The 57,671-nt window shown below is 63.8% G+C and carries 50 protein-coding genes and 1 tRNA gene (2 of these 51 running past the window's edge); 29 read left to right on the top strand and 22 right to left on the bottom strand.

The annotated features are described in order from the left end of the window. Nucleotides 1–851 carry the 5' portion of a glycosyltransferase gene (locus BUS42_RS23170; RefSeq protein WP_074310080.1) on the bottom strand. 436 nt of this gene lie to the left of the window's left edge, so the window shows 851 of its 1,287 coding nt (coding positions 1–851); the start codon lies at nucleotides 849–851; its stop codon lies beyond the left edge, outside the window. Between the two features lie 69 nt (nucleotides 852–920). Beyond that, nucleotides 921–1,079 carry a DUF3309 family protein gene (locus BUS42_RS23165; protein ID WP_074310078.1) on the bottom strand — a complete coding sequence of 53 codons (159 nt, stop codon included), beginning with the start codon at nucleotides 1,077–1,079 and terminating at the stop codon, nucleotides 921–923. 488 nt (nucleotides 1,080–1,567) lie between these two features. On the opposite strand from BUS42_RS23165, the gene BUS42_RS45300 reads away from it, so the two are divergent. Both BUS42_RS45300 and BUS42_RS45295 read left to right on the top strand, forming a co-directional pair. Next, a complete protein-coding gene (locus BUS42_RS45300; RefSeq protein WP_254053681.1) occupies nucleotides 1,568–3,004 on the top strand; it encodes a hypothetical protein in 1,437 nt (478 codons plus the stop codon). Continuing rightward, nucleotides 2,986–4,074, top strand: coding sequence for a DUF1559 domain-containing protein (locus BUS42_RS45295; RefSeq protein WP_254053680.1), 1,089 nt, complete (start codon nucleotides 2,986–2,988; stop codon nucleotides 4,072–4,074). Before BUS42_RS45300 ends, BUS42_RS45295 begins: the two co-directional genes overlap by 19 nt. 137 nt (nucleotides 4,075–4,211) lie before the next feature. Here BUS42_RS45295 and ybaK read toward each other — a convergent pair whose 3' ends face one another. Together ybaK and BUS42_RS23150 are read right to left on the bottom strand one after the other, a co-directional pair. Then, the gene (gene ybaK / locus BUS42_RS23155; RefSeq protein WP_074310076.1) at nucleotides 4,212–4,691 is read right to left on the bottom strand and encodes a Cys-tRNA(Pro) deacylase; all 480 of its coding nucleotides are present in this window, start codon (nucleotides 4,689–4,691) and stop codon (nucleotides 4,212–4,214) included. Nucleotides 4,692–4,787: 96 nt separating this feature from the next. Beyond that, nucleotides 4,788–6,302, bottom strand: coding sequence for a tetratricopeptide repeat protein (locus BUS42_RS23150; RefSeq protein WP_254053679.1), 1,515 nt, complete (start codon nucleotides 6,300–6,302; stop codon nucleotides 4,788–4,790). A 465-nt stretch (nucleotides 6,303–6,767) separates the two neighbouring features. Here BUS42_RS23150 and BUS42_RS23145 point away from each other — a divergent pair, with 465 nt between their 5' ends. The 3 genes from BUS42_RS23145 to BUS42_RS23135 all read left to right on the top strand — a co-directional run bounded on the left by BUS42_RS23145 (nucleotide 6,768) and on the right by BUS42_RS23135 (nucleotide 9,749). Next, a complete protein-coding gene (locus tag BUS42_RS23145; RefSeq protein ID WP_074310072.1) occupies nucleotides 6,768–7,238 on the top strand; it encodes a four-helix bundle copper-binding protein in 471 nt (156 codons plus the stop codon). Between the two features lie 291 nt (nucleotides 7,239–7,529). Then, nucleotides 7,530–8,753 (top strand): FG-GAP repeat domain-containing protein, encoded by a 1,224-nt coding sequence (locus BUS42_RS23140; protein ID WP_074310070.1) that lies wholly within the window; start codon nucleotides 7,530–7,532, stop codon nucleotides 8,751–8,753. Between the two features lie 12 nt (nucleotides 8,754–8,765). Further along, nucleotides 8,766–9,749 carry an NAD(P)H-quinone oxidoreductase gene (locus BUS42_RS23135; RefSeq protein WP_074310068.1) on the top strand — a complete coding sequence of 328 codons (984 nt, stop codon included), beginning with the start codon at nucleotides 8,766–8,768 and terminating at the stop codon, nucleotides 9,747–9,749. Here the strand turns inward: BUS42_RS23135 and BUS42_RS23130 are convergent. Beyond that, nucleotides 9,675–10,421, bottom strand: coding sequence for an ABC transporter ATP-binding protein (locus BUS42_RS23130; RefSeq protein ID WP_074310067.1), 747 nt, complete (start codon nucleotides 10,419–10,421; stop codon nucleotides 9,675–9,677). The two genes, BUS42_RS23135 and BUS42_RS23130, sit on opposite strands and share 75 nt — an antisense overlap. Before the next feature lie 25 nt (nucleotides 10,422–10,446). Then, nucleotides 10,447–11,658 carry an ABC transporter permease gene (locus BUS42_RS23125; protein ID WP_074310064.1) on the bottom strand — a complete coding sequence of 404 codons (1,212 nt, stop codon included), beginning with the start codon at nucleotides 11,656–11,658 and terminating at the stop codon, nucleotides 10,447–10,449. A gap of 527 nt (nucleotides 11,659–12,185) precedes the next feature. Between BUS42_RS23125 and BUS42_RS23120 the strand changes: the two genes are divergently transcribed. Next, nucleotides 12,186–14,273 carry an alpha/beta hydrolase gene (locus tag BUS42_RS23120; protein WP_254053678.1) on the top strand — a complete coding sequence of 696 codons (2,088 nt, stop codon included), beginning with the start codon at nucleotides 12,186–12,188 and terminating at the stop codon, nucleotides 14,271–14,273. Nucleotides 14,274–14,799: 526 nt separating this feature from the next. On the opposite strand, the gene BUS42_RS23115 is transcribed toward BUS42_RS23120, so the two are convergent. After that, nucleotides 14,800–18,288 carry a Tex-like N-terminal domain-containing protein gene (locus tag BUS42_RS23115; RefSeq protein ID WP_074310061.1) on the bottom strand — a complete coding sequence of 1,163 codons (3,489 nt, stop codon included), beginning with the start codon at nucleotides 18,286–18,288 and terminating at the stop codon, nucleotides 14,800–14,802. A gap of 446 nt (nucleotides 18,289–18,734) precedes the next feature. Here BUS42_RS23115 and BUS42_RS23110 point away from each other — a divergent pair, with 446 nt between their 5' ends. From BUS42_RS23110 to BUS42_RS23085, 6 genes are all read left to right on the top strand, one after another. Further along, nucleotides 18,735–19,181, top strand: coding sequence for a TIGR03067 domain-containing protein (locus BUS42_RS23110; RefSeq protein WP_074310059.1), 447 nt, complete (start codon nucleotides 18,735–18,737; stop codon nucleotides 19,179–19,181). A 276-nt stretch (nucleotides 19,182–19,457) separates the two neighbouring features. Next, the gene (locus tag BUS42_RS23105) at nucleotides 19,458–20,249 is read left to right on the top strand and encodes a DUF3050 domain-containing protein (protein ID WP_074311377.1); all 792 of its coding nucleotides are present in this window, start codon (nucleotides 19,458–19,460) and stop codon (nucleotides 20,247–20,249) included. Nucleotides 20,250–20,260: 11 nt separating this feature from the next. After that, the gene (locus BUS42_RS23100; protein ID WP_074310057.1) at nucleotides 20,261–20,806 is read left to right on the top strand and encodes an RNA 2'-phosphotransferase; all 546 of its coding nucleotides are present in this window, start codon (nucleotides 20,261–20,263) and stop codon (nucleotides 20,804–20,806) included. 23 nt (nucleotides 20,807–20,829) lie between these two features. Continuing rightward, nucleotides 20,830–21,312 (top strand): hypothetical protein, encoded by a 483-nt coding sequence (locus tag BUS42_RS23095; protein ID WP_074310055.1) that lies wholly within the window; start codon nucleotides 20,830–20,832, stop codon nucleotides 21,310–21,312. A gap of 254 nt (nucleotides 21,313–21,566) precedes the next feature. Further along, a complete protein-coding gene (locus BUS42_RS42970; protein WP_143206442.1) occupies nucleotides 21,567–21,788 on the top strand; it encodes a hypothetical protein in 222 nt (73 codons plus the stop codon). Nucleotides 21,789–21,932: 144 nt separating this feature from the next. Continuing rightward, on the top strand, nucleotides 21,933–22,337 hold the full coding sequence (locus tag BUS42_RS23085; RefSeq protein ID WP_143206441.1) for a hypothetical protein: 405 nt from the start codon (nucleotides 21,933–21,935) through the stop codon (nucleotides 22,335–22,337). 207 nt (nucleotides 22,338–22,544) lie between these two features. Here BUS42_RS23085 and BUS42_RS23080 read toward each other — a convergent pair. Beyond that, nucleotides 22,545–22,625 (bottom strand) — tRNA-Leu (locus BUS42_RS23080). 385 nt (nucleotides 22,626–23,010) lie between these two features. After that, on the bottom strand, nucleotides 23,011–23,619 hold the full coding sequence (locus BUS42_RS23075; RefSeq protein ID WP_074310049.1) for a PEP-CTERM sorting domain-containing protein: 609 nt from the start codon (nucleotides 23,617–23,619) through the stop codon (nucleotides 23,011–23,013). A 927-nt stretch (nucleotides 23,620–24,546) separates the two neighbouring features. On the opposite strand from BUS42_RS23075, the gene BUS42_RS23070 reads away from it, so the two are divergent. The 9 genes from BUS42_RS23070 to BUS42_RS23030 all read left to right on the top strand — a co-directional run bounded on the left by BUS42_RS23070 (nucleotide 24,547) and on the right by BUS42_RS23030 (nucleotide 36,346). After that, complete coding sequence (locus BUS42_RS23070; RefSeq protein ID WP_143206440.1) at nucleotides 24,547–25,242, top strand: coiled-coil domain-containing protein; 696 nt, start codon at nucleotides 24,547–24,549, stop codon at nucleotides 25,240–25,242. A 365-nt stretch (nucleotides 25,243–25,607) separates the two neighbouring features. Beyond that, complete coding sequence (locus tag BUS42_RS23065) at nucleotides 25,608–26,639, top strand: NAD-dependent epimerase/dehydratase family protein (RefSeq protein ID WP_074311375.1); 1,032 nt, start codon at nucleotides 25,608–25,610, stop codon at nucleotides 26,637–26,639. 185 nt (nucleotides 26,640–26,824) lie between these two features. Beyond that, nucleotides 26,825–27,877 carry a dihydrodipicolinate synthase family protein gene (locus BUS42_RS23060; protein ID WP_074311373.1) on the top strand — a complete coding sequence of 351 codons (1,053 nt, stop codon included), beginning with the start codon at nucleotides 26,825–26,827 and terminating at the stop codon, nucleotides 27,875–27,877. A 58-nt stretch (nucleotides 27,878–27,935) separates the two neighbouring features. Then, nucleotides 27,936–28,850, top strand: coding sequence for an amidohydrolase family protein (locus BUS42_RS23055; RefSeq protein ID WP_074310046.1), 915 nt, complete (start codon nucleotides 27,936–27,938; stop codon nucleotides 28,848–28,850). Beyond that, nucleotides 28,847–29,650, top strand: coding sequence for an amidohydrolase family protein (locus BUS42_RS23050; protein WP_074310044.1), 804 nt, complete (start codon nucleotides 28,847–28,849; stop codon nucleotides 29,648–29,650). Before BUS42_RS23055 ends, BUS42_RS23050 begins: the two co-directional genes overlap by 4 nt. Before the next feature lie 52 nt (nucleotides 29,651–29,702). Then, nucleotides 29,703–31,037, top strand: coding sequence for a DegT/DnrJ/EryC1/StrS family aminotransferase (locus BUS42_RS23045; protein ID WP_074310041.1), 1,335 nt, complete (start codon nucleotides 29,703–29,705; stop codon nucleotides 31,035–31,037). 565 nt (nucleotides 31,038–31,602) lie between these two features. Continuing rightward, a complete protein-coding gene (locus BUS42_RS23040) occupies nucleotides 31,603–32,982 on the top strand; it encodes a hypothetical protein (protein ID WP_254053677.1) in 1,380 nt (459 codons plus the stop codon). Between the two features lie 175 nt (nucleotides 32,983–33,157). After that, on the top strand, nucleotides 33,158–34,846 hold the full coding sequence (locus BUS42_RS23035) for an FAD-dependent oxidoreductase (protein WP_074310039.1): 1,689 nt from the start codon (nucleotides 33,158–33,160) through the stop codon (nucleotides 34,844–34,846). A 486-nt stretch (nucleotides 34,847–35,332) separates the two neighbouring features. Then, nucleotides 35,333–36,346, top strand: coding sequence for a DUF1559 domain-containing protein (locus tag BUS42_RS23030; protein WP_074310037.1), 1,014 nt, complete (start codon nucleotides 35,333–35,335; stop codon nucleotides 36,344–36,346). A 501-nt stretch (nucleotides 36,347–36,847) separates the two neighbouring features. On the opposite strand, the gene BUS42_RS23025 is transcribed toward BUS42_RS23030, so the two are convergent. From BUS42_RS23025 to BUS42_RS23015, 3 genes are all read right to left on the bottom strand, one after another. Beyond that, nucleotides 36,848–37,615 (bottom strand): Bax inhibitor-1/YccA family protein, encoded by a 768-nt coding sequence (locus BUS42_RS23025; protein ID WP_074310036.1) that lies wholly within the window; start codon nucleotides 37,613–37,615, stop codon nucleotides 36,848–36,850. A gap of 194 nt (nucleotides 37,616–37,809) precedes the next feature. Next, nucleotides 37,810–38,640 (bottom strand): S1 family peptidase, encoded by an 831-nt coding sequence (locus BUS42_RS23020; RefSeq protein ID WP_074310034.1) that lies wholly within the window; start codon nucleotides 38,638–38,640, stop codon nucleotides 37,810–37,812. A gap of 135 nt (nucleotides 38,641–38,775) precedes the next feature. Then, nucleotides 38,776–40,422, bottom strand: coding sequence for a hypothetical protein (locus BUS42_RS23015; RefSeq protein ID WP_074310033.1), 1,647 nt, complete (start codon nucleotides 40,420–40,422; stop codon nucleotides 38,776–38,778). Nucleotides 40,423–40,991: 569 nt separating this feature from the next. On the opposite strand from BUS42_RS23015, the gene BUS42_RS23010 reads away from it, so the two are divergent. Further along, complete coding sequence (locus BUS42_RS23010; protein WP_254053676.1) at nucleotides 40,992–42,599, top strand: hypothetical protein; 1,608 nt, start codon at nucleotides 40,992–40,994, stop codon at nucleotides 42,597–42,599. 194 nt (nucleotides 42,600–42,793) lie between these two features. On the opposite strand, the gene BUS42_RS23005 is transcribed toward BUS42_RS23010, so the two are convergent. The 7 genes from BUS42_RS23005 to BUS42_RS22970 all read right to left on the bottom strand — a co-directional run bounded on the left by BUS42_RS23005 (nucleotide 42,794) and on the right by BUS42_RS22970 (nucleotide 48,354). Beyond that, nucleotides 42,794–42,973: a hypothetical protein gene (locus BUS42_RS23005; RefSeq protein WP_074310031.1), complete on the bottom strand. Its 180-nt coding sequence runs from the start codon at nucleotides 42,971–42,973 to the stop codon at nucleotides 42,794–42,796. 122 nt (nucleotides 42,974–43,095) lie between these two features. Beyond that, nucleotides 43,096–44,202, bottom strand: a complete 1,107-nt coding sequence (locus tag BUS42_RS23000) for a DUF1559 domain-containing protein (protein ID WP_074310029.1) — start codon at nucleotides 44,200–44,202, stop codon at nucleotides 43,096–43,098. Between the two features lie 1,076 nt (nucleotides 44,203–45,278). Next, nucleotides 45,279–45,602, bottom strand: coding sequence for a DUF427 domain-containing protein (locus tag BUS42_RS22990; protein ID WP_074310025.1), 324 nt, complete (start codon nucleotides 45,600–45,602; stop codon nucleotides 45,279–45,281). Nucleotides 45,603–45,999: 397 nt separating this feature from the next. Further along, the gene (locus tag BUS42_RS22985; protein ID WP_074310023.1) at nucleotides 46,000–46,458 is read right to left on the bottom strand and encodes a DUF1569 domain-containing protein; all 459 of its coding nucleotides are present in this window, start codon (nucleotides 46,456–46,458) and stop codon (nucleotides 46,000–46,002) included. Between the two features lie 67 nt (nucleotides 46,459–46,525). Continuing rightward, nucleotides 46,526–46,945: a hypothetical protein gene (locus BUS42_RS22980; protein ID WP_074310022.1), complete on the bottom strand. Its 420-nt coding sequence runs from the start codon at nucleotides 46,943–46,945 to the stop codon at nucleotides 46,526–46,528. 6 nt (nucleotides 46,946–46,951) lie between these two features. Next, nucleotides 46,952–47,416 (bottom strand): phenylacetaldoxime dehydratase family protein, encoded by a 465-nt coding sequence (locus BUS42_RS22975; protein WP_254053675.1) that lies wholly within the window; start codon nucleotides 47,414–47,416, stop codon nucleotides 46,952–46,954. Between the two features lie 137 nt (nucleotides 47,417–47,553). Next, the gene (locus BUS42_RS22970) at nucleotides 47,554–48,354 is read right to left on the bottom strand and encodes an inositol monophosphatase family protein (protein ID WP_074310020.1); all 801 of its coding nucleotides are present in this window, start codon (nucleotides 48,352–48,354) and stop codon (nucleotides 47,554–47,556) included. 415 nt (nucleotides 48,355–48,769) lie between these two features. On the opposite strand from BUS42_RS22970, the gene BUS42_RS22965 reads away from it, so the two are divergent. Further along, nucleotides 48,770–49,675 carry an RluA family pseudouridine synthase gene (locus BUS42_RS22965; RefSeq protein WP_074310018.1) on the top strand — a complete coding sequence of 302 codons (906 nt, stop codon included), beginning with the start codon at nucleotides 48,770–48,772 and terminating at the stop codon, nucleotides 49,673–49,675. A gap of 256 nt (nucleotides 49,676–49,931) precedes the next feature. Here BUS42_RS22965 and BUS42_RS22960 read toward each other — a convergent pair whose 3' ends face one another. The 3 genes from BUS42_RS22960 to BUS42_RS43805 form a co-directional block, all read right to left on the bottom strand. Continuing rightward, on the bottom strand, nucleotides 49,932–50,783 hold the full coding sequence (locus tag BUS42_RS22960; protein ID WP_074310016.1) for a class I SAM-dependent methyltransferase: 852 nt from the start codon (nucleotides 50,781–50,783) through the stop codon (nucleotides 49,932–49,934). Between the two features lie 62 nt (nucleotides 50,784–50,845). After that, nucleotides 50,846–51,736 carry a glycosyltransferase family 2 protein gene (locus BUS42_RS22955; RefSeq protein ID WP_143206439.1) on the bottom strand — a complete coding sequence of 297 codons (891 nt, stop codon included), beginning with the start codon at nucleotides 51,734–51,736 and terminating at the stop codon, nucleotides 50,846–50,848. Between the two features lie 298 nt (nucleotides 51,737–52,034). After that, a complete protein-coding gene (locus tag BUS42_RS43805) occupies nucleotides 52,035–52,703 on the bottom strand; it encodes a hypothetical protein (protein ID WP_159452281.1) in 669 nt (222 codons plus the stop codon). Between the two features lie 564 nt (nucleotides 52,704–53,267). Here BUS42_RS43805 and BUS42_RS22940 point away from each other — a divergent pair. The 6 genes from BUS42_RS22940 to cysT form a co-directional block, all read left to right on the top strand. Next, the gene (locus tag BUS42_RS22940) at nucleotides 53,268–53,915 is read left to right on the top strand and encodes a hypothetical protein (RefSeq protein ID WP_074310010.1); all 648 of its coding nucleotides are present in this window, start codon (nucleotides 53,268–53,270) and stop codon (nucleotides 53,913–53,915) included. Continuing rightward, complete coding sequence (locus BUS42_RS22935; RefSeq protein ID WP_074310007.1) at nucleotides 53,900–55,288, top strand: DCC1-like thiol-disulfide oxidoreductase family protein; 1,389 nt, start codon at nucleotides 53,900–53,902, stop codon at nucleotides 55,286–55,288. Before BUS42_RS22940 ends, BUS42_RS22935 begins: the two co-directional genes overlap by 16 nt. 17 nt (nucleotides 55,289–55,305) lie before the next feature. Next, the gene (locus BUS42_RS22930; protein WP_074310005.1) at nucleotides 55,306–55,641 is read left to right on the top strand and encodes a hypothetical protein; all 336 of its coding nucleotides are present in this window, start codon (nucleotides 55,306–55,308) and stop codon (nucleotides 55,639–55,641) included. Between the two features lie 195 nt (nucleotides 55,642–55,836). Next, complete coding sequence (locus tag BUS42_RS22925; protein WP_074310003.1) at nucleotides 55,837–56,286, top strand: RrF2 family transcriptional regulator; 450 nt, start codon at nucleotides 55,837–55,839, stop codon at nucleotides 56,284–56,286. A 93-nt stretch (nucleotides 56,287–56,379) separates the two neighbouring features. Beyond that, nucleotides 56,380–57,447 (top strand): sulfate ABC transporter substrate-binding protein, encoded by a 1,068-nt coding sequence (locus BUS42_RS22920; protein WP_074310001.1) that lies wholly within the window; start codon nucleotides 56,380–56,382, stop codon nucleotides 57,445–57,447. Further along, nucleotides 57,444–57,671, top strand: the start of a protein-coding gene (cysT, locus tag BUS42_RS22915) for a sulfate ABC transporter permease subunit CysT (RefSeq protein WP_074309999.1). It continues 603 nt past the right edge of the window; only the first 228 of its 831 coding nucleotides appear in the window; the start codon lies at nucleotides 57,444–57,446; its stop codon lies off the right edge, out of view. Before BUS42_RS22920 ends, cysT begins: the two co-directional genes overlap by 4 nt.

Raw genomic sequence — 57,671 nt, 5'->3', positions numbered from 1 at the left:
TGGTCCAGCGCCCGTAGAACGATGTTCGTCACCCGGGCGGCATCGCGGTCGTGCATGCTGCCGAAGCCGACACAGATCGGCGTCGCCCCGGAGTCGAGGAAATCGATCAGGCCCGAGGGCGGTTGCCAGCGAGGATCGGGGGCGAGGAACCAGAATCCGGAAACGTGGTGGTTTACGCCCCAGTCGGATGGGGGCGGCACCACGTGGCGACTGTAGCCGTCCAGACACAGGCGTGGGGCCAGGAAGGCCGCGACCGGCCCGTAGAAGGGGACCGGCGGCAGATCCAGCACATCGCGTCGTGCCCGGTTGAGGGCCGGTCCGAGCAGGAGCGACATGCCCAGGCCCGTCATCGCGTACGTCGCGAGGTTGTACGCACTCGAGCCGGGGACTCCGTGCGGCCAGGGCCGGAACAGGCAGATTGGTCGAAAACGGCTCGGCGCGACGGGTTGCAGTGAGGTCCAGACCACCGGCAGATGCTCCCGATCCGCGACCGACTCGGCGAGGAGAAACTCGGTGTTCGTGGACAGGATCACGTCGGCGCCGCGGCAGGCGAGCCAGCAGCGGTGCAGCAGATGGTGTAGCAGCGGCCGGCGCAGGCGTGCGAACTCGCACAAGAAGGCAAGGGCATTGCTACCGGAATGTAACATGCGGTCACCCGTGTCACTCGCCTGGAGGGCCCGGCCGCCCTCTTCCAACGAGAAGAATTCAAGGCCGTGGCAGCGGACGAACCTCTCGAAGTCCGCGTGCGTGGCCAGGCACACCTCATGGCCACGCGTTCTCAGGCCGACGCCAAGAGCCACATAAGGCTGCACGTCGCCGAGGGAACCTGTCGTTGGAATCGTGACTCGCATCGTCCCACCCGACGCTCCGCGTAGAAAGACCTCAGGTGACCCTTGGCCCGGCGTCCGACACCAACACCGTCAGATGCGTCCCAGGAGCACGAGGATCAGGAGAATGAGCAGCAACAACCCCAAGCCCCCGCTCGGGGCATAGCCCCAATTCCGACTGTGCCCCCAATTGGGAAGGGCGCCCACGAGAAGCAGGATCAAAATGACCAGCAAAATCAAACCAATACTCATTGGACACCTCTTGCGATCTTAGATCGCTCAGTAATAACCACCGCAGTGCAAGCGATCGGCGGCCCCGATCGCTTCTTATATCGTTGATTTTTGACACTTCCGCAGTCAATCCTCCGTCACGCGATGGTGGCGTGGGGGCAGCTCGGCCCGCAGGTCCTGAATCGGGAAGGGCGGCGGCGGCTCGCTCCCAGCGCAGCGCGACAAACGTGGGATAGGCCACGTTCTATGACTGAAAAAGTGAGGATTTGACACGTCTCGCTGAGCTCCACCGCAATTTCATGCGATTTCGCTACATCCACCAAGTCACAAGCCCGATCTTTCAAGATCAAAATGACTTACGGCCGGCCATCGGCATGATGGAGATCGGCGAGAAGTCTCTAACTTCCCGTCGCCTCGATAAGGCGTTGCTCGCGACGATCGGTGCCGGTACGATGCCCCGCACGTCACATCCCCAAAATCAACACACCCTGAGTCGGAAGGATTCCCGCGTGAACTCTCCGCCTACCCGGCCGATCCAACGAACCTGTCGCGCGTTCGTGCTGGCGGCCTCGATCGTCGGCCTAATCACGGCCACGTCCCAGGTCCAGGCGCAAGCCACGAAACCGAACTCGCCCCCACCGAAGAGCCAATCGTTGGCCCGCTATGTTCCCGGTGACGGCTTGATCGTCCTGATCGACCACGAAGGGCTTGAGGCCCAGCCAGGTGCCTGGAAGGGAACGGCCGCCTTCAAGATCCTCAACGACACCACGCTCGGGGCCATGCTTGAAGACATTGCGGCCCAGGTCGTCGATCGCGGGCTCCAGTCCGCTCCCGGCGCACCGGTCTCGGGCAAGGAGGTCGTCGGGTTGCTCACTCACATGGCCTCCCAAGGGTTTGCCATCGGCTACTGCGGCTCCCTCAACCCGCCCCAGCCCAAGGCCGGGGTCTTGGTCGTTCGCAACGCCGATCAAAGCGACGTGATCAAGCGGATCATGCAACGAATGGAAGGCGCCGCGAAGCGGGTCGAACAGCCGGGCGGGCGTAAGGTCTGGACGATCGTGGGTGCCCCCATCCGCTGGTGGCTGGAGGGCCACGACGTCGTCTTCTCCTTCGTCCCCCCCGGAGCGGCGGCCGACCCGGTCGCCGAGACCCTCGACGGCAAAACTCCCAGTGCCCTGAAGCACCCGGCCTTCACCGCCCTCTCGAAAGCCGAGCCCGATGTCGTCCCCGTCGGCCTGCTCTTCGTCGACCTCGCAGGTCTGCCGCCGTTGCCCCCGGACGCGGTCCGAGCCGGGCTCGACGGCATCAAGCGCGTGGAAGCGTGCTGGGGAATCCAGAAGCAGGCCATCGTGACCACACTCGGCGTCCAGGCGCCCCGGCCCCGGCGCGGCGTCCTGGCGTTGTTCGACCAACCGTCCCTCGGCGCCGGGACTCGATTCGCCCCCCCGAAGGGGGTGGTCGACTCCACGCTGCTGTCGATCGATCCGAGCAAGGTCGCCGACGTCTTGCTGGCGATCTTGAACCAAAATGACCCGAAAACCGCGGAGACACTCGGCCGGTTCGCCCAGAGTTTTCAAGAGCGGACGGGGCTGAGCCTGCGCAAGGACCTCCTGAACAAGCTCGGTCCGAGGATGGGCGTACTCACGCCGGATTCGGCCGGGTTGAGCAACGTCATCGCGTTGTGGTTCAATCCCCCGGATCTCGGAGTCGTGGTCGAATTGAAGGATCCAAACGGCTTCGAGGCCACGCTCAGCCGGCTGATCGAGGCCGCCAACAACGAGCTCAAGGCGGCCGGTGCCATGGTCCCGCCCCAGCCCGGTCGGCCGGCAAAGCCGGGAACCGCGTTCGCCGAGTTCCGCCGCCTCAAGCCGCCCGAACGGGGATACGTGCTCACGGTCCCCCCTCGGTCCTGCCCACCCCGGCCGGATTGCGCCCGACCATCCTGATCGACCTCAAGCGCGGTCGACTCGCCCTGGCAGGATCACCCGCCGTCGCTCGGCGCGTCTTACCCACGCTGGTGCTGGATGAGCCGGGAGCCAAACCAAATGAGGACCGGAACGCGCTGCTCGTCGCCAAGTCCGACCCATCCGCGAGCCTCCCCGAGCTTCTCGTCAACATCCCCTCACTCGTCCAATTCGTTGGAATCACGGCCGCGCAATCGCGAGGCCCCGGCATGCCTGCGGCGAAAGCACCGTTCCGGCTCGAGTTCGACCCCGACACCCTGCCCGACGTCGAGGCCATCCGCCCGCATCTGTTCCCGTCGAAATTCACACTCGCGGCGAACGAGACCGCGATCCGAATGACGGCGTACTCGGCGTTCCCACTCCCGGTGCCGCAAATCAATGCCGGGATGGAGACGCCGATCCTGGTCGCCTTGCTCTTGCCGGCCGTGCAATCCGCCCGCGAGGCCGCCCGCCGCGCCCAATGCGTCAACAATGAGAAGCAGCTCGGGCTCGCCTTCCACAATTATCTTTCCACCCGAGACACCTTCCCGCCACCGGCCATCTTGGACAAGGCCGGCAAGCCGCTCCTGAGCTGGCGCGTGGCCATCCTGCCCTACCTCGAACAGCAGGACCTCTACAACGCGTTCCACCTCGACGAGCCTTGGGACAGTCCCCACAACAAGACCCTGATCAAACGAATGCCCACAACTTACGCATGTCCCAGCCAACTCGACATCGAACCGGGCACGACGATTTATCGTCTCTTCACCGGCAAGGGAGCGGCATTCGACCTGCCCGAGGGGACGAAGATCGCCGACATCAGCGACGGCCTGTCAAACAGCGTCGGCATCGTCGAGGCCAAGGAACCGGTCATCTGGACCCAACCCGAAGACCTGCCGTTCAACGGCGATGGAGCGGCGGCCCTGACCCTGGCCGGCTCAAAACACCCGGGAGGGTTCAACGCTTTATTCCTTGATGGAGCGGTTCGGTTCCTCAAGGTCTCAATCGCCGCGGACGTCTTCAAGGCGTTGCTGACCCGCGACGGCGGCGAGCTTGTCCAGGGCGATTACTGAGCCGCGCCAATTGGATTCCGGATCGGGAGCGGTTCCTCCCGATCCGGATGGTGAAGCTCCTGGGGGGTTTCCCGTTTGACGCCTCACCGAAACCCACTCATTTTCTCATCTAATTAACTCTCGCAAGTCTACAATTCTCAAATTTTATCCTTGGCGATCGGCGCGACCGTGGCTCCCACGAAGCGAATGTAATCGTCGGGGGCGAGCACAATTTGAAGCCCTCGGATTCCCGCCGAGATCGAGATCAGGTCGAAGAGCTGGGCCGTCTCGTCCACGAAAACGGGATAGTTCTTCTTGCAGGCCAGGGCGGTCACACCGCCGCGGATATAGCCGGTCAGGGGCTCGACCTCCTTGAGCGGCACGGTTTCGACTTTCTTGTCACCGGTCGCCTTCGCCAGGGCCTTGAGGTCGAGCTGGGCGTCGCCAGGCACCACTGCCAGACAGACGCCGTGTTTGTCTCCCCGGGCCACCAGCGTCTTGAAGACCTGCTCGGGCGGCAGGCCGACCTTGCGGGCCACCGTCTCGGCGGCCAGGTCCTCGGGATCGAACTCGTACTCCCGCAACTCGAAACCAATGCCCTGGCGCTCGAGGAGCCGGACCGCGTTGGTCTTGACCATGCCCACGACGATAACCTCTTGCCCTGATCGACGATCGGCCGCAATCCACCGCGCCGTTTGGCGATGAGGACTGCGGTTTGCTTACTCCCCTTCATTCTATCGCCCGGACCGGCCGTCCGGCGTTCGTTTCCGGATGACCGTCGCCATGGCCGCGGAGACCAGGTTTCCCTCCAGCACCTCGGCCTCCCGGAGCAGACGGTCCCGCTCGGCCTCGGATCGGGTGATCACACCAAGTTTCACGAGGAGCCGGGTTCTGACGTCCGGTTCCTCGGCGTGGCTCAGGCCCTCGCGATAGGCCGCTTCCGCCTCTTGTTGATAGCCGAATGCCTCGGCGGACTGGCCGAGCTCGATGTAGAGTGGGGCGAAACCGCTCCATTCGGCGACCGCACGCCGCGCCAGGGGATATTTCTCCTTCGGCGTCCCCGGACCGTCCACAAGGGTGAAGAGGGCGAGGAACGCCTCGTATTCCAGCTCCCCGAGTGCAAGTTGCCGCGCCAGCCAGAGGTTCGACCGGCAGTGGAACCAACCCGGCGCCAGTTCCTCGGTCGCCTCGTACGCCTCGACCGCCTGGTGATGCCGCTCCAGCAGGAGAAGGGTCAGCCCCTCGAGGTATCGCGGCTGGGGGTCGAAGCGATCCGCGCGTGCAGCGTCGCGAAACAGTTCCAAGGCAGGTTCGTGATCCCCCGAGGCGGCCATGACACTTCCTCGCTCGCCCAGGACGGTCGCGGGACGAAGCGAGATCCGGTTCCGCTCGTGGATGAACTGGACCTTTCCTTCCACCATCGGAGGAGCTTCGGCCACCTCGTAGCGCCGGCCCGCGACCTCGACCACGACCCGGTTGAGCGGTTCCCCAGCCCGCACCCGGAGGGCACGCTGGTGATAGGTGTCCGCCGCGTCGATCCGGCCCACCCCCTTGAGCGCCACAGCCAGCCGCTCCGCGAAGTCGGCCGCCTCAGGAGCGCGGCCGAGATAGCGGTAGACCTCGTGCAGGTTCCCCAGATAGGCGATGACCCCCTCGGTGTCCCCCGACTGATCGCAGAGTTCCAGGGCGTGTCGCAACGGGGAGATCGCTTTTTCGACGGCACCGGACTGAAAGTAGCAATCTCCCAGTTGGCCGTAGGTGATCGGCAGGTAGTGATCGGCCCCCGAGCCCCGAAGCGAGCGAGCCTCGATCAGTAAATCATTGAGTGTGGTGGCGGCCGCGCGATAGTCCAACGCCTCCAACTGAGCGCCTGCCTGATCCAGACCTTGCCGCCAGCGGACCAGCGGATTCTCCTCATCGGGGCCACTCAAGAGTTGAATGAGGGTGGGGTCACCCAGGTCGTGGTCAAAGATCTCCGCGATCGCGATCAGGCCGTGCAGATACCGCTGCGTCTGCGTGGGATCGTCGCGAATCGCCGCCGGCACCTGGCGCCAGTCGAGAAAGTGGGCTGCGATCGATTCACGGTTTGCGCGTGAGAGAGCCGTCAGCCGCTTCCGGTCCCCGGCCGAAGCCGCAACGATCAGGCACTCGCGCAACGCGGTGGGATCACCGATGGTCGACGCCTTGGCCTTGAGGAAGCGATCGAAAAACCCCATATCATTCCCCGGTGGCGGCGCAACCGTACCCATTGAAGCAAGGCCCCGAAGTTGCACCTCATTTCTTTCGGAACATAGCCCCTGAAACATCACCTCGCAAGCGGGTGGGAGCACGGAATCACTTGACGGGACGCGCCACGGTCGAAATCCCCCTCCCGACACCGCGACGTGGCAATCGTCTCGGGCTCATCCCCCGGAAGCGGCCGCCCCTTAATTATCAATAATTCCTGACATCTTAATTTTAACAACCGTTACTCCGTACCGCCTCACGGGTTGAGGACACCCCATGACACCCAGCCGCATCGGCATGGCCGCGGCAGTCTCACAGAAAACCAAGAAAAGCCGTGACCCACGAGGAGAATCACGTGGCGGGGTCCGAGAGTTGCATTGACTGTTCATCGGACTCGAGCAAGGTGACGACGCGTCTTGTTCTGGACCGTCCTGACACAAACATCTTGCTCACAACGGCACGCGTTCCCCCTTTACGGAGAGACACTTATGGATCGCCGCGAAATGCTTGGGATGGTCGGAGCCGGTGCGATTGGCTTGACCGCGATGTCCGCCGGGGCCGACGAAACGGCGAGCGGGGAGAACTGTTGTCAACTCGACGAGGCCCACGCCGACTGCTACAAGGCGTGTGCCGACTGCGCGAAGGCCTGCGACATCACCTTCCACCACTGTTTCAAGGAACTGGCCGCAGGAAAGAAGGAGCACGCCAAGGCGCTTCACCTGGCTTCGGATTGCGCGGCGTTCTGCAGTCTCTCGGCCAGCATGATCGCCAAACACAGTCCGCTGATGGCCTCCTCGTGCCACGCTTGCGCGGACGCCTGCAAGGCGACGGCCGCGGAGGTTGGCAAGTTCGATTCCGCCGAGATGAAGGCCGCGACCAAGTCGCTCCACGATTGCGAGAAATCTTGCCGTGCGATGGTTGCAAAGATGGCGGGCAAGACCGAACTCAGAGCCAACTGAGCCGATCCGCACGTCGACCCGTTGGGGAAGGACGGCCGGGCCGGCCCTACCACGATTCGAGCGGTTTTCGGATGGATGAGACACATGCTTTCTCGAGGAAATGGGAATGCGGGCGGGACGCCCGCGATCCCAGGGAGGGGGCCAGCAACCACCGAGGCGGAAACCGCTCGAGAACGCCTTGGACCGGCCCGGCGCCTCCGGCCTTGCGCGTTTTTTTGCTGGCGTCGGCGACGGTTCTGGGGCATCCTGAAAAATCGGTCCTTGGTTCGTCCTAGCTATGAGGAGATTGCTGTGTCTTCGAGGTTCGCCCTGCCTCTACTCATCGCCTTGTCCGCCCCGCTCTCGGCGGCCGAGTTTCCGGCCTTTCGCAGCCAGGAACTCGACCCGCACGTCGGCAACGTCTGCTATGCGGTGACCACGGCCGACGTCAACGGTGACGGCAAGCTCGACGTCGTCGCCGTGACGGAAGATGCCGTCGTCTGGTTCGCGAACCCAACCTGGGAAAAACATACCATCATCAAGGGAATTACCGAGAAAGATAACGTCTGCATCCAGGCTCGCGACATCGACGGTGACGGCAAGATTGATTTCGCGCTGGGGGCGGGCTGGCAGCCGGCCAACACCAAGTCGGGCGGCACGCTTCAGTGGCTCCGCCGCACCGGCGAAGGGGACGCCCCTTGGCAGGTGATTCCGATCGGTTCCGAGCCCACGATCCACCGGATTCGCTGGGGGGACGTGCTGGGCACCGGCAAGGCGCAGCTCATCGTCGTCCCGCTGCAGGGACGCGAAACGAAAGGGCCGAACTGGGGTGAGGGGAAGGGCGTGCGGGTCCAGGTTTACTCGGTCCCCGCGCACCCTGAGAAAGATCCGTGGCCGATGGAGGTCGCCGACGACACGCTCCACACGATTCATAACCTCCAAGCAATCGACTTCGACGGCGACGGCAAGGAGGAGATCGTCCTGGCCGCCTGGGAAGGCGTCTTCGTGCTCAAACGCGACGCGAGCGGGCGCTGGTCGAAGACGAAGCTCGGGTCGGGCAACCAGGAGGCGACCCCGTTCAAGGGGGCGAGTGAGGTCAAGGTCGGGCGTCTGGCCGACGGGCGCCGCTACATCGCCACGATCGAGCCCTGGCACGGCTTCCAGGTGGTGGTCTACACGCCTCCGAAAGCGGGGACGGGGCTCTGGGACCGCCAAGTCATCGACGAACCGGTGCAGTGGGGCCATGCGGTCTGGTGCGCGGACCTCGATGGCGACGGCGACCAGGAAGTCATCATCGGCCAGCGCGATAAGAGCAAGGATGCAAATCGCGACCCGGCCGGGCCCGGGGTCCTCGTCTATGACCCGAGTCCCGGTTCAACCCCCTTGGCCTTTACCCGTCACGTGATCGACAATGGAGGCGTCGGCACCGAGGACCTTGTCTCGGCCGACCTTGATGGCGACGGCTGCGAAGACATCGTGGCAGGAGGTCGCTCGACGCACAACGTGCGGATCTACTGGAACCGGGTCAAGCCGTAAAGAATTCCCCTCATGAAAGCGATCGTTATCACCAAGCTCGGGGGCGCAGAGGCCCTGGAAGTTGCCGAGGTCGAGACCCCTGAGCCGTGTGGCGACCAGGTCCGGATCCGGGTCCGGGCCGCCGGCTTGAACCGGGCCGACCTGATGCAGGCCCGGGGCAGCTACCCCGCACCCCCGGGGGTTCCGGCCGATATCCCCGGTCTCGAATACGCCGGTGAAGTCGACGAGCTCGGCCCCAACGTGGTTGGGCCCCTCAAGGTCGGCGACCGCGTCTTCGGGATCGTCGGCGGGGGCGGGCAAGCGGAGTACGTCCTCAGCCATGAGCGAATGGTCGTGCCGATCCCCGCGAACCTCGACTTCGTCCAGGCCGCGGCCGTCCCCGAAGTGTTCATGACGGCCCACGACGCCTTGGAAACGCAAGGGGGTGTGAAGCCTGGCGAACGAGTCCTGATCCACGCGGTCGGCAGCGGCGTGGGGTCGGCGGCGGTGCAGCTCGCCCACGCGATGGGCTGCATCGTCCTGGGCACGTCCCGCACCGCCGACAAGCTCGCGCAGGCGAAAGCGTTGGGCCTCGACTTCGGGATCCACTCGAACTCGGAAGATTTGGCCGACGCCGTGAGCCGGCACACGCGCGGTCAGGGCGTCAACCTCGTCATCGACTTGCTCGGGGCCGCCGTACTCGCGGACAACGTGGCCAGCCTGGCGACGTGCGGTCGACTCATCGTCGTCGGCTTACTGGGCGGAGGATCAGCGTCCATTGATCTGACGACGCTCTTGCGCAAGCGGATCCGCTTGATCGCGACCACGCTCCGGGCCCGCCCGCTCGAGGAGAAGATCCTCGTGACTCGCGGGTTCGCCGACCGGGTCGTCCCCTGGCTCGAACGCGGCCTGATTCGCCCGATCGTCGACCGAGTCTTCGACCTAGACGACGTCCGGGCGGCGCAGACCCGGCTCGAATCCAATCATGGATTCGGGAAGGTCATCCTCCGGCTCTAACAGGCCGTCGTCGATTTTGAGGATCCCGTCCTGGATTTCCAGGACGAGGTCGTCCGGGGTGATAAACCGCCGGTCGTGGGTGACGACCACCAGGGTCGTCTCCCGCTGAACTTGGAGCCGACGGAGGATCCGGTAGATTTCGTCCCCCGTCTTGGAGTCGAGCTCGCCGGTCGGTTCATCGCCCAGCACGAGGATCGGATCCTTGATCAAGGCGCGTGCAATCGCCACGCGTTGCTGCTCGCCGCCCGACATCTGGTAGGGACGGTGGTCGAGCCGATCGCCCAGGCCGACGTCTCTGAGCAAGTCTTCGGCGCGCTGCTTGAGCTCGGGCGTCATCCCGCGCGGCAGGAACGGGACCAGCACGTTCTCGACGGCCGTCAGGTTGCTGATCAGGTTGAACGACTGGAAGATGAACCCGACCCGATCGCGGCGGTACGCGTTCTGCTCGGCCTCGGACATTGTGGTCAGGTCTTGCCCTTCGACCAGGATCGACCCGGAGGTCGGGCGGTCGAGCGCTCCGAGCAGGTAGAGCAGGGTGCTCTTGCCCGACCCGGACGGGCCGACGATAAACGCGAACCGTCCCTTGGGCACGCGACAACGCACCCCACGGAGCGCGTCGACCGTACGGTCTCCGCTTCGATACGACTTCCGCACGTCGACCACGTCAATCATCGCTCACCTTGCTCATCCCAATCGGTCAGTGCGATCCCACCCGGATCGCATCCATCGGCACGAGCCGCGCCGCCCGCCACGCCGGATAGAGACCGCCCAGCGTTCCCGTAACGACGGACAGCGTAATCCCGAGCACGTAGAGCCAGGCCGGGATTGAAAGCCGCACGCCCCCATCGACGAACTGGTTGGCCACCATCACCCCCACCAAGGCGAGGATGCACCCGACAACCCCCGAGAGCAAGCCGAGATAGGCGCTCTCGAGCGTCACCAAGGTCAGGATGTTCCCTTGAGACCAGCCGTTGGTCCGCAACACGCCGAACTCGACGAATCGCTCGGTCGTGCTCATCAGCATCGTGTTGATGATCCCGACGACGCCGACCAGGAGCGCCAGGCTGACGGTCATCATCAAAAACTTATCGATCTGGCCCATCATCGACCCGAAATTGGCCATGAACTCGGACATGCTCCGCGCATCGACCCGAGGGAGCGCCTTCTCGATCGCCTGCGAGATCTCGTCGTTCTTGGTCGCATCATCGGTTTCAACATAGTAGCTTGAAACCATGTCCTTCGAGACCCCCATCAGGTCTCGGGCCATGCCGATATCCATCACGACCACGACGTCCAGGAGCATCGACCCCGTATCGTAGATCCCGACGACGTGGAACGGCCGGCCGCCGATCTGCAGCGAGTCGCCCACCTTCCTCGGTTTGCCATCGGCACCGGGGTAGTCTTTGGCCAGCTTCTTGCTGATCACGATATTCGGCTTGTTCTTGTCGGCGGCGACCAGGAATCGCCCCTCGCCGTTGCGTTCCTTCATCGCACGCGGATAGACCGCGCTCTTCAAACCTTGGTGGGCGACGATGTCTTGCCCCTGGATCACCGGTTGGTCGAGGATGCTCTTCGCCCCTCCACCCCCCATCAGCTTGCTGAACATCGTTCGTCCCTCGATGTTCGGCGCGACCTTCCAGATTTCGGGGGCCACCACGCGGACGCCGGGAATCCCCTTGAGCGTCACGGCCAGATCCGCTTCGAGGTCGCTAAAGACCGGACTCGGCGAATTCTCGCGGAGGACCATCACCCCCTCGACTCGGCTGAGGGTATCCCCGACCAGATTCCGCATCCCCTGCGAGACGCTGAACAGGCCCATCACGCCGAGAATCGGAATCGACAGGCCGATCAACGCCAAAATTGTCCGCAGCGGGCGGGTCAAGAGGTTGCGCCAGGCAAACGAACCCATAGGCTCCGTCCATCCCTTTCAAGGCGAGGGGGCCGAACTCCTGAGTCGGTCGCAAATCAATGCTTCAGGGATCGATCGATCGTCGGCAATTCAAATAGGAAGGCAGAGGTTTTTAGTCCACCCGGTCGAGACCCGACGGACAAAACCCACCCAGTACGCTCCAAGTCTCATAGCATCTGAGGATTATAGCCAGTCCTCCCAAGGAACCAAGGGGACTTCGCTCGCGTCCCCTCTCCGCACCCGTCGGCCGGCCTCCGCCACAACGTTCCGACCTCAAGCCCCCCAAGGGGAGGCAACCGCACAACCCCGCCGAACGACAAAGCCGTCTAAATCTTTTCAAAACCAGAGGTTACACAAAGCAAATCGGGGTGACGCCACGCGTAACCTCACTCCATTTCATGAGCAACTTTGGGGCCCGATCACTCCGGCCGACGGGAGACAGGGATCCAATCCGCCTGACCCGCCGGAAAAAAAGTGGGTTGTGTGTGGAAGGGGGTCCGGCTGCGTTACAATCCGGAACTCGTTGCGTGGATGATCTCCCTCAAAGTCGCAAACCGGGTGTGCTGATGAACGGGCGAATCTTGCGCGGGTCGATTCTGCTGAGTTTGACGTTGATCGGGTTCACGATGAGTTCGGCGCGGGCCCAACCGACCTTCAAGAAGCCGCCACGGTATGAACCGACCGCCGAGGAGAAGGGGGAGATCGAGGCCCGGCTCGCCGTGCTGACCCAGGCCATCGCGGAGCTTCCGCAGGCTGAGGGAGCGCAGCGCGATGCCTTCGCCGACGTCGCGATCTATCAAAAGGCCGCCGAATGGACGCTCCGGCTCAACGAGTTCTTCGCCAAGAAGGATGTCGCGGCGACCTTGAAGGTCATCGACCGCGGCCTGGAGCGAGCGCACCAGGCGGCCAACGGTCAGCAGCCCTGGACCAAGGCTCCCGGCCCTGCGATCCGCGGCTATTTCTCCAAGGTGGATGGCTCGGTGCAGCCGTACGCCGTGATCGTACCGCCGGACCTCGAAGGCGAAGCAAACGCAACCGCCGCCCCCAAGCGCCGGCTACGGCTCGACGTCGTCCTGCACGGCCGCGGCGAGTCGCTCACCGAAGTCAACTTCATCCAAGGGCATGACGGCAAGGCCGCCCCGGCCGACACCGAGGCCGCCGCCGGCGGAACGCTTGTCCTCCACGTCTTCGGCCGGACGAACAACGCCTATCGCTGGGCCGGCGAGACCGATGTCTTCGAGGCGATCGCGGCCGTCAAGCGCAACCATTCGATCGATGATCGGCGGATTGTGCTCCGCGGCTTCTCGATGGGAGGGGCAGGGGCCTGGCACCTCGGGCTACATCACCCCAGCCTCTGGTCGTCGGTCGAGGCGGGCGCGGGGTTCTCCGAGACCAAGAACTACGCCAAGCTCAAGGCAATCCCGGAGTATCAAACCGAGGCACTCCGGATCTATGACGCCGTCGACTACGCGGCCAACGCGTTCAACGTCCCGATGGTCGGCTATGGCGGCGAAAACGATCCCCAGCGCCAGGCCTCGATCAACATCGAGGAGGCCCTCAAAGCCCTGGGTTACACCTTCAAGACCGAAGGGCTACTCACCCGCGGCGAAGGAATCGACTTCCTCCGCGTGGTCGGGGCCAAGATGGGACACCAGGTCGATCCGGTCAGTGCCAAGATCCTCAAGGAGTTCCACGACGACCACGCCAAGCAGGGCGCGAACCTGAACCCGCAACGGATCCGCTTCGTCACCTCGACCCTGAAATACAACCAGGCCGCCTGGCTCTCGATCGAGCAACTCGAAGAGCACTACCGCCAGGCGTCCGTCGAGGCCGAGTTGCAAGGGAACGTGGCCGTCGTGACCAAGATCGAGAACGTCGCCGTGCTCGGAGTCGAGCGCCACGCCGCCGAGACGATCCGCCTGGGCGATCAAGAATTCCCGCTCGAGGGGGCGGTCCGGGGCCTGCTCCCCTACGTCTACTTCCAGCGCGACGGCGACGAATGGAACCTGCTCGACTACGACGCCTCGCGCCGGCTCCAGGAAAACGCCGAGCGCGGCAAGCGGAGGAACCTCCAAGGCCCGATCGACGACGCCTTTAGTGGCCCCTTCCTGTGCGTGCGAGGGACGGGCAAGCCCTGGAATCCCCACGTCCAGAAATGGGCCGACGACCGCCTCGACCAGTTCGCCAACGACTGGAGGCGCTGGATGCGGGGGGAGGTCCGGATCAAAAATGATACGGAGGTCACCCCCGAGGACATCGAAGCGTACCACCTCGTCCTGTTCGGCGACCCCGGCTCGAACAGCCTCCTCGCCCGAGTGCTCAACGACCTGCCCTTGCGCTGGTCACAAACCGAAGTCGATCTGGCGGGCCAATTTCGGGCAGACAGCCATGCACCGGTGCTGATCACGCTCAGTCCGCTCAACCCCCACCGCTACGTCGTGGTCAACAGCGGCCACACCTTCGGCGCCAAAGAGTTCGCGGGCACCAACGCGCTTCTCTACCCACACCTGGGGGATTACGCCGTCATTCAGGTCGACGGTGAGAGCGGAGTGACGAAAACGTCCGGCTACTTCGATGAGACCTGGAAGCTTAAAACCAAGGCGCCGGCGAAGTAAAGAGACGCTTGATTTGATCACGGCCCCAGAAAAAAGACAATGACCCGATCCAGGGCGAGGAAGCCTCTCGCAACTCATTCCCACGGTCCCCCGTGGGAATGAAGTCTGGGACGCTCTGCGTCCTCGGCTTGCGAGGGCCAGACGACGCGGAGCGTCGGGGACGGCATTCCCACGGAGGACCGTGGGAACGAGGGGGATTCCTCGCACTCTGGCGGGTCGTTGAAAAAAGATGGGGGCTAACCCATCGAGAGGGTGCGCAACTCGTCGATCAACCTCGCTAAGACATAACATCATCATCAAAGGCCACAAAGACGGTGGGCCGTGCCCACCCTGCAAGAGAGGCAAGGGCCTGAATTCTCTTGGAGGGTGGGCACGGCCCACCACGGTTTCCGCTTTGGCCAACGAAAAAAGCCGGCCCTCAATGAGAGCCGGCGTCATCTGACCTCGGGAAAGTCGAAGGCCGGGCCTACCCGACGAACGAAACGAAAAAAAAGCCGGCCCCCGAAGGGACCGGCGATAATTCAGTTCAGCTCGCGGACTCGTCACCGGCGGATGGTTCCGGTGGGGTGGGGGCAGGGGCCTCCTGAGCCGGTGCCGGCGGCGGCGTCTGGGCCTGCGACGGCTCTGCGCCGGTGTCGGTGGTCCCGGCAGGGGTTTCCCCCTCGACCGGTTCGTCGACCCGAGCCTGCCAGAGTTGCTTGAGCTGGCCGAAGCTGCGGAGCGGAACACTGCCCGCCAGAGCATCTTTCGACAGCGGCGGCGGCGGCAGGGCCGGCTTCGCGGGACGGGGAGGCAGAGTGGGCCGAGGGGGCTGTTGAGCGCGCTCGAACCGCCCGGGGCCACCACCATGCGAGGACCGAGCACCACCGCGTCCGGGACCCCCTTGGCCTTGGCCAGGACGGAACCCACCCGGTCGATGACCGCCCGGTCCCTCGGGGCGCCTCGCCGGAGGACCACCCGCGGAAGGTGCACCAGCACCAGCACCGGCCGGCTGCTGCGAAGCGGGCGGGGCCGATCCCTCGCGACGCGGAGGACGGCCGGCGCCGGCTCCTCGTCCTTCTTGCCCTTCCGGTGCGCCACGACGGCCACCGCCTCCACCGCCTCTGGCTTCCGAACCAGGTCCGTGTCCCCCGCGGGGACGCTCGGTGCCCGGCTTGACCATCGTCAGGGAGACCCGCTTGCGCTCGTGGTCGACCCCCATCACCCAGGCCGTCACCACGTCGCCGACGCTCACCACGTCGTGCGGACTCTTGATGTAACGGTTGGCAAGCTGGCTGATATGAACCAGGCCCGAGTCTTTGAGACCGATGTCGACGAACGCGCCGAAGTCGACCACGTTCAGGACGGTCCCCTTGAGCTCCATGCCCGCGGTCAAATCCTCAAGCTTGAGCACGCCCTTCTTGAAGATCGGCTTGGGCAGGTCGTCACGCGGGTCGCGTTCCGGCCGAGCCAGGGCCTCGAAGATATCGTGCAGGGTCGGCTCGCCCACCTCGAGCTCACGCGCCAGGGTCGGCACGTCGGCTTCATTCAACTTTTCGTGCAACGCGGGGAGCTGAGCCTTGTCGCGGACCACCTCGGCGGAGAAACCGAGCTTCTCGAGCAGCCGGGTGGCCACCTCGTAACTCTCAGGGTGGATCCAGGTCCGGTCGAGCGGATGCTCACCATCGCGGATCTTCAAGAACCCGGCCGCCTGCGTGTAAGTCGCCGGCCCGATCCCCTCGACCTGGGTCAACTGCTCGCGGGTGGTGAACGGCCCCTTCTCTTTGCGGTAGTCCACCAGCCGTCGGGCGGTGAGCTGATTCATACCCGAGACGTGCCGCAAGAGCGGGACGCTCGCCGTGTTCAGGTCCACCCCCACGAAGTTCACGCAACTGGCGATCACCGACTCCAGCGACTCTTTCAGTTGCTTGGAGTTGATGTCATGTTGATAGAGGCCGACCCCAATGCTCTGGGGCTCGATCTTGACCAATTCGGAGAGCGGATCCTGGAGCCGCCGGCCGATCGAGATCGTCCCACGGAGCGTGGCGTCGTAGTCAGGGAACTCTTCGCGACCGACCGGGCTGGCCGAGTAGACGCTGGCTCCCGCCTCGTTGACGATGACGTAAGTCAACTGCGCGAGCTGGACGTCGGCCGGGTGCGGCTTGGGCGGCAACGGCACCGGCTTCGGCCGGGGCGGACGCGGCTGCGATTGCTTCTGACCCCGCTCACGCTTGGTCGGGGCGGCCGGAGTCGGTGCCGCGGCCGCGGCAGGAGCCGGAGTCGCTGCAGGAGTCTCGGCCCCTTCCGGTTGAGCTTGAGCTTCGGCCGGCGCCTCGGTCTCCGTCGGCGGTGTCGTCACAGCCTCGGCTGCCACCGGGGCAGGGGAGGGCTCCGTCGGCTCGGCCGTGGGAGCGTGAGCCACCGCTTCGCCCGCCGGGGTCGGCGTGGATTCCGGGGTCGGAGCGGGCGTGGATTCCGGGGTCTCAGCCTCGGATTCGGTCGATCGCTCCACTTCAGACGAGGGGCCCGAGTCGGGGGCACCACCCGAGATCGGCGGCATGGCCTCGGCCGGATTGCCGAAGGTTGCCCCCGGAGCGACGTCCGGCTCTTGGTCCGAACCGTTCTCTGAGGGGTCCGAGTCCGCAACCGGATCGGACGCGTCCTCGGCGGCGATTGGTGCCGATTCGTCGACCGAGTCAGACGCGGAAGCTTCCGCTCCCTCGTCAACAGCCGCCTCGTCCTCGTGAGCCGATTGCTCCGGGGCCGGTGCGGTGTTCGGGGTCACGGGCGCCCCGGGGAAGTCGGTCACTCCGGGGTTCTCGTGGAAGAACGTGCCCTCGGCGATGACTTCGGCGACGAGTTCTTCGGTTTCGCGGCAGGCGCTTTGGTTGCCGATGGCGATGACCCCCACCTGATGCCGACCCACCAAGTCCTTCAAGAAGACCTTGGCCTCGGAGCGGCGATTCTGGGGAGGATGCGGGTGAATCACCCCATGCTCGAGCAGGTTCCCATGACCGTCGAGCACGGCGACTTTGCACCCGGTCCGGAACCCGGGGTCGATCGCCAAGACGACCTGCGAAGGAATCGGCGGCTGCAACAAGAGGCTGCGAAGGTTGCGGGCGAAGACGTCCACCGCGTGTCGCTCGGCCAGGTCGGTCAGGTCGCGGCGCACTTCCCGTTCCATGCTGGGCATCAGCAGGCGGTCGAGGGCGTCGAGCGCGGCCGAGTGGAAGAACTCGGAGTGCGGGTGACCTTCCAGCGGGAGCTGCGAGCAAGTCGCCGCCTCCACTTCCGGGCGCGGGACGTCGAGCTTGACCTTGAGCGGGCCTTCTTTATCGCCCCGGTTGATCGCGAGAACCCGGTGCGGCGGGATGTGCGAGATCGGCTCGGAGTAGTTGAAGTAGTCGCGGTACTCGAGGCCTTGCCCTTCCGGGATATCGGTCTTCGAGGTAACGACCTTGCCGGTCTTCCAAACGACGCGGCGGACCGCGTCGCGCACCGGGGCCATTTCGCTGATCGCCTCCGCCAGGATGTGGCGGACCCCTTCGAGGGCCTTCTCGGCGCTGTCGATCTCTTTTTCGGGATTGATGAATTCCGCGGCGGCGGCATTCAGGTCGGTGAGGGTCTCGTCGCGGTTCCAGATCCGCAAGGCCAGCGGTTCCAGTCCCCGGTCACGAGCTTCCGACGCCTTGGTTTTTTTCTTCGGCTTGAACGGCAGGTAGAGGTCTTCGAGCCGTTTGGGATTGTCGGCCTGGCGGATGGCAGCAGCGAGGTCATCACTGAGCTTGCCTTGCGCTTCGATCGTTTTGAGGATCGTTTCTTTGCGCTCGGCAAGTTCACGGAGGCGACCGACGCGAAGCTGGATCTCCCGGATCGCCACCTCGTTCAGGTTGCCGGTCCGTTCCTTCCGGTAGCGAGTGATGAACGGCACCGTGTTGCCTTCGTCGAGCAACAGGACGACGCTCTCCACCTGCACGCGCCGGATCTGAAGGTCCTGCGCAATCCGGCCCAGGTCGACCTGAATCGGGGTGTCCATGGAGGCTTTGCACCTAGATGAGAAAAAGACGGCGACGACGAGGCGGAATAATGTGTCCGCCACCGCGTATTGAAGTCGCGGTTTAGAGCGCACGGGGCAATACCCGTTGTCGATACGGTCCGGCCAATCTAGAGGATGATCGCGTCTCTGTCAAGTCGGCTCAATTCAATCCCGCGCACCGAAACTCCCGCGTCGGCCAACAGTTCGGCGATTGGCAACATATTAGAGAATCTAGGCAAAGTTTCCCAAACCCCTTGCGAACGGCTCCCGATCGCCAATCCGGACCCGTCCCCAGTGACTTCGAGCGGGGGAATCTGAAACCGAAGAGCCGGCGGTCAGGTACTGCTGGGCAACCCGTCCCGCCACGGCCTGAACACCGAGCGCAGAGCGTCCGGCAAGCCGAATCGGGGCGATTTGAACCTTCTGTCGCGTGGAGTACCGACCCAATGCGTGCGCTCCGTTTCGTCCCCCTGTTCGCGATCCTCTTCCCGGTTCTGGCCACGGCGGCCGACGACGCCCCCAAAGGGGATCTCGCCAAATTCCAGGGCAAGTGGAAAACTTCGCTCGGCCCCGAGAAAAATATTACGCTCACGGTCGAGATCAAGGGGAGCGTTGTCACCGCCTCGGGCTCCGCGCCCGACGGCCAAACCTTTGAGATCAAGGGGGAGATCAAACTCGACGCGGCGGCCAAGCCGTTCAAAACCGTCGACTGGGTCAAGTTTGTCGGCCCCGATGGAAACGAGTCGCCCGACAATAAGGGCCTCTACGAGTTCGTCGACGACGACACCATCAAGATCTGCAACGGCGGCCCGGGCAACGACCGCCCGACCGAGTTCAAAGAGGGCGAAAACGAGAAGCCGAGCCTGATCGTCTTGAAACGAGAGAAGAACTGATCGTCCCAACCGAGGAAGGGAAACCGGGCCCACCGCATGGTTCCGACTCCAAGCCGACCTTCCTCGGCGCTCTCTCTCCCTCGCGGCCCCTCCTTTTTTCTCTCGCGAACCAGACGCCGTTTCTCGATCGCGGCCCCCCTCCTTGACTTCCCTTGGGCCGTCTCGGGCGACCCAGGATCCGAGCGATCCGCCCCGAACCCGCACGGACGCGTTATGATCTTCAAAGAGGAGAGCGCCTGCAACGACCCGAGCCCTGATCGAGGGAGAGAACCGCCTTTGAATCCGTTCGACTCAATCCGGGAGCGTCTTGGCCCCCAGCGCGACGCCTTGCTCCATCATCCGCTCTACCAGGAAATCGACCGACTGGAGGCGTTGCATGTGTTCATGGAACTCCACATCTTCGCGGTCTGGGATTTCATGTCCTTGCTCAAGTCGCTGCAACAGCGGCTCTCGTGCGTAGCGATCCCGTGGTTGCCCGCCGCCGACCCGAGCGGCTGTCGACTCGTCAATGAGATCGTGCTCGCCGAGGAGAGTGACGACGATGGCCAAGGCGGGTTCGTCAGCCACTTCGAGCTTTACCGCCGCGCCATGATCCGCTGCCGAGCCAAGACCGGTACCATCGACGCCTTCCTGAACGAGCTTCACCAAGGAAGGCCCGTTGCGGTCGCCCTCGAATCCCCCGTCGTCCCCGATTGCGCCCGCCGTTTCGTCCAGCAGACGTTCCGGATCCTTGAGGACGACAACCTCTGTGCGATCGCGTCGGCGTTTACGTTCGGCCGAGAAGACTTGCTCCCCGCGGTGTTTCAACGCATCGTCGACCAACTGAACATCCAAGCCGACGGCGATCTCGAAGACTTCAAGTACTACCTCGATCGGCATATCGGCCTCGATAGCGAGGAGCACGGCCCGATGGCGAACCAGCTCCTGCACTCCCTCTGTGGCTCGGATCCGGCGCGCTGGCAACTCGCCGAGCAAACCGCCATCGATTGCCTCGAGGCAAGGCGGGCGTTGTGGGACGGAATCCTCGACCGGATTCGAGCCGAGAAGCAACGGGTCGGGCCCCATTGAGGTCCAGAGTCATGGAAAAGCGGCTGATCACCGTCGGCAAATATTTGGCGAAATACCTGCGTCACTCGCCCGAGAAACTCGGCCTGACCCTCCAACCAGGGGGGTGGGTGCCGGTGGACGACCTGCTCGCCGCCGCCGCGAAACACGGCTTCCCGATCAGCGACGACGAGTTGATCGAGTGCGTCGAGACGAACGAGAAGCGGCGCTTCTCGTTCGACGCGACCGGCGACATGATCCGTGCCAACCAAGGCCACAGCGTCGAAGTCGATCTCCAGTTGGAAGAGCGAGTCCCGCCCGAGCTGCTCTACCACGGCACGGTCGAGCGGTTCCTGACGTCAATCCTGGCCACTGGCCTGAACAAGGCGAAGCGGCACCACGTTCACCTGTCGAAGGACGTCGAAACGGCAACGAAAGTCGGCGCAAGAAGGGGCCGACCCATCATCCTCAAGGTCGCAGCCGGAAAAATGCACCGGGATGGCCACACGTTCTTATGCTCAACCAACGGAGTCTGGCTGACGGCATTCGTCCCGCCCGATTACCTGTCGACCGACCCCTGAGGTTCGATTGGGACACAGAACCGATGAAGGCAAACGGGTGCCCATCGCCCTCCCCCGGATTCCGCCTCATCGACGCGATCGCACGCTTGGCCGTTTCGGCCAACGGCAAGGCCCTTGCATCCGAGGCACCGACCATGAGGCACCTGCGTCCGCGGTTCGCGATCCTCACTATGATGGTGGTCGTGGCGATCTCCGCGATTGTCATGACCTGGATTCGCCCGATTAGCCGGACCGAGGCGAAGAAGATCGCGGAGGCAAAATTCCTGAAGGTCCCTGGCGCCGGCCGTTGGATTGGGCGCTATCGAGTCGACGCAGGCCCCGGGGGAACGTTCGATTCCGACCAACCGAAGCGATACGCGGACGGTTGGACCGTCGTTTTGGCGGACCCGAGGGACGGAATTCCCCTCATGCAAATGTTCCTAACACCGAAAGGCAAGACACGCGCAATCGATTTCGCCCCTGGCAAATTCAACGAATTAGCATCTACTGAGTTCGCTGGTAAGTGAGTAGGCAGATGGTGCGGTGAGAGACCATGAGCGATGCCCTGTGGGAGGAGGGGTGGAACTCCGACGAGGCCCTGAATCACGTCTCTTACCTGTCCATCAACGACTGGAGTGGCAGGGGGCGGGTATTGCCAACGGTCTTGGCAAATCCTTGTCATCAGGCCGCCATCGGGAAGTTCAGACGGGCCGCGCGTTTCCGTTCTGCCCTTCATCCCCTCCGCTACCGCCGGTATCATGGCGACAACAAGGAGGGACTCATGCCCCAGACGACCGCCCTGTCCGATGCCGCCCAGGCGCTGCTCCGCCGCCATGTCGAGCACGGCGAGCTGCCTGTGAACGATTCCAACCGCGAGTTGCACCGCGAGCTGGCCCGCGCCGGGCTGATGGTCGCCGTCCACACCTTCACGGGAGGCCGGGAGCAATTCTACCGGTTCACGCGTGAGGGCTGGGATTTCGCTCGCTCCATGAGTACGGACTGAAAACGACGACCTCGCCATCGCCCTCAAGATCCGTCTCGCTCCGCCGCCGACGGGCAGCTCGGTACTTGCCGCCGCTTTCAACGCCTCGTCGTGGTCGAGGGTCTGATCCTCGGCCCACTCATGCGCAATGATTGCGTCGATGCGGTGACGAAGGTTCTCGCTCGCCCAGATGCGGCCACCCTTCTTCCCCTTCAGCAAGTCGGGGTTGAGCACGCCGGAATCGACGACGATGCCGGTGGAGATGCTGCCGCCCGTCCCCTCATCGGGATCGAAGACCCGCCACGGCTTGCCGGCCCTGGGATCATCCGCGCCGATCTTGTCTTCCGGTATGCCAAGCTCCTTCATGCGCCGCCCGACGTAGGAAGCGGCCACGTCCCGCCACTCGCGGGCGGATTGGGTCGCATGGCGCGCCGGGTCGGCTGGCACGGCGGGCAGCCCGCGCTCGGAGGGCGACGGGCCGATCATGCCTGGAGGTCGGTGTTCGTCTGTCATCGGGAAAGGGTAGCGCGATGGGTGCTGGGACGCAAGTACGGGGTGAGCCGGAGATAGAAGTCAAATTCTGGGGTTCCGCTGTGACAGTAGCGGGGGAGGAGAGTGTAATTGGATCGGTCAAGAATGAAGTAGTCACAGACAAAATGTGACACTGACTTCCATCATTCTTCCATAGAACCCACGCAGATTGATGAGGCATGGCGGGGAATTGATCTTCGGCGATTCGCATTACAAGTCGTTGACTATCAAGAGTTATCGCCTAAATGCGAGAGGAGGGACTTGAACCCTCACGCCTTGCGGCACAGGAACCTAAATCCTGCGTGTCTGCCATTCCACCACTCTCGCGAACGTCTCACTTCGAGGTACTGCGAGCCAATCGGCCCGGGCGCCCCCGACTCTTCGACCTCCCCGTGGCTTTGTACGGACAGCGGCCGGGAAGATCGTCGACCATTCTAATCACTCGAGCGCACGTGGTCCATCACGAGTCGCCCCATTCTGAACCTTGAGCTTGGGAGCGATCACGGCCGCCCCATGAACGGCTCGGGCGGAGAAAAAAAAGCTCCGTCGACCTTCCCTGCTCGGAGGGGCGACGGAGATGGGGCAAAACTTGATTTCGGGGGGCGACGAGGAGCAACGAAAGGGGTTCACACATCTCGGAACGCATCCATGCGGGTACGAGAGGCGGTTCGGTCGCGTGGGACAGGGCAGGCAGCGGAGGTGGGTTGCGACTTCAGGCCTTCTTGGCCAGGTTGCGGCGCCACAACAGGCCGCCGACCCCAACGCTCAAGCCCATCACGAGGATGCTGCTCGGTTCGGGAACGGTCGTCAGGTTGATCTGAAGCTGGGCCGTGCCTCCCGAGCCGTTGAGCAAGGTCGGCGAGGTGTAGTTGGGTGGGACCGGATTGATGTGGTAGGTCGTGCTGCCCAGCGTGAACGACGGGGTCGGGAAACCGGGAGCGGGGGTGTTGTACAGGCTCCCCGAGCCGCTCGCGTCGAGATTCAGGGTCAGGAGTCCCTTCACCTCGAAGGTGGCCGTACCATGCGTCGTGTTGTCGGTAGCCTGATAAACGATGTCGTACGGGACAACCTGGTTCGTGACGTTCGCCGCGCCAGGAAAGACATTGACCGACAAGAAGTTGTACGACTGCCCGAGAACGCCCGTGGTCGGCAGCGGTGCGTTCACCAGCGAGTTGTACACGAAGTTCATATTCGGCGTGGCGCCGCCCGGGTTGATGACCGTCAACGGGGTGATCGTGAAGGTCGCGTTCGCCTGGCTGGCGAGCAGCAACGGGATTGCGAAAGCAAATGCAAAAACGTGAGTCAAGCGCTTCAAGCTCATGAGCCAACTCCTTTAAATGCGAATCTGGCGTCGGTCCGTCTGTTCAGCGGCCTCTAAAATACCCGAGTTTATGCGCACGACAAGGCCATAGTTAGCCTTTATTGACACCAGACCCAAAATATGCGCCTACCCGCTTCGTCCCAACCCACCGAACCAGAACAGCCAACGACCCCTCGAAAACAAGGCGCATCCGTCGAGTTCACGGTCCATCGTGCCCTCATTTGACCGCGATGCGGCCCCGCTCGAGCTCAGGAAAAAAAAGTGGTCGTGGCCTTTCTTGACACTCAACGTCAAGGTTGCGACGGCCTAGACCTCCCCATTTCCTCGAACGACGGAACTTTACTCAGCTTCCGCATCCTCGAGAGGGCAGCGACTCCAGAGTCGCCGTCACCAGGCGCGCCCCACGGATGCTTCGAGCCGCTGAGTCCAGCCGTTCCGGTCCCCCAAGAATCGACGTCTGCCCCCACCGCACTGCAGAAAAGCACGCGAAAACTTGCACGCGCCAGGCCAGGTGCTCAAACCGGATTGCCAACCACGCCCCGCCGCCGTCGCAGATTGAGCTTGGAAGCAAGTCGTGGTTGACTTCAAAACGAGCCCGATTCCTGATTGTGAATGCCACCGCCTCGGAGTAGGCTCAACCCGGGGCAGCCCAACGGCCACTCTCGTTCAGCTTGAGCTTTACTTGAGCGACCAGGCCGAGCGGAGCCGACGAAGCGGCGTTCTCGGCAAGACCGAGGTCGGGTCGGGACGGCCTGGAGGGGTCCCTCCTGTTCCCCCTCGCCTGGCCGTCCGGATTCAGCCCAGCACCAATGCCACTCCGGGTCGAGCAGGTGGACGGCTGCATCACTCAATCAGAACAGTCACACATTTCTTGACATAGCAACACCGTCAAACCCGATTCCCGCTCTCCATCACGTCAGGAGCTCAATGATGAAGGCATTGGTGGTTTTCGTACTGGGAGTGATGCTGGCAGGGGGCTCATCCGCGATCGGACAAGTGGCCAAGCAGGCGGAAGAGACCGCGCGGCTCAAAGCCAGGCTGGAACTCGCGGAGCTCGATCACGAGGCCGAGAAGGTCCTCCTCAAAGAGTCGATCATGCTCGTGAATCGCGCGGAGCGTGACAAAATCGTGAATCAAAAGCCGTCCCAGGATGTCGAGAATTCTCAGGCCAAGGAACTCGCCGCCCTCCATCAGTACGTGGAAGCGAGTCGGCGGCATTTTGAAGAACAGGCCGTGGAGTTGGAGCGGATCAAGCGAGAATTGGCCGCGGCGTCCATGAATCCAAGGACAACTCGGAACGTCCCGACGCGTCCGCAACAGCCGGCTCCCGAGCAGGCGGAACTCCTCGGCCAGTTGAACGAGATCACGCTCAACTCCGAGCTCCTGAATGCAAAGCTGACGTTAATCACGAACGAATTAAATCGACGAACCAATACGCTTGCGAATCTTGAAGTCCAAGGCGACGAGGCCTCAGGGGGCGATGAGAAACGTCGGGAGGCATTGGAGGTCGCCAGGAAGCGCTACGACGAGGTGCGGAAGAATTACCTCGACCTCAAGAAGAAGGTCGAGGAGCAGCAATCCAGGCGGAGCGAACTTCAGCGACAGGTCGGCGGCTTTCAATAAAACGGGGGGAAGCGTCAGCCCCTTGAATCAACTCCGAGGGAACCGGGGGCGGTCGAGATCCAGGCTCGGTCCGCCTTGTCGGAAGCCAGAGTCCGGCTTTCGACTTCCTCGGGAAGGAATGGATTGAGCCAACGGCCCAAGTGACGTACCCTACGTTGTTAGCTTCGATTCTCTCGTTGTCCCACGCGGATTTGACACCGCGGAAGTCCGTAGGGTCCGCGATTGCGAACCATCCCTCATGGGTGATCATCGCGGACCACACCGCCAACGAGGCCGCAATCGAAGAGGGTCCGCAATCGCGGACTCTACGCTCGGAGGCCGTGATCGGCCCGGCTTATGGATTTCCTTCAGGGCGTGGCGTCACGATGAACAGTCCGGCGATCGAGACCGAGGCAGAACTCGAAGCGCTCCTCAGCGAACCGACGGTGGAAGTCATCGAAACGCTCGGCCGGTTGCCGGGCGATATTCTCCTCCTGGGGGTTGCCGGCAAGATGGGGCCGACCTTGGCCCGAATGGCCCGCCGCGCGGCCGACGCCAGTGGAACGTCGAGGCGTGTGATCGGCGTCTCGCGGTTCTCGGCGCCGGGGAGCCAGGAGGGACTCGCCGCGCACGGCGTCGAGACGATTTCCTGCGACCTGCTCGACGAGGCGGAACTGCGCAAGCTGCCGGACGCCCCCCACGTCATCTACCTGGCCGGCAAGAAGTTCGGCTCCACGGGGGATGAGGCGACCACCTGGCTGATGAACGCCTACTTGCCGGCCCTGGTCGCGAAACGGTATCGCGACAGCCGGATCGTCGCCTTCTCAAGCGGGAACATCTACGGCTTGGTCCCCGCCGCCAGCGCCGGCTCACGCGAGGAGGATCCGCCCCGGCCGGTCGGCGAGTATGCGATGAGCTGCCTCGCCAGGGAGCGGATCTTCGAGGCGTTCAGTCGATCCCAGCAAACTCCGATGGCGCTGATCCGGCTCAACTACGCCTGCGAGCTCCGCTACGGCGTCGTGGTCGACCTGGCCCAGAAGGTGGCGGCCGGCGAGCCGATCGACCTGGGCATGGGCTACCTGAACACCATCTGGCAAGGGGACGCCAACGCCTTGACACTCAGGGCGCTCGAGCATACCGCCACCCCACCAACGGTCATCAACTTGACAGGCCCGGAGCGGCTGTCGGTCCGCACCGTGGCCGAACGGCTGGGCCAGCTCATGAACCGGCCAGTTCGACTCCTCGGGACCGAGGCGGACTCCGCGTTGCTGAACGACGCCCGCCAAGGAATCCAGCGGCTCGGGACGCTTCGCGTGAACGCCGATCGCTTGATCGAACGAGTCGCCGCCTGGGTCTCGCGCGGAGGGACGAGCCTGGGCAAGCCGACCCACTTTGAATCACGTGATGGGACCTTCTAAATCATCAAAACAAAGACTTAACCACGAATGATCCGAATGACACAAATAATTCAAAAACAAAATCAAATTATTCAATCTCTTTTTTCATTCGTGTCATTCGTGTTATTCGTGGTTCAAATCTGACAATTTGTTCCTTCCATGAAAATCGAGAAGGTCGACGCGTGGCAAATCTCATCGAAGCTCGGATGGGTGAACTCTTGCGGCGTGGGCTGGCGATTCCCGCGTGCCCGCTGGCGTTGACGGCCGAGCGCCGGCTTGATGAGCGGCGGCAGCGGGCTCTGGTGCGTTACTACGCGGAAGCCGGGGCAGGGGGGCTGGCCGTCGGCGTCCACACCACCCAGTTCGCGATCCGCGATCCGGCGATCGGCCTCTTCGAGCCGTTGCTTCGCCTGGTTGCCGAGGAACTGGACCGGGCCGATCGCCGTGGAGGCGACCCACTCGTGCGAATCGCGGGGGTCTGCGGCCGCACCGGGCAGGCCCGAGGTGAAGCCGAGCTCGCCCACGATTGCGGCTACCACGCGGCCCTCCTGAGTCTCGCGGCGCTGGGGGATGCGAGTGAGGAGGAGCTGATCGCCCATGTCCGGACGGTGGCCGAGGTCATCCCGCTGGTCGGCTTTTATCTCCAGCCGGCGGTCGGAGGGCGAGTCCTGCCTTTCTCGTTCTGGCGGCGGTTCGCCGAGATCGAAAACGTCGTCGCGATCAAGATCGCTCCGTTCAACCGGTACCAGACACTGGACGTCGTGCGGGCGGTGGTCGAGGCCGGACGCGACGACCTGGCGCTCTACACGGGCAACGACGACAACATCGTGATCGACCTCCTGACGCCCTTTCGATTCGAGACGAACGGGAAACTCAAGGAGAGACGAATCGTCGGCGGCCTGCTCGGGCACTGGGCCGTTTGGACCCGTCGGGCCGTCGAATTGCTCGACGACTGTCACCGGCTGTCCGCCTCGGGTGCGGATGCAGCGGTCCCGGCCGAGATGCTCCGCCGCAATGTTGAGGTCACCGACGCCAACGCGGCCGTCTTCGATGCCGCCAACGGGTTCGCCGGCTGCATCGCCGGGATCCACGAGGTGCTCCGCCGCCAGGGGTTGCTTGCAGGTCTCTGGTGCCTCGACCCTGCCGAGACCCTCGGGCCGGGCCAGGCGCACGAGATCGACCGGGTCTGCCGCGCCTATCCCCACCTGACCGACGACGCTTTCGTCCGCGAACACCTTGATCGCTGGCTCAACGGCTGATTCCCACGGCCTTGGCCTTGGCCTTGGCCGAGCCGATCGACGACTTTGAGGATCCGCCATGACCCCGACCGCCTCTGAGCCGCCCCCCTCGCGACGCCGGTTCCTCAAACAAGCGACCGCGGCGGCATCCCTCCTCGGGACCGACCTGACCCGGCGCGCGGTCCAGGGAGCACCCGAAGCCGAGAACAAGTCCAAGCCAGAGCCACGCCCGAAGGTCATCGACTGCCACGGGCATCTGGCCCACCGGAGCCGGCCGACCTGGGAGCAAGAGGACCAGGCGCTGCTGGAAGCGGCCGACCGCCTCGGGATCGACCAGCTCTGCTGCTCGCTCCTCACCCCGAAACGACCGGCGCCGCCCGACCGGTTTCAGGAGTGCAACCGCTGGACCCTCGACGCGATGAAACGCTTCCCCGAGCGGATCCTCGGCTACTGCTTCGTGAACCCAGGGCACAAGAACGAGGCCCTCGAAGACATCAAGCGTTGCGTGGGCGAAGGGTTCGTTGGCATCAAAATGTACAATGACTTCTTTGCCACAGACCCGGTCGTCTTCCCGATCGTCGAGCGCGCGATCGAGTTGGGCGTCCCGATCCTCCACCACGCCGGCCACTTGCACTACTTCCTGAACGATCAGCCTCATATTTCTGATGGTGGGCACTTCGCCGAACTCGCGCGGCGTTATCCTGAGGCCAAGCTCATCTGCGCCCACGCCTGCGGCGGCGGAGACTGGGAATGGACGATCAAGGCGCTCCGACACGCACCAACCGTTTACCTCGACACCAGTGGGAGTGTCACGGATGATGGCGTGGTCGAGTTTGCGGTAAAAACCCTGGGCGCGGATCGGCTCCTGTTTGGCTGCGACATGTCGATGACCGCGGGCGTGGGTCGGATCCGAGGCGCGGACCTGGACGCGGCGACGAAGGAGCAAATCCTGGGGGGAAACATGGAAGCGATCCTCAAGGGGCGAAAATCATGAGGATCGACTTCAATGCGTATCTGGGGCACTTCGCCTTTCGTCGGTTGCGGCACAACAACGCCTCGTCGCTCCTGGACCTGATGGACCGGAAGCAGATCGATCAGGCGGTTGTCTCGAGCGCAAGCGCCATCACCTACCGCAACCCGCAGGCAGGAAACGAGGAGCTCGCCGCGGAGGTCGAGCCCCATCGCGACCGCCTGTTCCCCTTCGCCGTCATCAACCCTTTCTACGCCGGCTGGCGGGACGACCTCAAAACGTGTCACGAGACGATGGGAATGAAGGGCCTTCGGCTCTATCCCGGATGGCACAACTACCGCTTGGCCAACCCGAGTTGCCACGACCTGATCGACGCGGCCACAGAGCGAGAGATGATCATCTCGATCCCAATGCGCGTGGAGGACGCGCGGGATCGGAGCTGGCTGGTCGACGTCCCCGACGTCGCGCTGGCGGACGTGATCACGCTGGTGAAGGCATTCCCGAAGGCGCGGTTCGTCTTACTCAACGGCCTCGGCTATGTGAACACCCCGTTGGGACGCAAAGAGGGGGGCTTGCCGGCCAACTACCTGATCGAAATCTCCCGGCTCGACTCGGTGCTGGGCAACGAGATCGGCCAGCTCATCGCCAACCTGGGAGCCGACCGCGTCGTCTTCGGCACGGGAATGCCGTTCAACTACCCCGACCCGGCCCTGCTCAAGCTCGAGGTGCTCGACGCGGGCAAGGACGTGAAGGACAAGCTCGCCGGGAAGAACGCGGCGAACTGGCTCCGCGAGACGCGAGCCACTATCAATAAGCAATCCTGATTTATCCCGTCGATCGAACGAGAACCGGTAAGGCGAAGGGAGACTCAAACCGATGCGGCGCGACCCCAGCAAGCAACGACCCGAGGCAACGCGTCGGACGGTGCTCCAAACGGCCGGCGCGCTGGCAGCCGGCCTCCTGACTCAATCGACCACGGCCCAAGGGGCGACTGAGAACCTGGCCCTTCAGGGCGGGCCTCCCGCCGTCACCACTCCGAGCCGCAAGCAGGTCGAAGCCGCGCGCTGGCCAATCTTCGGGGCGGAGGAGGAGCAAGCGATCGTCGACCTGGTTCGAAACCCCGGTTACGGGCCGATCGCGGCCCTCGAAGCGGACTGGAAGGACTACTTCCAGGCCCCGTTCGTCAAAGCCCAGTGCAATGGCACCAGCGCGATCGCGGCGATGTTCTTCGCGCTCGACCTGCCCCCCGGCAGCGAGATTATGGTGCCGAGCTACACTTTCTTCGCCTCGATCGTACCGATGCGGGTCTTCGGCCTGGTCCCTCGGTTCGTCGACGTCAATCCGCGCACCCTCAACTTCGACGTCGACGACGCCAAGCGACGGCTGACCAAGAACACCAAGGCCGTCTTCCCGGTCCACTGGATGGGCTTGCCGTGCGCGATGGACGAGATCAACGACTTCGCCGCCGAGCACGGCCTGGCGGTCCTGGAAGACGTGGCCCACTCCCCGGGCGCCTCCCTCAAGGGAAAGCCAATGGGCACCTGGGGCCGGATGTCGATCTTCAGCTACCAGGCCTCGAAGCCGATCCCGGCCATGGAGGGGGGGATGGGGATGTACCAGAACCGCGAGGACTACGAGCGGGCGACCACGTTCGGACACTCCGACCTTCCCCCCAGCTTCCCCGCGAACAGTCCCTACCGCAAATTCGAAGGGTCCGGGCTCGGGCTCAAGTTCCGAATGAACCCCATGGCCGCGGTTCTCGCCCGGGCTCAACTGCGCAAGCTCAAGGCACGAAACGAGGACGGTGTCGCCCAGGTCCGCAAGCTGAACGAGCGGATCACCCAGTTGCCCGGCCTGGTCGAGCCGACGATCCGGTCCGACATGACGCGGCTCTACTACTCGTCGAACATTCTCTTCCTCGACGAAGCGAAAGCCGGGTTCACGCGGGCCGCCCTCGTCAAGGCACTCCAGGCCGAAGGGGTCAAGGCGACAGCCCATCGCTATCGCCTGCAGCACAAGCTTCCCCTCTACCAGGACGCCGCCTGGTGGCACCACGCGCCGGTCATCCCCAACCTACCGGGCTCGGACGAAGCCAACCGGACCGCAATCGGGCTTCCCTACTTCACCTCTGAGGTCCCCGAACTCGTCGAGCAATACGCCCAGGCGTTCGAGAAAGTCTGGGCGCATCGCAAGCAACTCGCGGAGAGCTGACGGAAAGTCTGTCCAAGCAGACGAATCCCACCGGTGTTTTTGATCATCGGGCGGGTGCCCTGTGGTTCCGTACGGGACTCGGAACCCACGCGGGAACGCCTTGGCCTGGCGCGCACGGGTTCCGCTTACGGAACTCGTGGGTCCCAAACCTCCTTCATTTTCCGGTTCACCCTGACCTTTCGAGCCTGACTCCGAGGGCTTGAGCGAAATCTTTAATTTTCGTCTTGGCGTGGTTGCATCCATCACTATAATAAGTGCCAACGGGCCTCCAGGATCTCAAGTGACCGCCATTCAAGGATGAAATGCCCATGGATTGGATCATTGAGCACTCCCTCCCCACTTGAAGCGATTGACGCAGTTCGCTCATAAGAGACCACGACTGGTCCCTCCCCTCTCCGTCGGCCGCGCATTGAATCGAGCCGTGAAGCCCCACACCAGGGTCTTAACCTCTTTTGAGCAGCGACGTCACTCCTTAAATAACCGGCCGGCTCCCGCCGGCAAGGGCGTCTTCGATCCACCCTCAGGCACGCGGTCCACATAAACAACAGTGAAGGTTAAATATAAAATGCTATCTGAAAATCAAGGTATCGGGGAGCCGATCGTCGCCAGCAAGCCGGTGGGGACATGGGTCGAGCGTTATCAAATCGCGATCGTCTTTGCGATTGCCCTGACATTCGTCCTGCTGACACGGATACCCGTGGCGCGCCGCATACCAATCGATCCGGATGAAATCGGCTATCTCGAAACCATTCAGACCACGTGGCTGCCGATCCAGCATTCGCTGTTCATGGCCTCGGGGCGTCTGATCAGCAGCATCGTCGCCAACCCCTATCACAGTTTCTTAATCTTAGACATGTTTGTAAGCAGCCTTGCATTAACGAGTGTCTGGTGGTGGCTGCGAACTCTGGTGCGGCCATCGACGGCCACCGCAATGACCCTGGTGCTGGCGGTCGCTCCGACCTTCTGGACCTACGGCGCCTTGGCGGGGAACTACACCGCGATCCCTCTGGTCGGCTCGTTCCTGCTCGGAGTGACCGTCCGGACCTGGCGAGAACCGAAACTCTGGCACCCGTACGCGGCGTCCGTGGTCCTGGCCCTCGGGACGGGCTACCGCCAGGACATCGGGCTCTTCTGGCTCCCCGTCTACTTTATCATCCTCTGGCGCCACCGCTGGGGGACCGCGCTCCGGGCGAGCGCGGTTTTCACCGTGCTCAACCTGGCCTGGATCCTGCCGATGCTCGTCGACGCCGGGGGTTGGCACCGGTATCGCGCGGCCAACGGCGAGTTCAGCTATGAGATGATCTACCTCAACTCGATCTGGAACCTCGGGTTCCGGGATGCGACGCTGCGTTACGTCGTGAAACTCGGCATGGCCTTGCTCTGGACGTTCGGGCCCGCCTTGATCTTTATTCCCGCGGGTCTGATCCGCCTGGTCCGGAGCGAACCGGGACGCCCGCTGGCGGCGCTGCTCGGCATCAGCGTACTTCCGGCGTTGGCCTACCACCTGCTGCTGGCCTTCGGTGTGCCCGGCTACGCGTTCCATTACGTCCCCGCGGCGGTCGCGCTCATGGCGATCGGAGCCGGCCGTGCCTTCGCGGCGGTGGCGACTCCCCCGGCCCAGGATCGGGCTCCAGCCCGGCTCACGGCCATGGCGACCCTGCTGGCGGCCTTGTTCCTGTTCTACCCGACCAACTATGACCGGCCGGGTGCCTGGGGCGAACTCGAGGTCCGCTTCTGTCGCTGCACCCGGATCGGACTCCAAGCCCAGATGCCGTTTCGCCCGTTGTCGGTCTGGAGGACGTCCAACACGCGCGCCCCCCATCCCATCCGTTGGTCCGAGTCGGGGCTTGCGGCCCCATCCGTCAAGGATCCTTCGCGGGGCGACGCCTCGGCCCCATCTCCACCGGGCTCCTCCGCCCCTCGCACCCAGGGGGTTGGGCAGTAGACCGGTCGCGGAACCGAGCGTCACCAAGCATCACGCTCGACACCGATTGCCAAGGCACGGTATCGGGCCTTGGGGCCACGGATTGTTGCTTCGACCAGGTCCCGTTCTCGAGTAGAATGGTCCTCCTCCCGTGAAAGGGAGGAGGACTCTACCATTCGAATTGGGGCTTACTTTCATGCGTCGTCGCCAGTTTCTCGAAGGCTGTCAAGCAGGATTCGCCGGGTTGCTGGCGGCCAAGGCCGGAGTTCCGATCGCCCACGCGGCGGGGGCGCGGGAGATTGCCGCCGACGTCGCGATTGTGGGCGGGGGGCTCGGCGGTTGCGCCGCCGCTCTGGCCGCCCTGCGGAATGGCCGGACGGTCGTGATGACCGAGCCAACCGACTGGATCGGCGGCCAGCTCACCCAGCAGGCGGTTCCCCCTGACGAGCACCCTTGGATCGAGCAGTTCGGCGGCAACGCCTCGTACTTCGCGCTGCGTCGAGGGATCCGCGACTACTATCGGCGCCACTATCCCCTCACCGCCGAAGCCCGGGCCGTTCGCTACCTGAACCCGGGCAATGGCAGCGTCTCCCGGATCTGTCACGAGCCGAGAGCCGCGCTCGCGGTCTTGACCGACCTCTTGGCCCCTTACGCGTCCGGGGGCCGGCTTTCCTTGCTTTTGGAACACGAGCCGGTCCGGGCCGAAACCGAGGGGGACCACGTCCGCGCCGTGACGGTGCGCCACCTCAGGACCGGAGACGAGCGGGTGCTGATCGCCCCTTACGTGCTCGACGCGACCGAACTGGGAGACCTCCTCCCGCTGGCGGGGGTCGAGTTCGTGACCGGGATCGAGGCCAAGAGCGAAACCGGGGACGAACGGGGCCCGGAGCAGGCTCAACCCGACAATCAGCAGTCATTCACCTGCTGCTTCGCGATGGAGTACCTCGAAGGGGAGGATCACACCATCGACCGGCCGGCCGAGTACGCCTTCTGGCGCGACTATGTGCCCAACCTGACCCCGGCTTGGTCGGGCAAGCTACTCGCGATCGAGATGAGCGACCCGAAGACCCTGAAGCCAAAAACGCTCGGGTTCAACCCCAGCGGCGCAGGCCAAGGGTTCTGGCTCTACCGGCGGATCGCCGACCCGGGTAACTTCGTGCCCGGCACGTATCGTGGTGGAATCACGTTAGTGAATTGGCCTCAGAACGACTATCTGCTCGGCAACCTGGTGGGCGTCACGCCCGAGGAGGCCGCGAAACACGTCGCCAGGGGCAAACAACTGAGCCTCTCACTGCTCTATTGGCTTCAGACCGAGGCCCCCCGCCCCGACGGCGGCACCGGCTGGAAGGGTCTCCGGCTCCGCCCCGACATCGTCGGCACGACCGACGGCCTGGCCAAATACCCGTACATCCGGGAATCGCGACGGATCCGGGCGGAGTTCACCGTCCTGGAGAAACATGTGGGGCTCGAGGCGCGGCGGAAGGCGCTCGGGCGTGAGGAGGTCACGGCCGAACTGTTTCCCGACTCGGTCGGAGTGGGCAGCTACCGGATCGACCTGCACCCCAGTAGCGGTGGCGACAACTATATCGACGTGAGCTCGCTCCCGTTCCAGATCCCCCTCGGGGCGCTCATCCCCCGCCGGGTCGAAAACCTGCTCGCCGCCTGCAAGAACCTGGGGGTCACCCACGTCACCAACGGCTGCTATCGGCTTCACCCGGTCGAGTGGGGCATCGGCGAGGCCGCCGGCCTGCTCGCCGCGTTCTGCACCGAGCACAAGCTCAAACCGCGCGCCGTCCGCAACCAACCGGCCCAGTTCAAGGCGTTCCAGGCCAAGCTCGCCCAGCAGGGCGTGGAGACCCATTGGCCTCGGGTCACCGCACGTTGACAACCGTCGTCGCCCGCCATCAACCCGTGCGAAGGGGCGTCGCCCTTCGCACTAACTCCATAAAGACATTTAGATTCACTAGACGCCCGCGACCCGCTTGACACCCAAGCTCCGAAAAAATTCGTCGCCCACACTTGCATGTTAGCAGTCTTGCGCCTATTATTCCGACATGCCCCCTCTCAGAATGTGAGGAGGGAGGACGACGAGGGAGTTGAGCGAAGATCGATCGCCGACGCAATCTGGGTTGACTGACCCGGGTCGTGGAGGTGAGGTTGAGTTGTTCGGCTCCTGACGATCGAGAGGTGGCCTCTCGACGTTGAAGTACCCGCACGGTGACCGGAGTCTTACCGGCCCATCGGCCCGGAAGCGGCCAGACTCTTCTCCCCTGTGTCGCCACCGCAAGCCTCTGATTTCCTCTCCCCCCGAACATTCTATTTTACGTTGGGATTGGGCACGACTCAGCGTCGTTGCCAGAAAGGGTTTTCTATGCGCGCGCCGGCGACTCGTCGTGGATTCACGCTGATCGAATTGTTGGTGGTGATCGCCATCATCGCCGTTTTGATCGCCCTGCTCTTGCCCGCGGTGCAAGCGGCCCGTGAGGCAGCCCGACGCTCGAATTGCGTCAACAACCTCAAGCAACTGGCCTTGGCGTCGATGAACTACCATGACGTCAACAACGTTTTCCCCACCCAGATCGGTTTCCCCGTCGCCCCCGGTCTGGGCACGTCGATGGATACTCGCGTGAGCTGGCTCACGCAGATCCTGCCCCAAATGGAGCAGACTCCCCTCTACAACGCCTACAATTTCTCGTGGTTTTCAGCGACCGACAGCGTCTGGAACTCGTTGCGAAACACCACGGTGATCTACTCCAAGGTCGCCACCTTCATCTGCCCGAGCTACGCCGGTGACTCGACTCAGATCCAGAAGGGGGACTACTCCACCACCTTGGGGTTGGCACCGAACATCACCGGCGCAGTCGCGATCACCACCTACAAGGGCAACCTCGGCGATAACACGCTGAATCTCTACTCCACCCTGATTCCGGGATACACCGTCGGAATTCTAAACGCCTTCGGCGACCCGGCCGTTGGAACCACCGGCCAGCCGACGGCGCGCGGTATGTTCTGGCGGGGAACGATGGCGGTGGGCATGAATTCCGTCGTCGACGGCACGAGCAACACGATTCTGGCCGGCGACGCCATGCCCCTCGACAAGTCGAACCTGATTGCTCCGTTCACGAGCTGGGCCGACAGCAACCAGGCCGTCGCGGTCACCAGCATCGCGCTGAACTGGAAGTATCCGGTGACCGTGGCGTCCAGCACGATCATCCCCACCACAGCGGACAGCAGCTTCTCGTTCCGGAGCAACCACTCCGGCGGCGCCAACTTCGCCTACGCCGACGGCTCGGTCCACTTCCTCAAGGACTCAATCAGCGCGATCACCTTCCGGGCCCTGAGCTCCCGCGCCGGTGGCGAAGTCGTCAGCAGCGACTCGTACTGATAACGTGAAGATTTCGAGTGGACGACAAGACCTGTCGCCCACTTTCTTCACCGAAACGAAACGAGCCGCCGGGGCCATCCCCCGGCGGCTCGCGTCATTTCATGGGTCGCTGAGAATCGAATCAGGCCGCCCGCTCATGGGTTATGCTTCGCCGAACCCATTCCCTCCTGCTTCGGCACGATCGGCCGTGGCATTATCGTGGGTCCAACGATTCTCGTAGGGTGGGCACGGCCCACCTCTTATCTCCATTCTCGGCAAGGAGATAGGGAGGTGGGCCGTGCCCACCCTACGGGAAGAATCCCATCCTGACTGCTGTCAGATTGCAAATCAATGATGAGTTGACGACGGGTTCGGCGAAGCTTGACGTGGCCTCGCGCAACCGGGACAGGGTACTCGCGTTCCCGCTCGCCAGGAATGAAGCGAGCCGCCGGGGGATGGCCCCGGCGGTTCGTCTGGTTGTTGCTTGATCGAGAGAGAGAGCCGATGCGGCGCCGTTGGCGGTTAGCGGCGATCCTGGAGCTTCCTCAGCAGGCGGAGGAATTCCAGGTAGAGCCAAACCAGGGTCAGGATGAGGCCAAACGCGGCGTACCACTCCATGTACTTGGGAGCTTCCATTCGCGCCCCGTACTCGATGGTGTCGAAGTCGAGCAGGAGGTTGAACGCGGCGACACCGACCACCACGAGGCTAATTCCGATCCCGGCCGCCGACGCATCGTTGAGGAACGGCACGCGGGCTCCGAACAGGCTCGCGATGATCGCCACGCCGTAGACCAAGGCGATCGCCCCGGTGGCCGCGACCACCCCGGCCCGGAGGCGCTGGGTGACCTGGATCAGGCCCGTCGCGTAGGCGAAGAGCATGACGAAGAGGGTGCCGCAGGTCAGCGAGACCGCCTGGAGCGCGATGCCCGGATACTGCTGGCCAAACTTTTGCTGAACGCCGGATTCGATGAGGCAGGACAATGCGCCCAGGAAAACCCCCTCGAATGCCGCGTAGACCGGGGCGGTCCATGGCGAGACGGTCGGCTTCATGATCGTAATCAGAGCCAGAATCATTCCGCCGATTCCCGCGGCGGGCAAGACAGCCATGCTGAGCTGCTGGCTTTGCGTGGCATTCCAGGCCCAGAGCGCGGTCGCGGACAGGATCCCGAGCAGGGCGAAGGTCTTACCAATCGTACCCTGGACGGTCATCGCCGCCGCGCGAGTGGTTCCGTAGACTTGCTCGAAACCAGCGAACGTTTCTTTTGAGAAAGCGGGATTACTCGTAGACAAGGTCGATTCTCCAACCACGGATTCAAGGCGCCATTGACGATGTCCACCCGCCGCGCCGTTGCGACGAGAACCGGGTCGGCGCACCCTTACTCCGTCTTTATACGTCCTATCTTGGTCCAGTGGTCCATTTTTGACAAGAAGATAAGGTTCAGGATGGCTTCGACCCCCGGGTCCAACCCGCGTCCGATCGCCAATCAGCGGGTCGGTCGCGCCTCCGTGGTGGTGATCGCCGGGCGACGGTGGGACGTGGTCGAGGTGGGCGACGACGCCCGGGCCGGGACGAGCCGGGCATCGAGGTCATGGGCGCGGAGCAGGTGGCGAATGCTCGAGCTCGACGCGAAAATGCCCGAATTTCGCCCCTTCATAAAGTTGCCGCGGCCCACGCAGACGCCGACCAGGTCGCCGTTGGCCAGGAACAGGCCTCCCCCCGAGCGACCGTGCTCCGGAGACCGGGTGGTGATCAAGAAAAATCGCTCAGCGCCGGTCCCTTCGATCTCGAACCGATCGATCTGGGCGATCCGCGTCGGCCAGCTACTGAGGTGAGCCCCCTTGTCGATCCCGAGCGACGTGACCACGGTCCCTCGCGGCGGCTCGGCCCCCTGGACCGACAGGCGGGCCACGTACGGGAGCGGCCGCAGACCTTTGATTCGAAGGACGGCCACGTCGGCCGATTCGTCGGCGGCGACCACCTCGGCCGGCACCGATCGAGGCCAGTTCGCCCCGGCCTGATCGTGTTCCAGGCCCAGGTTATAGCGGTGCAGCTCGACCTTGAGCGGCCCTTGATCTTCCACGACGTGAGCGGCCGTCAGGATGAGCGTTTCCCCTTCGACCGAGGCAATCACCGACCCGCTGCCCTGCGCGTTTCCGTTGCGGATGATGACGGTCGGTCGAAACGTCCAATCGTCTTCGGGGCGGGGACGATCCGCCGCCGGGCTTGCCGCGACCGCCATGGCGACCGCGACCGCGATCCAACCGCACCCGACCAGCCCGATCCCCAATCGCCTCGCCTGCTGTTTGATCCGCATGGCCCGGCTTGCTCCCGTCCCGCGAAAAGCCCGGCCTCCATGGTGACGGAGGGAGCGGATCGACGCAAGGCGCCTGCCGGTGGGGACCGTTCCCACTCGCCTCGGAATCGACAACGAAGCAGTCGATTCTCAAGCTTATCGGTGCCGAAGCACGCGGACGTTTCCGTTCTCGTAGACCGGCTTGAACCAACGGTCGCTGATTTGGTCGAGCTCCGGGTTCTTGCCCCAGGTCAAGAGCGCGTCGATCGACCGATGATGGGCCTCGAGCTCGTGACGCCAGAGGAAGGCGCGATAGCCCCCCTCATCAGGATCGTCATGAAGCGCAAGCAGTTCGAGCATCTCGGAATCGGGCCGGTCGAGCTCCGGGTGGAACTGGACGGGGAAGTAATAGTGTCTGGTCTCGTAGTTGTTCCAAATAATATTGCCGGTATCCACGCCGAGCAGGTTGTCGGCGTGGAGAATCGAATTCGAACGGAAGCGGCTGGGGATCCCCATGAGGAGGGTGGCAACCCTCTGGTTCGAGCCGATTGCGGTACGGGCCTTCAACAAGGCGACCACGTTTCGGTTCGAGGTCGCCGCGTATTCCCAGAGGAAGGCCGACTGAATCGCAACGGCCCAGACCAAGACCAGGGCGGCAGCCCGGCCGGTCCATGTCTTGGCCTCGAGATCCAGGAGCGGCACCAACGCCACCAACCCAAAGAGCAGGACCCGCTGCGGGAGGTAGTTGCCGTGACTCTCGCCGAGGGTGTCGGGGCCGGCGACCCCGCCGAGAATGAGAACCGCGGCCAAGACTCCCCAGCCATGCCGATCAGGCCAGGTCGATGGGGAGCGCGGGCGCGACGACCAACGGACCCGGGCCATCGTGATCCCCTCCAGGATCAGGGCCATCGCGAAGGCGATGAGTGGCGTGAGGATGGCGAACCCCGGGGAGGATCCGTTATGGAACGGCAGAATGAACTTACTGGCCAAGGAGATGGGATCGGCCCAACTTAACTGAGCATGCCAGGAGTGCAGCGAAAGCGGATCGGTCAGATGTTTCCAGACCGGCTGCATCGCTCCCCCCTTCCGGGTCAGACCGAGATAGATCGATCCCAGGGGAACGAGCGGAACCAGGCCGAGCGCCGTCCAACCCGCGCGAGCGAACCGCCGTTCCCCCGGCGCGAACAGTGCGAGCACGGCGAGTCCAACGACGGTCAGGCCCAGGCTGACCAGGTGACTGAAGTAGCCGAGAACCACCAACGCCCAGAGCACCGCGACCCGCCTCGGCCAAAGCCGCTCGCGACCGTGCCACCAGATCCCGAGCGTGATCGGAAACAGGCAGGCGCCCAGCATGAAGCTCGTGAAACCGAGGAGCCAGGGCAAGTTGAGCGCCAGGAGGACCGCCAGAAGTGCCGCCAAGGGCATCCCCCGCCAGCCCACGACGCGCCAGCGCAGCCAGACGATCGAGGCGGCAAAACCGACCAAGGTCAACGTCGTCATGATTCGATCGGCGACGCGGGCCGAAATGATTTGCAGCAATCCGGCCAGGGTGAGATGTCCCACCCAGTTGGGCAGCGGCACCCAGCTCACCTGATAAATCGCGTTGAATTGCGATTGAGAATCAAACGAGCGTGCAATGATCTGCGCATTATAGAGATGCGCCGGGCCGTCCTGGGTGACGAACCAGGGGGTCGCCCAGATTGCGGTCAGAGCAGGCATGAGGGCGACGAAGAAGAGCCACAGGCCCCATCGTCGAGACCGCGCCGACTCCGTTTCGGACGCGAGAACAGTCGTAGATAACAAGGGGGAACGCGTCCCAACGTAAGCCAGCCCGGTCTTCTCTGCCCCAAGAAGAGTGGAGAAGACCGGGCTCGGGGTGCGTAACAACCGGACTGACGACCGTCAATCGTCCTCCGGATTGCATCTCTCAGAGAAGCAGGGAGGTCGGGTCGCAGCCGCTGTTGTGCGGCAAGGTCCTAAATCACGCGGCGCTCACCGACGTCGGGCAACACAGGCTCGACCTGGCGATAAACAGACTATAACGCATCTTTAACCCGACCGCCAATAAAAAGGACCGAGGTTCAAGCCCCCAAGTCTCAGGAAACGGCTAATCCGGGCCAGCCGGATTGCAACCGTTTTTTCGAGCGAGAGGCGTGAATGGGTTTGGGCTCGCGGCTGGACTTGCCCCCTTGTTAGACTTTTCCTTGGTTGAACCACCCGAATGGAGCCACCTCACTGATGTCACGGAATGACGTCCCTCTCGCCTGGACGCAGCAGGTCGTCCCCGCGACGTCCCAAGTTCCTGAACCCGAATCTCCCTCCGCCGGCTCGAGTCCTCCCCCCCGGTAGGAGATCGGGTCGCGGCCTGGGTGATGCGCGGCCCCTTGATCGTAGCGCTCTGCGGCCTGGTGCTGGTCCAGCTCGCGACCTGGATTCCCCACTACCTGACCTGGCCTTACTGGGCCGATCATGATGTCTTTGCCACGATTGCGCAAGGGTGGGACGATGGGCTCTTGCCCTACCGCGACCTCCTCTGCAACAACTTCCCCGGCACGATCTATCTGTTCTGGATCCTCGGCAAGGGGTTCGGATGGGGCAAGACTCTGCCCTTCTACGCGGTCGACGCGGCCATGCTGGTGGCGCTCGGAGGGATCCTGCTCGCCTGGAGCCGGCGCCGGCTCGGCGGGATTTTACCGGGCCTGGTCGGCTATCTCACCTTCCTGAGTTACTACCTGGGCTTGGATTACGCCCACGCCGGCCAGCGCGACTGGCATGGCCCTTTCTTCGCCGTCGTCGCCCTGCTGACCGTGCAATCCTGGCCCGGCCGCATCGGCCGCCTCGTCTCTGCCTTGGCGATGGCGCTGGCGATCTGCTTCCGGCCCCAGACGATTCTCTTCGTGCCGGCGATGGCGCTGGCGATCGACGAAGCGACCCGCCGGCCGGGCGAATCGGCGGGCAAGACGGTCAAGGCACTCCTGGTCTGGGGCAGCGCGTTCACCCTCTTCCTCGCCGCCTCGTTTCTGCCCCTGGTGCTGGCCGGGGTCATGAGCGACTTCATCCAGGGGGTACGTCTGACCGCATACGGGGGGTCGTATAACCGGGTCACCCCCGCCTCGATCCTGATGGGCTGGATCTCCCTGATCGCGCCGTTGCGGATGGCACTCATCCCGGTGGCGATCGCCTTGCTCGCCCTCGGAACCGATCGGACGAACCGAAGGTTGGCGTTGGTCTGGCTCGCGGCCATCGGGTTCGGCTCGCTTTACAAACCACTCAGTCCGGTCGCACACACTTACTTAAACATCCCCTTGATGCTCATCTGGGCCGTCTGCCTGGCGGTCCTGGCTCACCTCGTGCTCGCGCTGGCCCGGCAGTCGCCTTTGCTCCAGCTCACGGCGACCCTGCTGATCCTCGGGCTCGGGGGCACGGCCCGGCCGGAATTCTGCGTCACGGGGCCAACCCAACGCGCCCTGGCGGCATTCCGACAGGGGAGATGGCCCGACGAAAAACCGCCCGGATATCGCGCGGGCACAGTCTCCACCTCGGGCTTTTATCCCTGGCAAGATTATCGAGCGCTGATCGATCACCTCAAGCACCGGACCACGCCCGCGACCAAGGTGGCCAACGTCCTGAAGGGGGACCCGGCCGTCACCTCGCCGGCGACGCGGCACTCGGTCTTCCCCGTCGAGTCGATGGCCTGGCTGCGGATGCTTTCCCCCGAGAAGCAAGCGGATTTTGCCCAGATTCTCGCGCAGACCCCGAACGCGGTCGTCGTCTGGATTCCGAGCGAAGTCGGTCCCGATCCCAAGTTCAAGGTTGACCAGCTCGTGGCGGTGATCCGCACGCACTTTGAACCCGACGTCCAGTTCGGCGAGATCGAGGTCTGGAAGCGGAAAGCCGAACCCGAACCCAAGGCCGAAGCCAAGCCCCAGATCAAGACCGAGGCAAACCGGGCGGATGAGGCTTCGTCTTCCTTCCCGTAGCACGGGCCGCTCGCCGAGAAATCGCAAATCGCAATGAAGCAAACGGCACTTCCCGCCTGCTGGGAGGCGCGCAAAGAAACGCCGCATCGCTCCGGGTCCCCCGGAGCGATGCGGCGTCTTCGTTGTCAGAGCGGCCGGAGCAAGGGTCAAGTCAGACGATTGCCGACACCGCCGCGGAGCTCGTTCCGATCACATTACCGCTTCGGCATGATGGGGCGTTCCGCGCTGACCGGATCCTTCGAGGCGGGCGCGCTCGTCGGCGCGGGGGCGGCCTCAGCCGGTGCGGCGGGGGGGGTGGCAGACTCTCCACCGCAACCCGCCAGGGAGGTCAGAAGCAGGAAACCGAAGAAGCGACGCTGTCCAAGAGAGATCATCGGTCGTAGTTCCTCGAAGGGTATCTAACGAGCAGGTCTCACCCGACCGGTAATCGTTCCGATCGGGCATGGAAAACCTCAAAAGCAACAACGGGCCGTTCGATCGTCAACCGATCGATCAATCAATAGGAGTCGGCACTGACGACTTCGCCGCCGTACTTGGTTCCCAAAGCCCACCAGGTCGGCAGGTTGATCGTATCCTTGATGAACTTGACCGATCCGTCGGAGAAGCAGACGTTGACGCCACCGGAGTGGTTGCTCGTGGGGGGCAGAGACGCCGAGGGGCCGCCCCAGCTCGCGTTGTCATTGGCACACGCCAAGCTGTTCGGGGCGCCGAAGTGGGTGTACGCGTTCATTACCGTGTACGGGGGATAGGCCGAAGTCCAGCTCAATCCTGAAGAGCTCGAAGACCGGGTCGTCCCCCCCGGGGTGCTCTTGCACTGGTTGGCAAACGTCAGCGCGATCGACGGATCGCCGGAGTCGTGCGCGGCGGCGGTGCCGGGCGCCGGGAAGAGGCCGCGCTTGGCGTTCACCGAGCTGGCCGTGAACGAAGGACCGGACGGGCCCACCCCGTACAACTTCTCGCTGAAAAGCGCCGTGTTCGACGTGCCGTCAACGATCGAAGCAAAGGTAATCGGCCCCCCGGGTGCGTAGGATCCGCCGATGGCGGCCGCAACCCCCGCGTGGTTGGGCACGATCGTTCCGGAATGCGTCGTGATGACCCCGGGGCCACCGACGTTCCCGTAATAGTTCATGGTTCCCATCCCACCGTTGGTCATGTCCGGGTGAACGGCCAGGTTCTCGGAGGGGCAAAGCAGAGTGGCGATCTGGGCGCGGCCCACCGTGCTATTCTTATAGCCGTTGCCGTTGGTGCAACCGGTATCCCAATTGGCCCCTTGGACCGTGAAGTTGAAGTTGAAGGCGTCAAACATCGCCTGCTGCTCGAGACCGGGGAGAATGGCCAGCGGCCAGGACGAACTCCACCCGCAACTCTCGCCCGAGGCGTTGGGATACATATCTTTCAAAGGGAAACAGCTGTTCTTGTCAGCATAATTATGTACTGCCAAGCCAAGCTGCTTGAGGTTATTGACGCACTGTGACCGCCGAGCGGCCTCGCGGGCGGCCTGCACCGCCGGCAAGAGCAAGGCAATCAGCACGGCAATGATTGCGATCACCACCAGCAGCTCGATCAGCGTGAATCCACGCCCTTGTCGACTGACTTTCGGCATCACTTTTGAGGCTCCCGGAAAAGGTGCGACGAATGGATGACGCAACGGACATCCGAAGGATAGAAGGTAGGCTACGGGCAAGATCGGGGCGTGACGGCCAACTCCGTAGGGAGCCGCTCCGCTGGCAAGCGCTAACGAAAGATAAAGTCACGAGGAAAAACGAGAACGAGCGGAGAGAGCCCGGTCACCGTCCGCGTTGAGACGAACGGAGGATTGCATTGAGAGATCGCGGCCTACAAATCAACCCAGACAGGGGGGAGGGGGAGGTCGCCGCGGCCTCGAAGCAACAATCCTAGAGCATATCGGCGTGAATCTCCAGAATTCCTCACATCGGGAGACGTGAGGACAAGGCACAGGAAACGAATAACGCGAATTCCCTAAAAAACCCTTCGGAACGCAACTCGCGGGCATCAATCGAACCAAGAAAACTTGACGGTGACGTGCGAGCCATCTCCCCTACATCCATCTCCGCCCGTCACATCCCGATGATATCGAGGAATCGAGAAGAAGTCAACGCAGAGCGTGAAGAAATGACAATTGTAGAGCCTCTCCAGATCTCGCTATAAATTACTAACTGCTTGAATCACAAACTCCTCAACACCGCTTTTTTTCGCTCGTCTTGGCCCTGGTCATCGAACGCAGCCCAATGAATCATTGAATTCATGGAGTGAATGTCGGGCGAAGCCAAGGCCAGCACCGATCCGACCGCAGAGGCGGGCCGAGCGGACCGACTCGTGGCGGTGATCCGGGCGCACAACCGACCCGCCGGCCACTTCGGAGCGATCGAGGTCGGAAAGCGAAACGTCAAGTCTTCCCGCGGTTTACCGTTGGGTGGGCTTGGCTTGGGGTCCGTCGACCCCGGCCCGGTTTTGCCCCCTTGAGCATCCACTCAAGTTGGCGTATGAGGCCGTTCCGATGGGTGGGTGCCTTGTGGCCCCAGCGGGGCGAACCAAGGAGGAATGGCCTCCTTGGCGCGCGTTCCCGACAGGCGGGGGGCCATGCCACAATCATGCCGCAATGGGCAACAGGTGGGGGGACCGCTGAAGTCCGAAACCGCGACAACGCTCGGTGCACGATTAGCGGGCGTCGTCCTGGCGGGTCGCGCCGCGGGCACCGGCGTAAAAGCCGAATCGGTCCTTGATCGCTTCGTGTCCTGACTTGGGGTCAGCGTAGACCCAGGCCACGTCCTGCACAAGTTGTCCCTGGGGATCAACGAAATCGACCCAATGGCACGTCCCCTTCACGGGGCAAGTGTAGGTCCGATCGCTCACCCGAAGCACCTGGTGATTGACCAGGCGGGAATCGTAGTAAAGATTCCCCTCATATGTGAGGAGCCCACGGCCGGCGACCGCCTCGGCCAAGGGAGTGCCCGAGTTCTTCTCGCGAATGATGACGCCCACCGGTCAACGTTCCTTCCTGATCTCGTGTCACTTGAGGAGAACGCCGCCGCGCGCACTCAACCTGTCAGGCGAACTATACCCGATTCGGCCCCCCTGGTCGACGACAGCTCAGACAACGGTCGCCACGAGCTCGCGAGCGCGAATCAGCCGACTACGGCCGAGATCTCGCGGCTTTCTAATTTGCGGCTGAACGCAATGCACTCGGGAGGACTCCCCGATCTGGATGACCGGATTGGGCGATCCGTGGGGGTGAATCCCGGCGGACAGGTGCGCGACACGTCAGGTGGGCGCGGCCCACCATGGAATCCAAATGGAGTAAAAAAAGCGACGGGGAGCGGCGGCGAGCGGACTGCCACGTCACTCCAACCCGAGGCAACAACGACGGGGAGCGATCAGCTCACCGCTCGCCTTGGGGGCGAGCGAAGCTGAGGTGGTGAGCGCAATGGATGACGTGGAGTCGGTCCCACTGGTCACGTGTCAACCAGCCGAAGAGCGGGTGCATGGCCAGCGGCTCTTGGAAGCCGGCATAGTACCGCAAGGTCGCGCGAAGCGCCTCGGCCTCGGCACGCGCATCGAGGCCGGGCTTGGGGCAGTATTGAGCGGGGAGTTGGAATCCGGTGGCCATCCGGCCGCTCTGGAAGAGCCGACGACGAGCCATCACCCCGATCGTCTTCCGATAAATCCAGGGGGCGCGGATCGGGATGCCGTCGACCGAGGCGGTGATCGCCGTGGCGAGGTGATTGCAGATCTGTCCCAGGGACCAATTCCCCACCGTCTCGTGCCCCTCGAGAAGCTGATCCACATCGGGCATGACACGATCGAGTGTGGCGAAGCTCAAAGTCCGGCGCTCGGCCATAACAGGCGATTCTCCGTCGTCGACACCGCGAAATCCCATCCCTCTCCCCCCCATAATCATGAGGAGCTCAAGCCACCGGCGGCTTGATTTTCCGCAGCAGGGCGACCTCTTTCTCCCGGCGCAACCGCCGCGCAGTCGTCTCGTCCCATTCGATCTCCTCGTACTCGAGCCAGTCGAGCGCCCGAGTCCGAGCCTCGTCGGGGATCGGCACGTCAAGCTCGGCGTGACGGACGACGACTCCGGCGAACGCAAGCCGCTCGACCTCGTCCCACTCCTCGAACGGCGCTCCCACTGTTGCGCTCAGGGCGGCCAGTGCGGCGGCGAGGGTCCGGGCATCGGCGAGCTTCGCTTGAACCTGCTCAAATGTTAATGGGCTGCGGTCGTCCATCAGGTCGTCGTAGACTGCGCCATGGACCTCGTCGAACCCCGCCTCAAGAGCGTCGGACGCGTCGTCGTTCTCGTAGCTTTTCACGCCCCAGTGACCCATTGCGTTTTACCCTCGCCCCAGGCGACCCCGGCTGGTCGTCATCGACCCGACGGGCTCACCGGTGGTTCCGAACACGGCCAGCCCCGCGGGCGCACAATCGAGATAGATCGACTCGATACGGTCGCGAGGCACAAGAAACGTCTCGTGGTAGATCCCTAGGTCGCCCTTGGTTCGCATCCGCTCCACGGCGTGACGCCACCACTCCGAGTGGGGCGGCCGGTGCGACCATGCCTCCAGATCCTCGAAGCTTCGCCAATACTGCAACACGCCGAAATGGTTGCGGTTGATCGAGAACCGCTCGGAATGCAAGAGTCCCGCCCCCGCGGCAATCGCGTCGGCCGCCGAACGATCGATCGCCCGAGCCAGGCGAATGGCGGAAAAAACGGCCCGAACGCTCCGAACCTGGATCCCCAGCCGGATCAGACAGAGCTCGGCCATCGACTCGGGCAAACTGGCGATAACGCGTTGCACAGAGCACTCCGCGAGACATGCAAACCCGAGAAAGTTCAGCCACGAAAGAGCACGGCGGAGAGATGATTCAATTTGTTAATTTTGCTGAATTTCCCATGTTTTCAATTCCCGAGTTTTCCGCGTTCCGGATTTCTTGATCACGAAGGCTCGGGCTTGAAGAGCCGCGCGCCGGCCATGAGCGCCGCAAGGCGACGGGGAGGCGCGACGAAAGTCGGGCGGGCGACGGGGGTATTCGCGACCAGCTCGGTGGGGGAGAGGACCTGGCCGTCGATCGTGCCGAAGTGACAGCCCGCCTCGGCCGCGATCACCGCCCCGGCGGCCACGTCGTGCGCGGCTTCGCCGAGGAAGGTGCAAGCCTGGAGCCGGCCGGCGGCGACGAAGGTCATCTCGCAGCAGGCGCTACCGAGGTCGCGAAGCCGACCCGGCAAGGACCTGGGGTCGACCGCCCGCAAGGCGTTGGTCCCGACGCAGACGTTGTCCTGGACGTGAAAGGACTCGGCGTCGCGCACCGTGAGTCGCTCGCCGTCGCGCCAGGCTCCGCCCCCTTTGACGGCCCAGAACAGCTCGCCCAAGGGAGGGATCGCGATCACGCCGAGCACCGGCTCTCCCTGGTCGAGCAGGCCGATGCTGATCGCCCAGAGCGGCAGCCCGTGGACCATGTTGCCGGTCCCGTCGATCGGGTCGATCGACCACCGTCTCGGGCCGCCCCCTCCCGTCTCGGCGTATTCCTCACCGGTGAGCCGGTCGTTCGGAAACCGCTGGCCGAGCCGCTGGCGGATCAACTGTTCGAGGTCATGGTCGAGGTCGGTGACAAAGCTCTGGTTTTCCTTCTCTTGGGGGGTCACCCCGCGGAATCGCCCCAGGGCCACGATCGCGACCTCGGCGGCCAGGGCCTTCACGAAATCCAGGTCGGCGGCAAGCGGCGCGGGGTCATGCATTCGGGTCGTTCCGGCGGGGTCGAACTCAAAGCGGTGAGACTCCCCAAAGGTATGCCATCGCCGGTGCCGACGGCAAGGTGGATTCGCGCCGCGCGCCGCCTGCCGCGGAGTCTCGATCGGCGAAGGGGTGGAATCATCCTGATTCGACGGTACAATAGGCCGATACGGGCACGGACGTCCTCGACAGTCGAGAATCGTTGACGGCACGACCGTGTCCCCATTGAGACTGCCCGCGCTCCTCGCCTGGCTTCGGGCCGGCGGGGTCGCGGGAAACGGGCGGTCGTCAGGGACGGAGGGCCGCCCCTCCCCATGACGTTTTTCTCACGAAACGTGCGGATCCAATCCCTCAAAAAAAAGACTTGTCCCCTTGGGCAGGCATCAGCCAAATCGCGCTGGGTTAGGGTGACTGTCACGTATGCCGATCCGCCTCGATAAACTCGTCTCCGAGAAATTCGGCCTCTCACGAAGGGCCGCGCAGGATGCCGTGCGCAATGGTCGGATTGACCTCGAAGGGGAGCGCTGCGACGAACCCGGGCGGGAGGTCGAGACCGACACCCCGATCGAGTTCTTCCCCAATCGTCCCAAGGCACGAATCGTCGCCGGACGGCTCCGGATCCTCCATGAGGACCCACACGTCCTGATCGTGGACAAGCCGGCCGGCGTCCTGACCCTGCCCACCCCCGACCGCGAGCGCGACACCTTGATCGAGCGCGCCGGCCGCTATCTCACGCTTCGCCACGGCAACCCCAGGCCGTTCGTGGGGGTTGTCCACCGGCTCGACAAGGACACCTCCGGTGCGCTCGCCCTGGCCCGGACCCACGAAGCCGTCCGCGCCTTCCAGGCCCTGTTCAAAGCGCACGACATCGAGCGGCAGTATCTCGCCGTGGTCGAAGGCCTGCCCACCCGCGCCAGCGGCACGATCGACCTCCCCTTGATCACCGACCGCGGCGACCTGAGACGCGGCGTTGGGCGACGGCCCGGAGAGGGACGGGCGGCGATCACCCACTACCGGGTCATCGAGCAGTTCGGACCGGTCGCCAGCCTCGTGGCCTGCTGGCTCGAGACCGGTCGAACCCACCAGATCCGGATCCATATGGCCGAGATCGGCCATCCGGTCGTCGGCGACGCCGTTTACCGCCCCCGCAATCGTCCACGCTGCAAGGCCCAGTTCCAACGCCAGGCGCTGCACGCCCAGACGCTCGGGTTTCGGCACCCGCTCACCGGCCAGGACATCATGGTCGAGGCCACCGTCCCTCACGACATGGACGCTTTGATCGTCGACCTCCGCAACCGGTACGGAATCCGCGGGGCAGGGGGATGAGCCAGGGCTGAGGCCGCGGGCGACAGGCCCGATCTTGGGCTTGGATGGAATGAAAAATTGAATTGCTAGGGGGGAGGGGCGTCACCCCGTACTGCGTCCTCACCTCAGGAAGACAGGGAGCTCACGCTCCCCGCTCGCCTTTGGGGCGAGCGAGCGCTGACCTTTTGGTGGATTTCGCTCGCCTGAAAGGCGAGCGGGGAGCGTGAGCTCCCTGTCCCTCCTCATCAATGCCAATCCCAGGTGGGGAAAGGAATTCTCAAGGATTGTCGGTCTTGGAACGTACCGACGGGTCCTCAAGTTTGTCCTGATCCTTCTCCTTCGCAGCCGGCTTCTCGAAGACGATGATGTGTTGCCAGGGGAGGAAGTCGAACTTCTCCTTGAACTTGAACCCTTGCGGTTCGAGTTCGCGGCGGACCTGGGCGAAGGTCATCTTGTGCTCGGGCTTGATCGGCACCTCAGGATCTTCGCCGCGGAATTCGACCAGGACGAGTCGGCCCCCCGGCTTCAAGGCTTTGAGTACCCCTTGAAGCGTGGTCTCGGGGTCGACGCACTCGTGGTAGACGTCGACCATCAGCACCAGATCCACCTTGCCTTCGGGTAGCTTGGTGTCGGTCGACGTGCAACGGATCGGCCGGACGTTCTTCAGGCCGGCCGCGCGAGCGTTGGCCGCAAGCATCTGGAGCATCTCGGGCTGGACGTCGGTCGCCAGCACGATTCCGTCGGATCCGACCCGGCGAGCGAGCTTGAGGCTCGTGTAGCCGACTCCGGCGCCGACGTCGGCCACGGTCGACCCCGGCTTGATCTTCAGGGCGTCGAGCATTGCCTCGGGCTGCTCTTCTTGCTCCCGCGTGTCGCGCACGAGCCAGTCGGCGCCGTGGAACGACATCACGTCGGCGATTGGCCGGCCCATGTACATCCGAGGGCCGGACGAGCGGCGAGGCCGTCGTGCCGGCTTCGCCTTCGCCTTCTCGTTCGTCGACTCCTGGTCCTTCGCCTTCTCGATCGCACTCGGCTGAGGGGGCGTCTCCGTCACCTGCGCGGCCAGCGGAGCCTGGAGCATGAGGTGAACCGCGGCCAGCGCGGTTCCCAGAAGCCGAAACCGCGTCATGGCGAGCGCTCCCCGTCCGACCGACCGAGAGAGAGAAAGTAGAGGCGACCTGACGTTCGGGATTAATCGGCCAGGGCGTAGCGGACGATGCAGTACAAGGCCTGCACGCCGTCTTTCCAGCCGATCTTCTTCCCTTCGTGATAATCCCGCCCATTGTAGCTGACCGGTCTTTCGTAGATCCGGCACAGCCGCGCCGGCCGGTCTCCAATCGCCGGGACTTTGAACCGGGCGACCTTGGCCGTCACTTCCGGCTCGAACCCGAACCGGTTGCTCTCCAGGGTAATCCCCTGAATCACCTCGCGACGGAAGACCTTGTAGCAGACCTCCATGTCCGTCAGGTTCAGATTGGTGAACCAGTTGGACAGGAACGTCAAGAACTTGTTGCCCAGCGTGTGCCGGAAGTAGAGCACCCGGTGCGACTCGCCGCTGAACCGAGAGCCGTAGACGACGTCAGCATGGCCCTCAACAATCGGCTGAATCAATTGGGGGTACTGCGCAGGGTCGTATTCGAGGTCGGCGTCCTGGACGATGACGATTTGACCGGTTGCGTGGGCGAAGCCCGTCCTCAGGGCGGCCCCTTTGCCCCGGTTCTTCTCGTGGAAGACGACCGTCAGGTCGGACTCCGTTTCGGCCCACTTGCGAAGCAGATCCGTAGTGCCATCGGTCGAACAGTCATCGACGAGAATGATCTGCTTCGCGATCGGGACCGCACGGACCTGCCGGAGGATCTCATGCAGGGTCCGGACTTCATTGTAGACCGGAATGACCACGGAAAGGACCAGATCATCGGGGATCCGGTAAATGCCGAGCTGGCGACAGACCGTCTCGCCGAGGTTGCGGATCAACCACTCGCGACGGGCATGATCGTCGTCGGGGGTCGTTGAGAGTTGGTCGGGATCGCTGTTTGAATTTAAAGAGGTCATGGACGAGGAATGCGGGAGGGTGGTAGACATCGGGAGACGTTCCTTCGATTCCCTTGACTGGCATCAACGCCCAGGCGCCTATCCCCGCCGGACGGCTTTGTGCCAGGGATTATAACCGAACCTGATTCGAGAAAGCTAGCATAACGCTCATTGTCCCTACCAGCCCACCGGCCCAAGCATTCTAAAAGGATCAAGAATCGCCCGCCTCTAACAATAAAGCGGTCCATCGTGGCGTCGCGACGCCACGATGGACCGTTGGGGCCGTTCAGGCCCTCGATTATCAGAGCCCCTCGCGGGGCTTGGTCACCTCAGAATCCCTGAGCGATCATTACTTGGGCGGCGCGGGGGCATCGGTCGCCGGGGCCGGGGGCGGCGGCGGGGTGCTCTCCGCAGCGGGAGCGGCCGGAACCGAGGCGGCGGGGGCGGGGGGAGCAACCTCGGTCGAGCTGGCCGGGGCAGCCGGAGCGGCGGCCGGGGCCGGAGTCGGAGCCGCGGGGCTCCAGGTCGACTGGCCGGTCGGGTAGGCCTGGCTCGAGGCGTAGGCATCACCCGAGTAGACCGGCGTGTAGCTGCCGTAGACCGCCGGAGCATAGTTCGAGCCGTAGCAACCGCTGTAGCAGCTCACGGTCGCGTAGGCCGCGTCGCAGCAGCTATTGTGTCGCTTGTGGCCGAACAGCCCACGGAACAAGCCACCATGATGCTTGCCACCGTAGCAACCACCATAGCAACCGCCGCTGTAGCACGCACTGCTGTAGCAGGCGCTGCTGTAGCAGGACGAAGAATAGCAGGACGAAGAATAGCAGGACGAAGAATAGCAGCTGCTATAGCAGGAGCTGTAGCAGGAGGGAGCTACGTACGTCGTGTAGCTCACGGGCGCCGAACTGTAGCAGGAGCTATAGCACGAGCTGTAGCACGACGGGGCAAGGGTCGGACCACAGTTCTTGTGGTGACAACCGACGCCACTAAGGGCCATCAACAAAACGATCGTTCCCTGCATTTCAGACCTCCTGGTGCAATTCGAGATGACCAAACGCGGGGCCGGCAACCACCACGAGACGTACCTTCGTAATCAGTCGGATGCTCAAGAGTCTGGCTCGCCCCATTTGAGCCGATCGACCCCACCCCAGCAATCCGCCGAGTTGCCTTGATCGCTAGACTCTTCTCATTCCTCGCAAAGTCTAATCCGTGAACGGCACGATTGCAACATCCCCGTGTGAAAATGGCGAGACAACAACTGTTTGGGAGACTTATAGCAAATTTTCCGAATATCCCTAATGGTCGATCTTTCGATCGCTCTTGGCCTGACTTCCGTGGAGTTGTTAGGATCAAGGATTACGACGCCCAGCAATCGCACGAACCGGATTGCGACGATGAGGGGCGGGCTCACTGATTCTCAAGCACGACCGGTTCTCGATTCCCGTCGCGGGTCGATGGAGAACCGGTCTCGGCAGGCTTCGTTTTCAGCTCGGATCCGGACCTTCGCGGACGGCCGCGAACCGTGGCGCACTCGTGGCTCCAGAGTCGGTTCGTAACGATTCTGTCGACATCCAAGGAGCGGCCGTTGGCCAGCAAAGTCAGCAAATTCAATGCCGACCACCCAGAGAGCCCAGACCGACTCCCTCCGGAGCGCGGATGGCCGGGCTGGGCGCGTGGGCTGGTCACGGTCGGGTTGCTGATCCATGGGACGGCGTTGCTCGCCGGCGCATTGGCGGCTCCCCCGTCCTCGATCCTCGAGCAGGCGCTCGTCCAACCGTTCGCCGGCTATTTCCAACGGATCGACCAGGGGTACACCTACCGTTATTACGCCCCCGAGCCACCGCCGACCCCGATCGCGATCGCGACGATCCACTATGCCGACGGCCGCCCCGACGTGACGATTCGTCTCCCCGACCGGACAGTTCGGCCGAGCCTGCGCTATCAACGCCAACTCGCCTTGGCCAATCACCTGGTGGTCGATTTCGAGACCGCCCGAGCGATCACCGGCGACGGTGCCAAGAGCACCTGGGCACGGTCCTACGCGCGGCATCTGGCGCGGAGCCACCCCGGCGCCGCGACGATCACGCTCGTCACGCAGACTCATCTGATTCCGGACCTCGAGCGGGTCCGGCAAGAACTTGCGGCCCCAGGCCACCCGCGCGTGAACCTCGACGCCGAGGAGTTTTATACCACGCCGGAACGGATCGGAGAGTTCTCTTGCGACGCTTTCTGAACAGCCTGGTCGAATACCCCGCGCACCTCCTCAACACGGTCCGGCGCGGTTGGAACCGCTTCTTCTTCACGCCCGCCGACCCGACGGCTCTGGGCCTCATTCGCATCAGCGTCGGGGTCTTGCTGTTCTGGAACCTGCTGGTCTACGGACTCGACCTTCACGCCTTCTTCGGGTCGGACGGATGGGCCGATCCCGAGTCGGTCCGGTTCGTGCACCGGATGCAGGCACCGGCCGCCTGGTCGTTCTGGTTCCATGTGCCCGACGCGCTGCTGCGACTGGTCTGGGTCGCCTGCCTGGTCGTGGTCGCCCTGTTCACGGTCGGCCTCTGGAGCCGGGTGACGGCGGTGCTCGCCTGGGTGATCGTGGTCTCGGTCGCGCGGCGGGTTCCGGTTTCGCTGTTCGGGTTCGACCAGATCGTCTCGGCCTGGACGCTCTACCTGGCGTTCACGTTCGCGAGTGGCCAGGCGGTCTCGCTCGACCGCTTCCTGGCGCGGTATCGCCTGGCCCGCGCGGCGGTCGCCCGGCGGCGTCACGACGGCCGTTGGACGGTCCCATCGGGCGTCCCCGAGCCCTCGGTGTCGGCCAACCTGGCGCTTCGGCTGATTCAGCTTCACCTGGTCTTGATCTACGGGATGGCCGGCCTGGCGAAACTCCAAGGGCCCAGTTGGTGGTCGGGGACGGCGATCTGGGGCGTACTCGCCTCGGCCGAGTTCGGCCAGCTCGACCTGACCTGGCTGGCCGCTTACCCCTGGCTCCTGAACTTGCTGACCCATTCCGCCCTCGCGTTCGAGCTCGGCTATCCGGTCCTCATCTGGGTGCGGGTGCTCCGCCCCTTGCTCCTGTTGACGGCGCTGCTGATGCACGTCGGGATCGCGATCTCCGCGCCCGGCCTGACCGAATTCGGGCTGGCCATGTTCGCGGGCAACCTCGCCTTCGTCTCCGGCCCTTGGTTGCGGAGCCTGGTCGGCGGCGACGGCAAGCAGTCGGCCGGCCGCGTCCTCTATGACGGCGCCTGCCCGCGCTGTCGGGCGTCGATGGCGCTGCTGACCGCGGGCGACCCGGACCGCCTGCTCGAGCCGGTCGACCTGACCGCCGTGGACGTGGCGACGGTCCACCCGAGCCTGACCAAGGCGGCCTGCATGAAGGCGATGCACCTGGTTCGGGCCGACGGCCGGATCGACGTCGGCTACGACGCCGTGGTCACGCTCAGCCGCTGGATTCCCCTGTTCTGGCCGCTGGGTCTGGTCGGCTCGCTCCCCGTGCTTTCCTGGGGCGGCCACCGGGCTTACAATGCAATTGCGGCCTCGCGCCCCCGCGACGTGCTCTGTACCGACGACGTCTGCGGCATCCACCCCCCTTCGTCCCTGACTTGATGACGGGAGAGCGCCCCATGAACGAGACACCGAGTCGCCCCGACCACGGTGGTGAGTGTCCGCCGCGCCGCCTCTACTTGCTCGAACCCGGCTGGCGCGTGGCGCAGAAAGTGGGCAATGACCGCGAATTCTGTTACATGATGGCCCCCGGCCAGGATTACTATCATCGCGTTTATGACGGCGAGATCGTCGTGCTCCGCGGCGATGAACGGCTCTGTATGGCCTGTGCAGAGCGCCGGGGACTGCTCTCGTTTGCGCCCAAAGGCCTCGGCGAGCAACTGGGGATCGTCGAATTTGCCGTCGAAGAATCGGCCCCCGTGATCGAGTTGGGGATCAAGGAAGAGACCGACTGAGCCGCGCCTCCCCCCCTTCCTGAATCAATCGCGGGCCGTGCAAGTCGACATTCTCCGAAACGACAGCAAGCTGGCTCCCAGATCGCCCGCCATCCATCCTCCGCCAGCCCCGCAGTGGGCTGGCGCGAAGCTCCATCTTGACTTCTCTAGTCGAAATAGAGATGATTTCTTAAATCCTAAGCGGGGTAGGCACCGATGAGTGTTTCGTCGAAGTGTTATTATGCGGTTCGAGCGATTTACGCCCTGGCCGAACATGCGAGTTCCGAGCCGCTCAAGATCGCCGAGATCGCCGAGCGGGAGATGATCCCGATCCGGTTCCTCGAGGTCATCCTGGGCCAGCTCAAAGGGGGCGGATTCGTGCAGAGCCGGCGCGGGGCCGAAGGGGGCTATCGCCTGTTGCGCGCCGCCGACGACTTGACCGTCGGCGAGATCATGAGGTATGTCGACGGCCCGATCGCGCCGGTCGACTGCGTCAGCCAGTCGCGTCACAAGGAATGCGATTTCCACGGTGAATGCCACTTCTTCGGGTTCTGGGGCCGGGTCCGCCAGGCGATCTCCGACGTCGTCGATCGGACCACGTTTGCCGATCTGGTGCGTGAGAACCACGAGCGGAAACGGGGATACGTCGGCGACTGGATCATCTGAAATCACCAGCAAAAGAGACGACGTGCGTCTCTGGGAAGGGCGTGCGAACGACGCCGGGATAGCATCGGCGTATGCCGCCGCGTGAAGGGATCAATGGAACAAGCGACCTCCTCGATCATCGGCCGCCCGCGGACTTCGGCGCGGCTCGGGGCCTACGGCCTCTGCCTCGTCTTGCTGGCCGCCACCGGTTGCGGCCCGGTTCGGGGCGCCGGGAACGGCGACGACACCCTGACGATCGGGGCCTACTCGGTGGTCCGCGACGCCTTCCACGAGAAAATCCTCCCCGGGTTCGCGGCGCACTGGAAGCAGAAGACGGGGCGGCTGGTCCGGTTCGAGGAGTCGTACAACGCCTCGGGGGCACAGAGCCGGGCCATTGTCTCCGGGTTCGACGCCGATGTGGCCGTCCTCTCCCTGGACGGGGACGTCAATCGCCTGGTCAAGGAAGGCCTGGTCGACAAAGACTGGAAATCGGGGCCGGGACGCGGCCTGATCACGCGGAGCATCGTCGTCATCGGAGTCCGCCCGGGCAATCCCGCGAAGATCGAGGACTGGGACGATCTGGCGCGGCCGGGCGTCGGTGTGCTCTACCCCGACCCGAAGACGTCGGGAGGCGCGAAATGGAACATCAACGCGATCTACGGTGCCGGGTTGCTCCATGACCCGAAGACGCCCGATCCGACCGCGGCCCGCGACCTCTTGAGCCGGGTCCAAGCCAACGTCGTCAACATGGACAGCTCGGGCCGACAGAGCATGGCGACCTTCGAACGCGGCACTGGCGACGCAATCGTCACCTATGAGAACGAGTTGCTCCTGCAAGACAAGCGGAAAGGGATCGCGGCCCCCTACGTGATCCCGTCGGCCACGCTCCAGATTGAGGGGCCGGCGGCGATCGTGGAGACCTCGGTGAAGAAACACGGCAACCGCGCGGTGGCCGCTGCCTTTCTCGACTACCTCCGCACCGAGGAGGCCCAGCGGATCCTGACCGACTACGGATTTCGGCCGCTTGACTCCAGGCTCGATCCCCCCGGCCGACGACCGCTTCCTCCTCGACTCTTCACCATGAAAGAACTCGGCGGCTGGACCAAGATCAACAAAGAGGTGTACGACCCGGGCGGGGTCTGGGACTCGCTCTTCACTCGATCCAAGGGCCGGGCACAATGAGCCGCCAAGCACCGATCGGTGCATCGAAATCCGACCTCGTGCTTCGCGGAACAGCGCTCGCATACCTCGGGCTGATGGTCGTCCTCCCTTTGACGGCCCTCAGCGTCCGGGCGGCGGAACCGGGGTTCGGGGCGTTCTGGAAGGAGCTGACCAACCCGTTCGCCTGGCACGCCTTGAAACTGACGTTCGCGACCGCCCTGGTGATGGTGTTCATCAACGCGGTC

This window comes from Singulisphaera sp. GP187, from assembly GCF_900129635.1.
In the GTDB taxonomy this organism is placed as follows: Bacteria; Planctomycetota; Planctomycetia; order Isosphaerales; family Isosphaeraceae; genus Singulisphaera.
The sequence above is the reverse complement of the archived record's forward strand: the minus strand, read 5'-3'. Positions and strand labels throughout refer to the sequence as shown.

Coding starts and splice junctions, on each gene's coding strand:
- BUS42_RS23165 (WP_074310078.1), bottom strand. CDS start 1,079: ATGAGTATTGGTTTGATTTTGCTGGTCATTTTGATCCTGCTTCTCGTG.
- ybaK (WP_074310076.1), bottom strand. CDS start 4,691: ATGGTCAAGACCAACGCGGTCCGGCTCCTCGAGCGCCAGGGCATTGGT.
- BUS42_RS23150 (WP_254053679.1), bottom strand. CDS start 6,302: ATGGGTACGGTTGCGCCGCCACCGGGGAATGATATGGGGTTTTTCGAT.
- BUS42_RS23145 (WP_074310072.1), top strand. CDS start 6,768: ATGGATCGCCGCGAAATGCTTGGGATGGTCGGAGCCGGTGCGATTGGC.
- BUS42_RS23135 (WP_074310068.1), top strand. CDS start 8,766: ATGAAAGCGATCGTTATCACCAAGCTCGGGGGCGCAGAGGCCCTGGAA.
- BUS42_RS23130 (WP_074310067.1), bottom strand. CDS start 10,421: ATGATTGACGTGGTCGACGTGCGGAAGTCGTATCGAAGCGGAGACCGT.
- BUS42_RS23125 (WP_074310064.1), bottom strand. CDS start 11,658: ATGGGTTCGTTTGCCTGGCGCAACCTCTTGACCCGCCCGCTGCGGACA.
- BUS42_RS23115 (WP_074310061.1), bottom strand. CDS start 18,288: ATGGACACCCCGATTCAGGTCGACCTGGGCCGGATTGCGCAGGACCTT.
- BUS42_RS23110 (WP_074310059.1), top strand. CDS start 18,735: ATGCGTGCGCTCCGTTTCGTCCCCCTGTTCGCGATCCTCTTCCCGGTT.
- BUS42_RS23100 (WP_074310057.1), top strand. CDS start 20,261: ATGGAAAAGCGGCTGATCACCGTCGGCAAATATTTGGCGAAATACCTG.
- BUS42_RS23095 (WP_074310055.1), top strand. CDS start 20,830: ATGAAGGCAAACGGGTGCCCATCGCCCTCCCCCGGATTCCGCCTCATC.
- BUS42_RS42970 (WP_143206442.1), top strand. CDS start 21,567: ATGCCCCAGACGACCGCCCTGTCCGATGCCGCCCAGGCGCTGCTCCGC.
- BUS42_RS23075 (WP_074310049.1), bottom strand. CDS start 23,619: ATGAGCTTGAAGCGCTTGACTCACGTTTTTGCATTTGCTTTCGCAATC.
- BUS42_RS23070 (WP_143206440.1), top strand. CDS start 24,547: ATGATGAAGGCATTGGTGGTTTTCGTACTGGGAGTGATGCTGGCAGGG.
- BUS42_RS23065 (WP_074311375.1), top strand. CDS start 25,608: ATGAACAGTCCGGCGATCGAGACCGAGGCAGAACTCGAAGCGCTCCTC.
- BUS42_RS23060 (WP_074311373.1), top strand. CDS start 26,825: ATGGGTGAACTCTTGCGGCGTGGGCTGGCGATTCCCGCGTGCCCGCTG.
- BUS42_RS23055 (WP_074310046.1), top strand. CDS start 27,936: ATGACCCCGACCGCCTCTGAGCCGCCCCCCTCGCGACGCCGGTTCCTC.
- BUS42_RS23050 (WP_074310044.1), top strand. CDS start 28,847: ATGAGGATCGACTTCAATGCGTATCTGGGGCACTTCGCCTTTCGTCGG.
- BUS42_RS23045 (WP_074310041.1), top strand. CDS start 29,703: ATGCGGCGCGACCCCAGCAAGCAACGACCCGAGGCAACGCGTCGGACG.
- BUS42_RS23040 (WP_254053677.1), top strand. CDS start 31,603: ATGCTATCTGAAAATCAAGGTATCGGGGAGCCGATCGTCGCCAGCAAG.
- BUS42_RS23035 (WP_074310039.1), top strand. CDS start 33,158: ATGCGTCGTCGCCAGTTTCTCGAAGGCTGTCAAGCAGGATTCGCCGGG.
- BUS42_RS23030 (WP_074310037.1), top strand. CDS start 35,333: ATGCGCGCGCCGGCGACTCGTCGTGGATTCACGCTGATCGAATTGTTG.
- BUS42_RS23020 (WP_074310034.1), bottom strand. CDS start 38,640: ATGCGGATCAAACAGCAGGCGAGGCGATTGGGGATCGGGCTGGTCGGG.
- BUS42_RS23010 (WP_254053676.1), top strand. CDS start 40,992: ATGCGCGGCCCCTTGATCGTAGCGCTCTGCGGCCTGGTGCTGGTCCAG.
- BUS42_RS23005 (WP_074310031.1), bottom strand. CDS start 42,973: ATGATCTCTCTTGGACAGCGTCGCTTCTTCGGTTTCCTGCTTCTGACC.
- BUS42_RS23000 (WP_074310029.1), bottom strand. CDS start 44,202: ATGCCGAAAGTCAGTCGACAAGGGCGTGGATTCACGCTGATCGAGCTG.
- BUS42_RS22985 (WP_074310023.1), bottom strand. CDS start 46,458: ATGGCCGAGCGCCGGACTTTGAGCTTCGCCACACTCGATCGTGTCATG.
- BUS42_RS22980 (WP_074310022.1), bottom strand. CDS start 46,945: ATGGGTCACTGGGGCGTGAAAAGCTACGAGAACGACGACGCGTCCGAC.
- BUS42_RS22970 (WP_074310020.1), bottom strand. CDS start 48,354: ATGCATGACCCCGCGCCGCTTGCCGCCGACCTGGATTTCGTGAAGGCC.
- BUS42_RS22965 (WP_074310018.1), top strand. CDS start 48,770: ATGCCGATCCGCCTCGATAAACTCGTCTCCGAGAAATTCGGCCTCTCA.
- BUS42_RS22960 (WP_074310016.1), bottom strand. CDS start 50,783: ATGACGCGGTTTCGGCTTCTGGGAACCGCGCTGGCCGCGGTTCACCTC.
- BUS42_RS22955 (WP_143206439.1), bottom strand. CDS start 51,736: ATGTCTACCACCCTCCCGCATTCCTCGTCCATGACCTCTTTAAATTCA.
- BUS42_RS43805 (WP_159452281.1), bottom strand. CDS start 52,703: ATGCAGGGAACGATCGTTTTGTTGATGGCCCTTAGTGGCGTCGGTTGT.
- BUS42_RS22930 (WP_074310005.1), top strand. CDS start 55,306: ATGAACGAGACACCGAGTCGCCCCGACCACGGTGGTGAGTGTCCGCCG.
- BUS42_RS22925 (WP_074310003.1), top strand. CDS start 55,837: ATGAGTGTTTCGTCGAAGTGTTATTATGCGGTTCGAGCGATTTACGCC.
- BUS42_RS22920 (WP_074310001.1), top strand. CDS start 56,380: ATGGAACAAGCGACCTCCTCGATCATCGGCCGCCCGCGGACTTCGGCG.